35 protein-coding genes, 1 pseudogene and 1 riboswitch are annotated in these 44,711 nt (G+C 63.7%); of the genes and pseudogenes, 15 read left to right on the top strand and 21 right to left on the bottom strand.

What is annotated here, in order from left to right; all coding sequences use genetic code 11:
* Positions 1-260 precede the first annotated feature (260 nt).
* Complete coding sequence (locus OCV80_RS12640) at positions 261-1,121, top strand: metallophosphoesterase (RefSeq protein ID WP_025545452.1); 861 nt, start codon at positions 261-263, stop codon at positions 1,119-1,121.
* On the opposite strand, the gene OCV80_RS12645 is transcribed toward OCV80_RS12640, so the two are convergent.
* Complete coding sequence (locus OCV80_RS12645) at positions 1,118-1,303, bottom strand: hypothetical protein (protein ID WP_119311818.1); 186 nt, start codon at positions 1,301-1,303, stop codon at positions 1,118-1,120. The genes OCV80_RS12640 and OCV80_RS12645 overlap by 4 nt on opposite strands.
* A 105-nt stretch (positions 1,304-1,408) precedes the next feature.
* Here OCV80_RS12645 and OCV80_RS12650 point away from each other — a divergent pair, with 105 nt between their 5' ends.
* Complete coding sequence (locus OCV80_RS12650) at positions 1,409-1,621, top strand: helix-turn-helix domain-containing protein (protein ID WP_119311819.1); 213 nt, start codon at positions 1,409-1,411, stop codon at positions 1,619-1,621.
* Positions 1,622-1,636: 15 nt separating this feature from the next.
* Entirely contained in the window at positions 1,637-3,502 is a 1,866-nt protein-coding gene (mnmG, locus tag OCV80_RS12655) for a tRNA uridine-5-carboxymethylaminomethyl(34) synthesis enzyme MnmG (protein WP_119311820.1), read from the top strand.
* Here mnmG and OCV80_RS12660 read toward each other — a convergent pair.
* Positions 3,487-3,735, bottom strand: a complete 249-nt coding sequence (locus OCV80_RS12660; RefSeq protein ID WP_021750806.1) for a hypothetical protein — start codon at positions 3,733-3,735, stop codon at positions 3,487-3,489. The two genes, mnmG and OCV80_RS12660, sit on opposite strands and share 16 nt — an antisense overlap.
* Before the next feature lie 82 nt (positions 3,736-3,817).
* Here OCV80_RS12660 and OCV80_RS12665 point away from each other — a divergent pair, with 82 nt between their 5' ends.
* The 4 genes from OCV80_RS12665 (at position 3,818) to OCV80_RS12680 (ending at position 6,848) form a co-directional block, all read left to right on the top strand.
* On the top strand, positions 3,818-4,039 hold the full coding sequence (locus OCV80_RS12665) for a helix-turn-helix domain-containing protein (RefSeq protein ID WP_267288447.1): 222 nt from the start codon (positions 3,818-3,820) through the stop codon (positions 4,037-4,039).
* 67 nt (positions 4,040-4,106) lie between these two features.
* The gene (locus OCV80_RS12670) at positions 4,107-4,781 is read left to right on the top strand and encodes a cyclase family protein (protein ID WP_021750808.1); all 675 of its coding nucleotides are present in this window, start codon (positions 4,107-4,109) and stop codon (positions 4,779-4,781) included.
* Positions 4,778-6,106, top strand: a complete 1,329-nt coding sequence (locus tag OCV80_RS12675) for a Mur ligase family protein (protein ID WP_021750809.1) — start codon at positions 4,778-4,780, stop codon at positions 6,104-6,106. Before OCV80_RS12670 ends, OCV80_RS12675 begins: the two co-directional genes overlap by 4 nt.
* 4 nt (positions 6,107-6,110) lie before the next feature.
* The gene (locus OCV80_RS12680) at positions 6,111-6,848 is read left to right on the top strand and encodes a type 1 glutamine amidotransferase (protein WP_136891283.1); all 738 of its coding nucleotides are present in this window, start codon (positions 6,111-6,113) and stop codon (positions 6,846-6,848) included.
* 180 nt (positions 6,849-7,028) lie between these two features.
* On the opposite strand, the gene OCV80_RS12685 is transcribed toward OCV80_RS12680, so the two are convergent.
* A complete protein-coding gene (locus OCV80_RS12685; protein WP_158629763.1) occupies positions 7,029-9,032 on the bottom strand; it encodes a sulfatase-like hydrolase/transferase in 2,004 nt (667 codons plus the stop codon).
* Positions 9,033-9,262: 230 nt separating this feature from the next.
* On the opposite strand from OCV80_RS12685, the gene OCV80_RS12690 reads away from it, so the two are divergent.
* On the top strand, positions 9,263-10,981 hold the full coding sequence (locus OCV80_RS12690) for a hypothetical protein (RefSeq protein WP_136891285.1): 1,719 nt from the start codon (positions 9,263-9,265) through the stop codon (positions 10,979-10,981).
* Between the two features lie 175 nt (positions 10,982-11,156).
* On the opposite strand, the gene nifJ is transcribed toward OCV80_RS12690, so the two are convergent.
* Positions 11,157-14,783: a pyruvate:ferredoxin (flavodoxin) oxidoreductase gene (gene nifJ / locus OCV80_RS12695; protein WP_136891286.1), complete on the bottom strand. Its 3,627-nt coding sequence runs from the start codon at positions 14,781-14,783 to the stop codon at positions 11,157-11,159.
* A gap of 338 nt (positions 14,784-15,121) precedes the next feature.
* On the opposite strand from nifJ, the gene OCV80_RS12700 reads away from it, so the two are divergent.
* Complete coding sequence (locus OCV80_RS12700; RefSeq protein ID WP_036631099.1) at positions 15,122-16,639, top strand: YifB family Mg chelatase-like AAA ATPase; 1,518 nt, start codon at positions 15,122-15,124, stop codon at positions 16,637-16,639.
* 148 nt (positions 16,640-16,787) lie between these two features.
* On the opposite strand, the gene OCV80_RS12705 is transcribed toward OCV80_RS12700, so the two are convergent.
* From OCV80_RS12705 to OCV80_RS12715, 3 genes are all read right to left on the bottom strand, one after another.
* A complete protein-coding gene (locus tag OCV80_RS12705) occupies positions 16,788-17,030 on the bottom strand; it encodes a hypothetical protein (RefSeq protein WP_136891287.1) in 243 nt (80 codons plus the stop codon).
* A gap of 40 nt (positions 17,031-17,070) precedes the next feature.
* Positions 17,071-17,712, bottom strand: coding sequence for a flavodoxin family protein (locus OCV80_RS12710; protein WP_021750817.1), 642 nt, complete (start codon positions 17,710-17,712; stop codon positions 17,071-17,073).
* A gap of 120 nt (positions 17,713-17,832) precedes the next feature.
* Positions 17,833-18,648: a PepSY domain-containing protein gene (locus tag OCV80_RS12715; protein ID WP_021750818.1), complete on the bottom strand. Its 816-nt coding sequence runs from the start codon at positions 18,646-18,648 to the stop codon at positions 17,833-17,835.
* 216 nt (positions 18,649-18,864) lie between these two features.
* Between OCV80_RS12715 and thiI the strand changes: the two genes are divergently transcribed.
* The 3 genes from thiI (at position 18,865) to OCV80_RS12730 (ending at position 22,429) form a co-directional block, all read left to right on the top strand.
* Positions 18,865-20,076: a tRNA uracil 4-sulfurtransferase ThiI gene (thiI, locus tag OCV80_RS12720; protein WP_021750820.1), complete on the top strand. Its 1,212-nt coding sequence runs from the start codon at positions 18,865-18,867 to the stop codon at positions 20,074-20,076.
* A gap of 67 nt (positions 20,077-20,143) precedes the next feature.
* A complete protein-coding gene (locus tag OCV80_RS12725) occupies positions 20,144-21,400 on the top strand; it encodes a competence/damage-inducible protein A (protein ID WP_119311825.1) in 1,257 nt (418 codons plus the stop codon).
* A gap of 684 nt (positions 21,401-22,084) precedes the next feature.
* Complete coding sequence (locus OCV80_RS12730; protein WP_025545020.1) at positions 22,085-22,429, top strand: hypothetical protein; 345 nt, start codon at positions 22,085-22,087, stop codon at positions 22,427-22,429.
* Between the two features lie 71 nt (positions 22,430-22,500).
* Here OCV80_RS12730 and OCV80_RS12735 read toward each other — a convergent pair whose 3' ends face one another.
* Entirely contained in the window at positions 22,501-23,265 is a 765-nt protein-coding gene (locus OCV80_RS12735) for a ZIP family metal transporter (RefSeq protein WP_021747590.1), read from the bottom strand.
* Between the two features lie 110 nt (positions 23,266-23,375).
* Positions 23,376-23,474: riboswitch (purine riboswitch) on the top strand.
* A 69-nt stretch (positions 23,475-23,543) separates the two neighbouring features.
* Here OCV80_RS12735 and OCV80_RS12740 point away from each other — a divergent pair.
* Positions 23,544-24,818, top strand: a complete 1,275-nt coding sequence (locus tag OCV80_RS12740; protein WP_119311826.1) for an amidohydrolase family protein — start codon at positions 23,544-23,546, stop codon at positions 24,816-24,818.
* Between the two features lie 143 nt (positions 24,819-24,961).
* On the opposite strand, the gene OCV80_RS12745 is transcribed toward OCV80_RS12740, so the two are convergent.
* The 10 genes and pseudogenes from OCV80_RS12745 to OCV80_RS12790 all read right to left on the bottom strand — a co-directional run bounded on the left by OCV80_RS12745 (position 24,962) and on the right by OCV80_RS12790 (position 32,723).
* Positions 24,962-25,468, bottom strand: coding sequence for a hypothetical protein (locus OCV80_RS12745; RefSeq protein WP_119311827.1), 507 nt, complete (start codon positions 25,466-25,468; stop codon positions 24,962-24,964).
* Between the two features lie 163 nt (positions 25,469-25,631).
* Entirely contained in the window at positions 25,632-26,144 is a 513-nt protein-coding gene (locus OCV80_RS12750; protein WP_136891289.1) for a hypothetical protein, read from the bottom strand.
* 23 nt (positions 26,145-26,167) lie between these two features.
* On the bottom strand, positions 26,168-26,638 hold the full coding sequence (locus OCV80_RS12755; RefSeq protein WP_021747586.1) for a COG2426 family protein: 471 nt from the start codon (positions 26,636-26,638) through the stop codon (positions 26,168-26,170).
* A gap of 70 nt (positions 26,639-26,708) precedes the next feature.
* Positions 26,709-27,518: a hypothetical protein gene (locus tag OCV80_RS12760; RefSeq protein ID WP_119311829.1), complete on the bottom strand. Its 810-nt coding sequence runs from the start codon at positions 27,516-27,518 to the stop codon at positions 26,709-26,711.
* Positions 27,512-28,207: an ABC transporter ATP-binding protein gene (locus OCV80_RS12765; protein ID WP_021747584.1), complete on the bottom strand. Its 696-nt coding sequence runs from the start codon at positions 28,205-28,207 to the stop codon at positions 27,512-27,514. The genes OCV80_RS12760 and OCV80_RS12765 overlap by 7 nt, the downstream gene beginning before the upstream one ends.
* Entirely contained in the window at positions 28,188-28,580 is a 393-nt protein-coding gene (locus tag OCV80_RS12770; RefSeq protein WP_025545026.1) for a GntR family transcriptional regulator, read from the bottom strand. The genes OCV80_RS12765 and OCV80_RS12770 overlap by 20 nt, the downstream gene beginning before the upstream one ends.
* A 143-nt stretch (positions 28,581-28,723) precedes the next feature.
* Positions 28,724-29,503, bottom strand: coding sequence for a helix-turn-helix domain-containing protein (locus OCV80_RS12775; protein WP_119311830.1), 780 nt, complete (start codon positions 29,501-29,503; stop codon positions 28,724-28,726).
* Between the two features lie 117 nt (positions 29,504-29,620).
* On the bottom strand, positions 29,621-30,466 hold the full coding sequence (locus OCV80_RS12780; RefSeq protein WP_119311831.1) for an HAD-IIB family hydrolase: 846 nt from the start codon (positions 30,464-30,466) through the stop codon (positions 29,621-29,623).
* 575 nt (positions 30,467-31,041) lie between these two features.
* Positions 31,042-31,866 (bottom strand): annotated as a pseudogene (locus OCV80_RS16625) (PSP1 domain-containing protein); the annotation flags it as partial.
* A complete protein-coding gene (locus OCV80_RS12790; protein ID WP_021751207.1) occupies positions 31,863-32,723 on the bottom strand; it encodes a DNA polymerase III, delta' subunit family protein in 861 nt (286 codons plus the stop codon). The pseudogene OCV80_RS16625 and the gene OCV80_RS12790, both read right to left, overlap by 4 nt.
* A 358-nt stretch (positions 32,724-33,081) precedes the next feature.
* Between OCV80_RS12790 and ppdK the strand changes: the two genes are divergently transcribed.
* On the top strand, positions 33,082-35,712 hold the full coding sequence (gene ppdK, locus OCV80_RS12795) for a pyruvate, phosphate dikinase (protein WP_021751206.1): 2,631 nt from the start codon (positions 33,082-33,084) through the stop codon (positions 35,710-35,712).
* A gap of 68 nt (positions 35,713-35,780) precedes the next feature.
* Here the strand turns inward: ppdK and OCV80_RS12800 are convergent, their stop codons facing one another.
* From OCV80_RS12800 to OCV80_RS12810, 3 genes are all read right to left on the bottom strand, one after another.
* Positions 35,781-36,461 carry a TIGR00266 family protein gene (locus OCV80_RS12800; protein WP_025544920.1) on the bottom strand — a complete coding sequence of 227 codons (681 nt, stop codon included), beginning with the start codon at positions 36,459-36,461 and terminating at the stop codon, positions 35,781-35,783.
* A 151-nt stretch (positions 36,462-36,612) separates the two neighbouring features.
* Positions 36,613-40,644, bottom strand: coding sequence for a carbamoyl-phosphate synthase large subunit (gene carB, locus OCV80_RS12805; RefSeq protein WP_119311833.1), 4,032 nt, complete (start codon positions 40,642-40,644; stop codon positions 36,613-36,615).
* Positions 40,644-41,708, bottom strand: a complete 1,065-nt coding sequence (locus tag OCV80_RS12810) for a carbamoyl phosphate synthase small subunit (RefSeq protein ID WP_021751202.1) — start codon at positions 41,706-41,708, stop codon at positions 40,644-40,646. Before OCV80_RS12810 ends, carB begins: the two co-directional genes overlap by 1 nt.
* Before the next feature lie 374 nt (positions 41,709-42,082).
* Here OCV80_RS12810 and OCV80_RS12815 point away from each other — a divergent pair.
* A partial coding sequence (locus OCV80_RS12815; protein WP_267288448.1) for a PAS domain-containing protein occupies positions 42,083-44,711 on the top strand: 2,629 nt, incomplete at its 3' end.

Consider the following 44,711-nt stretch of genomic DNA (forward strand, 5'->3'; position numbering starts at 1 on the left):
TTTGTGCAGGATTCTTCTCCCAGTAGGCTGAAACCATACGGAAGCCACCCGCCATTTCCGTCTTCTTTGTGTATTTTTCCACTCGTCATGTCCATACTATTTATGGTATAATAGCCGCGAAGCGGCTATTATACTGGCCGGGCATCTGCTCCGCGCCTGCGGAGGCGCCTTTTTGCAGCGCCCGCGCTTCCTACATTTGGATTTGCTTTTTCCACGTCTCGGACGTGCTGCGTTCCGCGGCGGAGGAGGCCGCGTTCACCATGCCCAAGCATCCCAAGCGCCGCACCCGGCGGAACCTGGCCGTGCTGGCCCTGTCCGCCCTGTGCCTGGCCGGATTTCTCTACTGGGACAACACCGCTCTGCAGGTGACCCGGTTTGACCCTGTCTTTTCCGATCTGCCCGCCGGTTTTGATGGCTGCCGGATCGTGGTCCTCAGCGACCTCCACGGCGCCTCGTTCGGTGCGCACAACGCGGACCTGCTGGCGGCTGTGGCCGCGGAGCAGCCGGAGTACATCTTTTTTCTGGGGGATCTGGAGGACAAGTACCGGGGGCCGGAGGACGGCTACCCGGCGGAGACCGCCCGGGGACTTTCTGCCATTGCCCCCACCTACTACGTCACCGGCAACCACGAGTGGGCCGTGGGCGGAGTGCCGGCGCTGAAGGAAATCCTCACCGCCAACGGCGTCACGGTGTTGTCCAACCAATTCGTGCCCCTGGAGCGGAACGGGGACACCATTGTCCTGGCGGGCATCGACGATCCCAACGGCTACGCCGACCAGAAGACGCCGGAGGAGCTGGCCGCCGAGGTCTACGCCGCCTGCGGCGACCCCTTCTGGATCCTGTTGGCCCACCGGAACAACCGGTTTGCGCGCCAGTACAGCCTGCTGGGGGCGGATCTGGTGTGCTCCGGCCATGCCCACGGCGGCATCGTCCGCCTGCCCGGGACGGACGGGCTGTTCTCCCATGACCTGGACCTGTTTCCCTCCTATACCGCCGGGCTGTATGAAGAAAACGGCTCCGTGCTGTTCGTCACCCGGGGCCTGGGGAATTCCGGGCCCTCCTTCCGGGTGTTCAACCGCCCGGAAATCGCTGTGCTGACGCTGCGCCGGGCGGAGGGCTAGTTCCGGCGGCAGGCTTCCGAGAGCCGCAGGCCCAGGGCAAGGCCCTGGCAAAAGCAGAACAGCCCATAGCCCCGGACCGGGTCCTCCCGCAGATACTCCGGCCACTGGCCTGAGTCCGGAGCCGGGACCCAGGCGAGGAAGAGTTCTTCCATGATATCGGGGATATGATACGAGTTATCCATCAAAGCCGCCTCCCATGAAGAATGGGTAAATCTATATTTGCACATTCGAATGTATCTTTTATTACCGTATCACACATTCGAATGTATGTCAAGAGGAGGCCCAATATGTTTGCTGATAAAATTCGAGTCCTTCGTAAAGAGAAAAAGCTGACCCAGGCAGAAGTCGCCAAGGAGGTCGGCCTGTCCGCCCGGGGCTATCAGGACCTGGAGCTGGGCGCCAAGCCGGGCTTTGATAATCTGCTCCACATCGCGGACTTCTACGATGTGTCCGTGGACTGGCTGATGGGCCGCACGGACAATCCCCATGCACACCGATGAAAGGATTTCCACCTTATGACTGAATTCCTCGCCGGACAATTTGATATCGCCGTGATCGGCGCGGGCCACGCCGGGATCGAGGCGGCGCTGGCCGCCGCCCGGCTGGGGATGGAGACCATCGTCTTTACCATCAACCTGGATGCGGTGGGCAACATGCCCTGCAACCCCGCTATCGGCGGCACCGGCAAGGGCCATCTGGTCCGGGAGCTGGACGCCCTGGGGGGCGAGATGGCGAAGGCCGCCGACGCGTGCTGCATCCAGTACCGGCTGCTGAACAAGGGAAAGGGCCCCGCCGTCTGGTCCCTCCGGGCCCAGGCGGACCGGCGGCGTTATCAGGAGTACATGAAGCACACCCTGGAGCAGCAGGACCATCTGACGGTCCGCCAGGGCGAGGTGGTGGAGGTCCGCACGGAGAACGGCGCGGTTTCCGCCGTGGTGCTGGCCACCGGGGCGGTGTTCTCCGTGAAGGCCGTGATCCTGGCCACCGGCACATATCTGGCGGGCCGCACCATCGTGGGCGAGTGCGTGGAGGAATCCGGCCCCGACGGGATGCACGCCGCCGGACGGCTGACGGACTCCCTGCTGAAGCTGGGCCTGCCCCTGCGGCGGTTCAAGACTGGCACCCCGCCCCGGGTCAACGCCAGGAGCGTGGACTTTGACGAGATGGAGCTCCAGCCCGGCGACGCCCTGCCGGTCCCCTTTTCATACGGCACCCAATCCCCGCCGGAGAATCGGGCGGTCTGCTGGCTCACCTGGACCACGGAGGAGACGCTCCGGATCGTCCGGGAGAATCTGGACCGGGCGCCCATGTACTCCGGCGTCATCGAGGGGGTGGGCCCCCGCTACTGCCCCTCCTTTGAGACCAAGGTGGTCCGGTTCCCGGACAAGCTCCGCCACCAGCTGTTTGTGGAGCCCATGGGCCTCAACACTGAAGAATTGTACATCCAGGGCTTCTCCTCCTCCATGCCGGAGGAGGTGCAGATCCGGATGCTCCGCAGCGTGCCGGGCCTGCGCCATGCTGTGATGACCCGGCCTGCCTACGCCATCGAATACGACTGCATCGACCCCCTGGCCCTGCGGCCCACCCTGGAGTGCAAGGCTGTGCCGGGCCTGTACGGTGCCGGGCAGTTCAACGGTTCCTCCGGGTACGAGGAGGCGGCGGTCCAGGGCTTTGCGGCCGGGGTCAACGCCGTGCGGAAGCTGCGGGGCGAGTGCGATTTCATCCTCTCCCGGTCGGAGAGCTACATCGGCACCCTCATCGACGATCTCGTCACCAAGGGCACCAACGAGCCCTACCGGATGATGACCTCCCGCAGCGAGTACCGCCTGCTCCTCCGGCAGGACAACGCCGACCAGCGGCTGACCCGCCGGGGGTACGACATCGGCCTGGTGCCGGAGGCGCGTCTGCGGGCCGTGGAGGCAAAGTACGACGCCGTGGCCCGGGAGATCGCCCGGCTGACCCACACCGGCGTCTCCCCCTCCCCCGCCCTGGCTGCGTTTTTGGCGGAAAAGGGCACGGCGGACGCCCCGGACGGCTGTCCCCTGGTTGCCCTGCTGCGGCGGCCCCAGCTCACCTACGCGGACCTGGCCCCCTTCGACCCGGACCGGCCGGACCTGCCGGCAGACGTGGCGGAGCAGGTGGAGATCAGCGTGAAGTACGAGGGGTACATCCAGCGCCAGCAGAAACAGGTGGAGGACTTCCAAAAAATGGAGCGGCGGCGCCTGCCGCCGGATCTGGACTATTCCTCCATCCAGGGGCTGCGGCTGGAGGCCCGTGAAAAGCTGAACGCCGTCCGCCCGGCGGACCTGGGGCAGGCCTCCCGGATCTCCGGCGTCAGCCCTGCCGACGTGACGGCGCTGATGATCTATCTGGAGCGGTAGTGCGGCGCCTGCCCCTGCTCCACTCCCAGGGCCAGGCCCAGCTGGAGGCCTCTGGCAAAGGCCGCGGTACACCATTGGAGACGCAGGCCCGCCACCTGGTCGAACAGGCCGAGGCGGATGTCCTCCGGCGCGGCGGCCAGCACCTCCTCCAGCACATGGTCCTGGAAGAGCGGCTCCTGGCACAGCGCCGCCTCTGCGTACTCGTCGTAGAGCCATTCGTAAATTTCTTTCACAAGCGCCCTCCTTTCACGATATTATATATCGTGTTTATTGTAACACGAGATCTTGTATCAGTCAATAGAAAGGGACCCCTCTATGGATGTGATTCTGCCTATTTTTTCCCAGCGCCTGAAGCAGCTGCGCAGGGACCGCAAGATCACGCAGAAGGCGATGGCCGAGCTGCTTGGAAAAACCGAGCGCCATTATCAGGCAATCGAGGCCGGATGCATCAACGTCCCCGCCACACAGCTGATCTTTTTGGCCAGATATTTTCAAACAAGCGTGGACTACCTGCTGGGCCTCTCGGACCAGCGGTAACGCGCTCTCCCAGAACTTAGAAAAAGCACCATGCCCCGCCGCATGGAAGGAAAGGAAGCTCCCGCCCATGATTATCGACCTGACCCACACCATCACGCCGGAGATGCCCATGTATCCCGGCTCCGCCGCCCCCTCCATCAAGCCCACCGGCTCCCTGACCCGGGACGGGTTCCGGGAGACCCAGTTGACCATCGCCTCCCACACCGGTACCCACATGGACGCCCCGTCCCACATGCTTCCCCGGGGCTCCACGCTGGAGGTGCTGCCCGCCTCCCAGTTCTGCGGCCGGGCCGTGGTGCTGGACGTGTCGGACCTGCCGCCCCGGAGCGTCATCACCGCCGACTACCTCCGGGAGCAGAACGGGACCATCCGCTCGGCGGATTTCGTGCTGTTCTACACCGGCTGGGAGCGGAAGTGGGGCACCGGCGCCTATTATGACGACGATTTCCCCGTGCCGGACCAGGAGGCGGCCAAATATCTGGTTTCCTGCGGCCTCAAGGGCGTGGGGACCGACGCCCTCAGCGTGGACACCCTGCGGGATCAGCAGTTCCTGGCCCACAAAACTCTGCTGGACGGCGGTCTGGTGATCCTGGAGAGCCTGTGCCTGAAAAAGGTCGTGGGGCGCACCGACCTGATGCTTTTCGCACTGCCCCTGAAATTTGAGAACGCCGACGGCGCGCCGGTGCGCGCCATCGCGGAATTCCGGGACTTCCCGGAGGAAAAGGAGATGGAGGCGCTTTGAGAAAGTTTCTGGCCATCCTGGTGTGCAAGCTGGGCCGCGCCGTGGGCAAGCTGGTGGGCAAGGGCAGCTCTATGCCCGGCAAATTCGCCCTGAAGATCTGCCCCGATATCCTCGCCCGGGTCCAGCTGCCCAGCCACATCATCGCCGTCACCGGCTCCAACGGCAAAACCTCCACCGTGGAGATGATCGCCGCCATCCTGCGGGCCGGGGGCAAAACCGTGGTCTACAATGAAGAGGGCTCCAACCAGATCGAGGGCGTCACCACGCTGGTGCTGACCCACGCGTCTCTCACGGGCCGGGTGCGGGCGGATGTGCTGCTGATCGAGTCCGACGAGCGGTACGCAGCCCAGAGCTTCCGCTACTTCCACCCCACGGAGTTCGTCATCACCAATCTCTACCGGGACCAGCTGACCCGGAACGGCCATCCGGAGTGGGTGTATGACGCCATTCTCCCGGCCCTCCATCCGGAGACGGAGCTGATCCTGAACGCCGACGATCCCCTGTCCAGCTGCTTTGCCCGGGGACGGGACAGGGTGAAGTGGTTCGGCCTGGACCGCTGCCCCTCCGACACCGCGTCCCCCACCGGCGTGTACCACGACGGGGCCTGCTGTCCGGTGTGCCATGCCCCCATGGAATATGACTACGTCCACTACAACCACATCGGCGCTTTCCGCTGCACGAAATGCGGCCATCACAAGCCCGCCACGGACTACACCGCCACGGCGCTGGACCTGGGCCGGGGCACCCTGACCATCGACAGCTCCATCACCATCCAGCTGGCCTTCCGCAGCATCTACAACGTCTACAACATCCTGGCGGCCTATGCCGCCTGCCGGGAGTGCGGCGTGGCGGCGGACACCGCCGCCGGGGTCATCAACAACTACATCCTGAAGAACGGACGGATGCAGAAATTCACCCTGGGGGAGCACCGGGGGATGCTGCTGACCAGCAAGCATGAGAACTCCATCGCCTACGACACGAACCTCCGCTACATCCGCGCCGCCCAGGAGCCCTGCACCGTCCTGGTGATCGTGGACGCGGTGAGCCGGAAGTACTTCACCAGCGAGACCAGCTGGCTGTGGGACATCGACTTCGACCAGCTGAACGCCCCCCAGGTGCAGCGGATCATCCTCTCCGGCCGGTATTGCAACGATCTGGCGGAGCGGTTCTCCTTCACGGACATTCCCCGGGAAAAGGTCACGGTCCAGGCGGACATCCCCGCCGCGGCGGCGGAGCTGAAGGCGGACGGCAGTGAAAACGTATACGTGGTCACCTGCTTCTCGGACCGGGACAAGATTCTCTCCCAGGTGGTAAAGGAGGCGTGAGGACATGGAACTGAAGATCATCCACTTTTATCCGGATCTCATGAGCCTTTACGGCAGCTATGCCAATGTGTCCGTCCTGCGGCGGTATCTGGAGGCCCTGGGCTGCGCCGTCACGGTGCAGGCCGTCATCCCGGGGGAGGGCGCGGACATCACCGGCGCCGACTTTCTCTTCATGGGGGCCGGCACGGAGCGGGCCCAGCGGTTTGCGGCGGAGGACTTCGCCCGGTACGGCGCGGCGGTGAAGGCCGCAGCGGAGGACGGCACCGCCATGCTGTTCGCCGGCACAGCTATGGAGCTCTTAGGCGCCTCTGTCACCGACAGGGACGGGGACACGTATCCCGGCATCGGTCTGGCCTCTTTCACCACGGTCCAGGGCAAGCGGCGGATCGTAGGGGATGTGTACGGCGTTACAGCCCTGTTTCCGGAGGCCGTGGTAGGCTTCATGAACAAGTGCGGCCAAATCCGCGGCGTGGAGGCGCCGCTGCTCACCGGTCTCTCTCTAGGCTTCGGCAATGAGGCGGAGAAGGGCCCGGAGGGCTTCCACTGGAAGAACGTGTTCGCCTCTGAGCTCACCGGGCCAGTTCTGGTAAAGAACCCCCGGCTGCTGGAGGCTGTGGCGGACGCCATCTGTACCCGGCGGGGCATTTCCCTGCCAGAGGAGCGGCCGTCCTTCCCCTATGCAGAGGCGGGCTACGCCATCACAGCAGAGCAGTTGAAGCTGCGGGCCGAGGCCCGGCAGTGATTGCAGGGAGAATCCGCCAGGACGGCCGCCTGTGGGCGGCCGTCCTGTTTTTTGCAGAGGCCCGCCGGGGCCGTGCGCATCCAACTCCAGCCACAGACTGACGCAGGGAAGCGCGACCATGGGGGACATTGCCCGGAAAACGGACCGGGGAGCGGTTGCAAGCCGCTCCCCGGTCTTATTTTATTCCGTATTGCTTAAAACCTCATTGTGCTTATCCACCACGCTGATCTCCAAATCCCGGTAATCCGCGGTGTTCGGCTCCTCCGTCACCCGCAGCAGCCAGGGGGCCTCATACTCCGTATCCAGCAGCTGCCCATTCTGTGTCACCACACAGTAAGGTGTAAAATTCTCTCCCAGGATGAACCAGTCCCCCGCCCGCTGCTCCATACCGGTGATCTCGATGGGCACCATGCCCATCTCCATCTCCGTGGGTCTGTAGCGGGCCTCGCCCTCATAGCAGTATCCTTTTCCATAGAGGGCGTCATATTGCAGCATCCGCAGGTCCGCCCGGTATGTAGGCTCCTCCCGGCAGGTCTGCTGGAAGGCGGTCATCAGCCCGGTGGTGATGCCCAGGCGGCCCAGCACAGCGGCGGAGAGCTGATAGGCCGCCAGGGGCTCGTCCTGCTGTTCCAGCCCAAAGTTGTCCCAGATGATGTACTCTGTGCGGTAGAGGCTGCTGCTCTCCATGTTCTCGGCCTCCAGCCCCAGCGCCGGCAGGTGGTCGCCGTAGAGCACCAGCACCGTCCGCTCGTCCCGGGCCTCCAGCTCCTGGATCAGATCCCCCACAAAGGCGTCCATCTCATGAATCTGGTTCACATAATACTCCAAAGCCCAGCGGTACGCCTCATCGGGGCACGCTTCCACCGTGACGGCCGGGTCCTCCAGCTCCGGCTCCATGGGGTATTTGCCGTGGCCCTGCACAGAGACCGTGAACACCAGATCCGCCTGGTCCTCCGTCACATCCAGCGCCTGGAGGATCTGGTCCTTCAGCACGCCGTCCTTAGCCCAGTTGGTGGGCGTCTTCTCCACCGCAGGCATATACTCCAGGGCGGTAAAATCATCAAAGCCCAGATTGGGATAGACCTCGTTCCGGCTGTAAAAGGCCGCCCGGTGATTGTGGATGGCATGGGTCGCGTAGCCGTTTTCCTTCAGGTCGTAGGCCACAGACTCCACGGTCTGATCCTTCAGGCAGGTCTGGAAGGGGTACTCCCCGGGTCCGAAGAACCGGCTGCTCATACCGGTAAGCACCTCGAACTCTGTATTGGCTGTGCCCGCGCCCACCACCGGCACCGTCAGATAGCCGGAGGAATACGCTTCCTTCAGCGCCGTCCAGTTGGGCACCGGATCCTCCGACAGCTCCAGGCCCTGGATCATGGATGGATCAATATAGGACTCCAGCTGGATGAAGATCACATTCACATCCGTCTGCGGATCGGCGGAGAGCGCCGCCGTCTTCTCCTCCACCGACCGGACAATATCCGCCACCGCCTTCTGGCTGTAATTGGCCGGGCGGCGGATCCCCCGGTTCAGCCAGGTCTGCAGGAAGCAGTAGGAAAAGCCGTAGTCCTCGTAGGCAAAGGCCAGGTTGGCAAACTGGTCTGACAGGTTGCCTGTGAAAAAGGCCAGGGCGCATCCGCCGCCCATCAGGGCGCCGGAGACCGCCATCGCTCCGATGCCGGTGAGAATCCGGGTCCGCAGCGGACAGCTGCTGCGGGGCCCCTTCCAGAACAGCAGCACCAGCCCTGCGGCCACCAGCACCAGCGCCGCGATCAGCAGAATGATGTAGCCGGTGGAGAGATAGTTGGGGACCGTGTCCAGCCCCGTTTCAAACACCGTCAGATCCGCCACGGTGAAGGGCGTCATACGGTTGAGGAGGATGAACCCGTTCACGCCGCCGCAGATCAGCCACAAGAAGGACACCAATGCGCACCAGAACGCCCGCCGCCGCAGAAAAAAGGCGGGGCAGAGCGTCAGCAGTACAATCAGGAAATTCACCAGAAATGCCAGCGGTTCCTCCGTCATAAAGCGCCAAAAGCTGGCGGGCCCATCTGTGAAGCTCTTGTGATTGAACAGCTCCACCACGACGGTGACCGCTAAAGCCAGCAGCGGAAGATACAGGAACGCTCTGCGTTCCTGTCGATGCCGTTCGGCATCCGCGGCCGCCGGCGGCAATGTCTGTTGCATCGGAATGACCTTCTTTCTTTTCATAGATTTTTTATTATAGCGCCTTTCCCTCTGCAATTCCATGAATTTTTTGCGAACTTTTTTCTTTTTCTTTTCTAAAATTTCATCTGATTTTGAAGAAAGTCTCCCTGCTCCATCGTATTGGAAACTGCGGCGGAAACCTCTTGACAGGCGGCCCCGTTTGTATTATTGTACTATCGTAATAGTACATTGAGAGGAGCGGATTTCATTTGCAGCAGCGATCCAAGTTCATTCAAAGAACCAGCGCTCTGGCGCTGGCGGCGGTCCTGGCACTCGGCATGGGTGTTCAGGCGGCCGGACCGGGCGCATCCACAGTGGATGACCGGCGGGAGGACCTGACCATATTTTATGAGACGCTGAAAGACAGCCATCCGGATCTTTTTGCCAACACGCCGGAGGAGACCTTCCTGGCCCGCAAAGCAGAGCTTACAGAGCATCTGGACAGCGCAAGCGACGTAGAATTTCTCTTCGGCTTGCAGAGTCTGGCCGCGCTTGTGGGCGACTCCCACACCAGCGTCCAGGTGGCGGACAGCGTGGTGGACCAGCTGAATGCCTATCCCATGGTGCTGTCCTGGCGGGACGGGCACTGGTACCTGACCACAGTTCCGGCTGAGGAACAGGATCTGCTGGGCGCGGAGGTCACCGCCATAGGCGGCCGCTCTATGGCAGAGGTGGTGAAGACCTTTGGCCGCGTGCTCAGTGCCGACAACCCGGTGAAGCTGCGGCGGCAGTACCGGCAGGTGTGCAATGTGGCGGATTACTACGCCTATCTGGGTCTGGCAAAGGCGGGTGAGCCTCTGGCCCTCACCCTGGCTGACGGCAAGACCGTCTCCATCGCTCCCATGCCCTACCTCTCCCTGGGAGAGGCGGAAATTGTCCAGCTAGGCGCTGAGGTGCCCCAGCCCGCCACTGCCCGCCAGAAGTGCAATTACTGCGCACTTCCGCTGAGCGGGCAGGTCTACTATATCCAGTACAACGTCTGCCAGGAGGACCCGGCGCTGCCCATGGAGGGCTTTGCCGCCCAGGTGCAGGCGGACCTGGAGGCCGGAAGTTACAGCCGCGTTCTCGTGGACCTGCGGAACAACGGCGGCGGGTCAGACGGCGTAATCTGGCCTCTGCTGTCCGTCCTGCGGCAGGAGATGGATGATGGGACCGAGGTGGTGGGACTCATCGGAGAGGCCACCTTCTCCTCTGCCATCATCAATGCCGTAGAGCTGCAGGAAATGGGCATCCCGCTGGTGGGAGAGCCTGCCAGCGGCAGCGTGGACCACTTTGGCTCCGCCAGTGGCTTTTCTCTGCCCAACTCCGGCATCCAGATTGGTGTCTCCTCCAAATACATCGACCTGGGCACCCTGCTGGACGCCGACGCCGGACGGGGCGTGGAGTCTCTGGAGCCGGATATCGCCGTTCCCCAAACCATGGCGGATACCCTGGCGGGCAGAGACACCGCTGTGGAGTGGCTGCTGGCCCATCCGGAGACGCTGGAACAGCGGGAATACCCGGATGCGCCGCTCACCCGGGGGCGGTTCGTGGGGCAGCTGTATGCTGCGGCCGGGTCCCCTGCCGCAGCGGCGGAGGCCGGTTTCCAGGATCTGCTGGGCATCGAGTGGTTCCTGCCGGCGGTGAACTGGGCCGCGGAGACCGGCGTCACCGGCGGTACGGCGGAGGGCGCCTTTGCGGCCGCCCGGCACCTCACCTGGCAGGAAGCCGCCGTCTTTCTCGTCCGCACTGCGGAGGCCCTGGGGCTGGAGCCGGAGGCTGTCCGCACCGCGCCTCTGCCCGATGCGCTGGCGGAGGGTGCCTGGGACCAAACCGCTCTGGAACTGGCCTGGGAATGGGGCCTGCTTCCGGAAGACGCGGGCAGCGCCGCCGAAATCGCTCGGGTCCAGGGCGGGGCCATGGCGGATACCTTTGCGGCCCTGCTGTAACCCCACGAATCGTCTGACCAGAAACAGCCCCCGGACGCTGCGGCGTCCGGGGGCTGTCTCAACCTCTCTGACGGCGGTGTGCCGCTGTTCTCTGACGGGCTGTCTTCCAGGCGCACGTCCCGGCAGAGAAAAGGACCGCGGGATAACTCCCGCGGTCCTCTGATATGGTATATGCTTACTCGCTGTACATGGCCTTCAGCTTCAGCAGGTGCTGATAGCGATCCATGGCAGCTTTCTCGTTGCGCTGGAACAGCTCGCCGGCGCGGTCGGGGAACTCGCGGGTCAGACGGCTGTACCGGGCCTCGTTCATCAGGAACTCCTGATAGCCGCCAGCCGGCTCCTTGGAGTCCAGCGTGAACTTGGCACCCTCAGCGGCGGGGTTGAAGCGGAACAGGTTCCAGTAGCCGCACTCCACAGCCTTCTTCATTTCCTTCTGGCAGTTCATCATGCCGCCCTTGATGGAGTGCATCTCGCAGGGGGCGTAGCCGATAATCAGGGACGGGCCGGGATAAGCCTCGGCCTCCTGAATGGCCTTCAGGGTCTGGGCGGGGTTGGCACCCATGGCCACCTGAGCCACGTAGATATAGCCGTAACTCATGGCGATCTCCGCCAGGGACTTTTTCTTGATCTCCTTGCCGGCCGCGGCGAACTGCGCCACCTGGCCGATGTTGGACGCCTTGGAGGCCTGGCCGCCGGTATTGGAGTACACCTCGGTATCAAAGACGAAGACATTCACATCGTTGCCGGAGGCCAGGACGTGGTCCAGACCGCCGAAGCCGATGTCGTAGGCCCAGCCGTCGCCGCCGAAGATCCACATGGACTTCTTGGACAGGAACTCCTTGTCCGCCAGAATCTCAGCAGCCAGCTTGCAGGCGTCACACTGGCACAGCGTCTCGCCCTTTGCCTTCAGCTCCTCGCCGAAGGCATGGATCTCCGCCTTGGGATTGGCCAGCAGCTCGTCCACAGTGCAGATGCTGCTCTCCAGGGCGGCGATGTATGCCTTGGTGGCCTCGCCGTTGGCGGCGCTGTCCTCCATGGTGTCCAGCCACTTCTGGCCGGCCTCCTTCAGAGCGGGCACTGCCCAATCCTTGGCAATCAGCTCCCGGGTCAGATCCGCCAGACGGCTGCGGGTGGCCTGCTGGCCCAGATACATGCCCAGGCCGTGCTCAGCGTTATCCTCGAACAGGGAGTTGGCCCAAGCGGGACCATGGCCTTCCTTGTTGGTGCAGTAGGGAGAGGTGGCAGCCGGACCGCCCCAGATGGAGGAGCAGCCGGTGGCGTTGGAGATGTACATCCGGTCACCGAACAGCTGGGTAATCAGGCGGGCATAGCTGGTCTCGGCGCAGCCGGCGCAGGAGCCGGAGAACTCCAGCATGGGCTGACGGAACTGGCTGCCCTTGACGGTGTTGTCCTGCATGTCCTTCTTCTCGGACACCTGGGAGACGCAGTAGTTGAAGACCTCCTGCTGGGCGGCCTCCTGCTCCTGGTCCACCATGGTCAGGGCGTCCACCGGGCACTGGCCCACGCACACGGCGCAGCCCATGCAGTCCAGCGGGCTGATGGCCATGGTGTACTTGTACACGCCCTTGCCCTTGCCGGCCTTCACGTCCACGATCTTGGCGGCGGCGGGGGCATTCTTGGCCTCCTCCTCCGTCAGAGCGAAGGGACGGATGGTGGCGTGGGGGCAGACATAGGCGCAGTTGTTGCACTGGATGCACTTGGTGGAATCCCAAGTGGGAACGGACACGGCCACGCCGCGCTTCTCATAGGCGGCGGCGCCCAGCTCGAACTGGCCGTCCACATGCTTGACGAAGGCGGACACGGGCAGGCTGTCGCCGTCCATGCGGCCCACGGGGTCCAGAATCGTGCTGACCTGCTCCACCAGAGCGGCGGGGCCCTCGTGCTTGACGGGCTCGGCCTCGTCCACAGCGTTGGCCCAGTCGGCGGGCACATCGAACTTCTTGTAGGCGGTGGCGCCGGCGTCGATGGCCTTGTGGTTCATGTCCACGATGTCCTGGCCCTTCTTCAGGTAGGAGTGGGTGGCGGCGTCCTTCATGTAGCCCACAGCCTCGCTCTCAGGCATGACCTTAGCCAGAGAGAAGAAGGCGGACTGCAGGATGGTGTTGGTGCGCTTGCCCATGCCGATTTCCTTGGCCAGGTCGATGGCGTTGATGGTGTAGACCTGAATGTTGTTCTTGGCGATGTAGCGCTTGGAGGCGGCATCCAGATGGTGGCTCAGCTCCTCGTCGCTCCACTGGCAGTTGATCAGGAACACACCGCCGGGCTTCACGTCCCGGACAATGGGGAAGTGCTTGGTGATGTAGGCGGGCACGTGGCAGGCCACGAAGTCGGCCTTGTTGATGTAGTAGGAAGACTTGATGGGGGAGTCGCCGAAGCGCAGGTGGCTGATGGTGACGCCGCCGGTCTTCTTGGAGTCGTACTGGAAGTACGCCTGGACATACTTGTCGGTATGGTCGCCGATGATCTTGATGGAGTTCTTGTTGGCGCCCACGGTGCCGTCGCCGCCCAGGCCCCAGAACTTGCACTCAATCGTACCGGCGGGAGCCACGCTGGGAGCGGGCTTCTCCTCCAGGCTCAGGTGGGTCACATCGTCCACGATGCCGATGGTGAACTCGCGCTTCATGGAATCCTTCTTCAGCTCGTCATACACGGCGAAGACGGAGGCGGGCGGGGTGTCCTTGCTGCCCAGGCCGTAACGGCCGCCGATCACCTGGATGTCGGTCCGGCCGGCGTTGGCCAGAGCAGTGACCACGTCCATGTACAGGGGCTCGCCCTGGGAGCCGGGCTCCTTGGTGCGGTCCAGCACGGCGATCTTCTTGCAGGTGGCGGGGATGGCGGCGAGCAGCTTGTCCGCACGCCAGGGCCGGTACAGCCGGACCTTGATGAGGCCCACCTTCTCGCCGCCCGCATTCAGATAGTCGATGACCTCCTCAGCCACGTCGCAGATGGAGCCCATGGCGATGATGACGCGGTCTGCGTCGGCAGCGCCGTAGTAGTTGAACAGCTGATAGTCGGTACCCAGCTTCTCGTTGATCTTGCCCATGTACTTCTCCACCACGTCGGGCAGAGCGGTGTAGTAGCTGTTGCAGGCCTCACGATGCTGGAAGAAGATGTCGCCGTTCTCGTGAGAGCCGCGCATGTTGGGCCGCTCGGGATTCAGGGCGTGCTTGCGGAACGCCGCCACGGCGTCCATGTCGCACATCTCCTTCAGGTCATCGTAATCCCACACGGCGACCTTCTGGATCTCGTGAGAGGTCCGGAAACCGTCGAAGAAGTTCACGAAGGGAACGCGGCCCTCAATGGCGGCCAGATGGGCCACGGGCGCCAGGTCCATGACCTCCTGCACGTTGCCCTCGCACAGCATGGCGAAGCCGGTCTGGCGGCAGGCCATGACGTCGGAGTGGTCGCCGAAAATGTTCAGGGCGTGGGTGGACACGGTACGGGCGGACACATGGAACACGCAGGGCAGCAGCTCGCCGGCGATCTTGTACATATTGGGGATCATCAGCAGCAGGCCCTGGGATGCGGTGTAGGTGGTGGTCAGCGCACCGGCGGCCAGGGAGCCGTGGACCGTGCCGGAGGCACCCGCCTCGGACTGCATCTCGACGACCTTGACAGTGGTGCCGAAAATGTTCTTCTGACCAGCGGCGGACCACTGGTCGACCAAGTCTGCCATGGGAGAGGACGGGGTGATGGGATAGATCCCCGCCACTTCGGTAAACGCATAGCTGACATACGCAGCTGCGTTGTTACCGTCCATGGACTTGAACTTTCTTGCCATAAACTTACCTCCTATAAATGTGCTGCCCACACGACAGCATTCTGAACCAACATGAACACGGTCGCATTCCCCCGAATGCTCATGCAGTGTTATTATATCACTTGAAATTTGCCGTGTAAATAACTGCCTTGTTATTTTTTGCGCAAATTTTCTGGTTTCTGCGGAAACGTCAAGACTTCCTGGAATTTTCAGGCCAGTTTTGGAATCCGGGGTTTCTTATTTCGTCGTTTTGTGGTAAACTGACTTCCGTGAAAACGGCGGTTTTCGACAATTCGCAATCGGCTCTTCCGGCAGCGGGCGGCAGCCTGGAGCGGGAGGGCTTCTGGAGGTGGTCGTTTATGGTGGTGACGGTGCGCTCCCTGGGACTGAACGGCATTGCCGGGTATGCGGTCAGCGCGGAGTGCTTCCTCTCCGGCGGGCTGCCCGCCTTTGACATCGTGGGTCTGCCGGACGCCGCCGTGCGGGAGGCCCGGGAGCGAGTCCGGGCGGCGGTGAAGAACTGCGGGGCCAAGTTCCCCGTCAGCCGAATCACGGTGAATCTGGCCCCGGCCGGGCAGAAAAAGGCGGGCACAGTCTACGACCTGCCCATCTTTGTGGGGCTGCTGGCCGCAGGACGGGAGCTGCCGCCGCCGGCCCAGCAAGCGGCGTTTATCGGGGAGCTGTCCCTCACCGGGGCGCTGCGGGGCGTCACCGGCGTGCTGCCCATGGCCCTGGCAGCCCGGGACGCCGGTGTGAAGGAGCTGTATGTCCCGGCGGAGAACGCCGCTGAGGCCACGCTGGCAGGCGGCCTCACCGTCTACGGCGTACCGGATGTAGGGGCGCTGGTGCGCCACTTGCGGGGCGAGGAGCGCCTCTCCCCCGCCTCGGCCTGGGTGCCGGAGGCAGAGGAGGCCGCCGGGCCGGATCTGCGGGATGTGATGGGCCAGGAAAATGCCAGGCGGGCCCTGGAGATCGCCGCGGCAGGCGGCCACAACCTGCTGCTGATCGGCTCCCCCGGCGCAGGCAAGTCCATGCTGGCCAAGCGGCTGCCCTCCATCCTGCCGGATATGAGCCGGGAGGAGGCGCTGGAGGTCTCCGGCATCTGGTCCGTGGCGGGGCTGGCGGACCCGCAGCACCCCCTGCTGACCCGGCGCCCCTTCCGCAGTCCCCACCACACCGCATCCGCCGCCGCCCTCACTGGAGGCGGGCCGCTGCTGCGGCCGGGGGAGATCTCCCTGGCCCACAACGGCGTGCTGTTTCTGGACGAGCTGCCGGAGTTCCACCGGGACGTGCTGGAGGCCATGCGCCAGCCCCTGGAGGACGGCACGGTGACAGTGGCCCGCTCCGGCGGGACGCTGCACCTGCCCGCCCGGTTCCAGCTGGTGTGCGCCATGAACCCCTGTCGGTGCGGCTGGCGAGGGCACCCCTCCGGGCGGTGTACCTGCTCGGACCGGGAGGTGGCCAAGTATGTGGAGAAGATCTCCGGCCCCCTGCTGGACCGGATCGACCTCCACGTCAGTGTTCCCGCGGTGGAATACGCATCCATGCGGCGGAAAGAGACGCCGGAGAGCTCCGCCGATGTGAAGTGCCGGGTGGACGCGGCCCGGGCTGTCCAGACCGCCCGCTTTGCCGGCACCGGCGTCACCTGCAACGCCCACATGACCGCCCCCATGATCGGGCAGTTCTGCCGCCTGGACCACGCCGGCGATGCGCTGATGAAGTCCGCCTTCGAGCGGATGGGCCTCACCGCCCGGTCCCATGATCGGATTCTGCGGGTAGCCCGGACCATCGCGGACCTGGACGGTGCGGCGGACATCAGGCCGGAGCATCTGGCAGAGGCCATCCAGTTCCGGAATACCGATATTTTGAAGGGATAACCGGGTCCCCGCCGCAGCCCAGCGCAGCGGACTTTACGGGGGCAAGGCGGAAGCCATTCCGTTCCGGAACCGGACATTCCCAAAGGATCAGAAAACCAGGCGGCCCCGGAATGGGGCCGCCTGGTTCACTGTGGCGGAAATAACGTGGTCAGTGCCGGTTCCAGAGAAGCAGGGCCGCCAGCAGCGGCACTCCCAGAAGCACCGCTGCCAATATTATGGCGAAGATCCGGGCCCTTTTGCGGAACCCCTCCGGCGAGTAATCCATATCTCCCTTTTTCAGGCGGTGCAGCCAGAACGTGTTCAGGCCCCAGATCACCAGGCCGATCACCGGTACGATCACAAAAACCGAAAACCATCCGTCTCCGTTGGAACCATAATACAGCGGGCTCATTCTCCAGATTCCTCCTTCCGCCAATCGCCGACTCTCCTCTTTACCGGATGAAGTTCATCATGGGACGGGGCGTGCTCTCCGGCACAGGGACCCTGCTCTCCGCCAGCACCTTCACCATCCAGGCCATATCCCGGCCCAGGCGGGCGGCCACCTCCATGCCCTCCTCGTCTTTCAGGGCCTCGCCGGGGTCCGCGCCGTGTACGGCGCCCCAGTAGTCGGAGGTGACGATGACCATCTCCATGGCATCCATGGTGCCCAGCAGCTGCTGATACGTCTCCATGCCGCCGCTGCGGCGCAGGGTGCACAGGGCGCCCCCCACCTTGTGGTGGAGCTGATTCACCCCGCAGCCCGCCGCCAGCATCAGCCGGTCCAGCACGCACTTCATATTGCCGGAAATACCGCCGTGATACACCGGAGCTGCCAGCAGGATGCCGTCCGCCTCGATGCAGGCGGCGATGATGTCGTTGACCATATCGTCGGTCTGGACACACCGGAGGCTGCCGGTGTTCAGGCAGTGGTAGCAGGCCATGCAGGGATGGACCTTCGCCCCGGGCTGGAACACCTGGAACTCCACCCCGGCGGCCTCCACCTCCCGCCGGACCACCTCCAGCACCTGGGCGGTGTTGCCGTTCTTTCTGGGACTGCCGTTGATGGCCACGATCTTCATAAACTTCCCCTCCATAATTTGGTTTCCCCCTGTTGTCCCTCCATTATAGCAGAGGGCTGGACGGCGGGCAAGAGCTCCTTTTCCCCCATAAAAAGAGACGCCCTGACGGGCGTCTCTTTGGGGCTCTGGGGAAGATCACCAGCGGTCGTTGTCGATGTCCCGGCTGAAGATGGTCCCGGTGACGGCGTCGATCTCAAATTCGTACTCGGTCCAGCCGTTGCGGATCTCGACTTCATACTGCGCCCGGCCGTCATCCCAGTCAAACTGGCACTTCACCACCGTGGAGCCGCTGGGCGTCTCCGCCAGGGCGATCTGCTGGGCCCGCTCTGCGGTGATATAGTCACCGCTGGAAGAGTTGCTGCCGTTCCCGGAGGGGCGGCTGGTGCCGTTGTTCCAGATCTGGAAATTCTCCAGCTCCCGATCGGAGCTGAGGATGGCGCCGGTGACGGCGTCGATGTCGTAGTCATATTCGGTGGTGCCGCTGTAAAACTCCACCTCATACTTCATCCGGCCGTCATCCCAGTCCAGGTTGGCCCGCAGGAACACGGCGTTGGCCTCTTTGACACCGGCGTCATTCAGGGCGATCTGCTTGGCCCGGTCGGCACTGATATAGTTGCCGGAGGCGGAAGAGGCGCCCTGCTGGCTGGCGGTCCGGTCCGCGGTGGTCAGCTGGACCGTGCGGGTGGCCGAGTTGAAGGACACGTCCATACCCATGGCCTCGCTGATGGCCCGGACGGGGACATAGGTGGTGCCGTTGTAGAGGAACACGGGGACCTGCTTTCCGGCGGCATCCCGCGGGGTGAATCTGGCGCCGTTGAGGGTGATGCCGATGCCGTCCTCCACCTGGATGCTGCGCTTGGAGGTGGCGGTGGCCGTGACGCACAGTGCTGCGATCAGGACCGTCAGGACCAAACCGGAGCCGAAGCCCTTCCAGAAACCGTTCTGCTTCATTGTTCATTCTCCTTTTCATGTTCTGCATTCGGCGGGTCTCTCCCGCCCCTTCTGCACCATTAACGGCGCCAGAAGAGGTTTTATTGCACCGTGCGGAAAATTTTTTTATTTTTTTCGCGCCGCTGGCCCTTCCCTACAAAACAGGCTTTCTATTCCCGGAAAAATGCGCTATAATAGGGGCCGATATTCCAAACTGTTCTGATATGGAGGTCCGTTATGATGAATGCTTCCCCTGCCCCGCAGGAGATCTTTTTGCTGAAACTGGGCGAGGTGGTCCTGAAGGGACAGAATCGCCAGTCCTTTGAGGACAAGCTGCTGGCCAACGTCCGCCGCCGGGTGAAAAACTGCGGCAGCTTCCAGTGCTCCCTCCGGCAGAGCACCATCTACGTGGAGCCCCAGGGAGAGGACTGCGATATGGAGGCCGCCTGGGACGCCTGCCGCCAGGTGTTCGGCATTGCCGCCGTGGCCCGGGCCGTGCCCTGTGAAAAGACAGTGGACGCCATTGTGGAGGCCGCCCGGACCTATCTGGCGGACGCCTTTGCCGTTGCGAAGAGCTTCAAGGTGGAGAGCAAGCGGGCAGACAAGATGTTTCCCATGAACTCCATCCAGCTGAGCCAAGCTGTGGGCGGCGATCTGGCGGAGCTGTTCCCCCATGTGGCGGTGGATGTCCACACTCCCGATCTGACAGTATTTGTGGAGATCCGGGAGAAGTACGCCTATGTTCATACTCCCTCTGTTCCCGGCGCGGGCGGCCTGCCCATCGGCATGGGCGGCCGGGCGGTGAGCCTGCTCTCCGGCGGCATCGACTCCCCGGTGTCCTCCTGGATGATGGCCCGCCGGGGCGTGGAGCTGGAGATGGTCCACTTTGTCTCCCCGCCCTACACCTCCCAGCAGGCCCAGGACAAAGTACTGGAGCTGGCCCGGCTGCTGACTGCCTGGACCGGGCGGCTGCTGGTCCACATCGTCCCCTTCACGGAGATCCAGGAGGAGATCCGGCGGAACTGCCCGGAGGAGTACTTCACCCTCATTATGCGCCGGTTCATGATGCGCATCGCCGAGGCCATCGCCAGGAAGGCCAACGCCGGCGCCCTGGTCACCGGCGAGTCCCTGGGCCAGGTGGCCAGCCAGACCATGCTGGCCCTGGGGGTCACCGAGGATGTGACCTCCCTGCCGGTGCTGCGGCCCCTGATCGGCATGGACAAGGTGGAGATCATCCGCATGTCCCGGGAGATCGGGGTGTTCGACACCTCCATCCTCCCCTATGAGGACTGCTGCACGGTGTTCACGCCCCGCCACCCCGCCACCCGGCCCCGGCTGGAAGATGTGCGGCAGGCGGAGGCCGCCCTGGACGTGGAGTCCCTGGTGCAGAAGGCCCTGGCGGACGAGACCTGGGTGCGGGTGAAGTCCACGGATCCGGCCCGGATCTGATCCAATCTGTTCCCGGCCCCGCCGCCTGTCGCCGGCGGGGCCGCTGTTTCAAAAAGGAGGTCTTTCCATGTCACACACCGCGGAGATCATCGCCGTCGGCACAGAGATCCTGCTGGGTAACATCGCCAACACCGACGCCCAGATGCTCTCTCAGAGCCTGTCCACCCTGGGCGTCAACGTCTTCTGGCACACGGTAGTGGGGGACAACCCTCAGCGCCTGCGGGAGGCTCTGGACATTGCCCGGCACCGGGCCGACATCATTCTCACCACAGGCGGCCTGGGTCCTACCTACGACGATCTGACCAAGCAGACCATCTGTGCGGCCTTCGGCCAGAAGCTGGTGCTGCACGAAGATATTCTGGAGGACATCCGGGCCTTTTATCAGTCCGCCCTCCATGTGCCCATGCCGGAAAACAACACCCAGCAGGCGGAGCTGCCGGAGGGCTGCACCGTGTTCGACAATCCGGTGGGCACCGCCCCCGGCTGCGCCTTTGAAGCGGACGGCGTCCATGTGCTGATGCTGCCGGGGCCGCCCCACGAGTGCGAGACTATGCTCCGCCGGTGCGTGGAGCCGTACCTCCGCGCCCTCTCCAAAGAGGTCATCGTCTCCCACGATATCATGACCTTCGGCATGGGCGAGAGCTCTGTGGACCAGCTGCTCCATGACCGGATGGTCCGCATGGTGAACCCCACCCTAGCCACTTATGCCAAGCCCTGCGAGGTGCGGCTGCGGGCCACCGCCAAGGCCGCCGGCGCAGAGGAGGCGGAGGCCATGCTCGCCCCGGTGGTGGCAGAGGTCCGCGCGGCTTTGGGAGACTATGTGTACGGCGTGGATGTGAAGGGCCTGGAAGCGGTGTGCTTCCAGCTGCTGAAGGAGCGGAATCTCACCCTGTCCACTGCGGAGAGCTGCACCGGCGGCCGGGTGGCGGAGCGGATCACTGCCCTGCCCGGCGTCTCCAGCGTGTACCGGGGCGGCGTGGTCAGCTACTGGACCTCTGTCAAGGCGGCGGTGCTGGGCGTGCCCCAGGAAACGCTGGACCAGTACGGCGCCGTGTCGGAGGAGACAGCCCGGGCCATGGCGGAGGGCGCCCGGCAGATCACCGGGGCAGACATCGCCGTGTCCGTCACCGGCGTGGCGGGCCCGGACCGGGATGAGCGGGACAACCCGGTGGGGCTGGTGTACATTGGCCTGGCCACGCCGGAGGGCACCTTCTGCCGCCGGACGGACTCCGGCCGCCGCCGGCGGGACCGCATCCAGGAGCTGGCCGCCAACCACGCTCTGGACGTGGTCCGGCGGTATCTCACCGGCCTGCCCATCGGATAAGCGCGCACCCAAGGGGGCCTGTGGGGCATATACTGGCCTAGCCCTTCAGAGAGGAGGCTTCTGTATATGCACTATTCTCAGGGGGATTTCTGTTATCCCCCGTGTTGTATCATTCCCACTGTTACGGTGGGCAGCACTGTCACGACACCCCCCGGCACCCGGGCCCGGGTAACCGCCTCGCCCACGCCCTGCGGTGTGGAGCTGGACTTTGCCATTCCAAGGGGTAATCCGGGCCCGGCTGGACCCCGGGGGCCAATCGGCTGCCAGGGACCGGAAGGGCCTCAGGGGCCGGAAGGACCCCAGGGACCGGAAGGACCTCAGGGGCCGGAAGGACCTCAGGGGCCGGAAGGACCCCAGGGGCCGGAAGGACCCCAGGGGCCGGAAGGACCTCAGGGGCCGGAAGGACCCCAGGGACCGGAAGGACCTCAGGGGCCGGAAGGACCCCAGGGGCCGGAGGGACCTCAGGGGCCGCAAGGGCCTCAGGGACCGGAAGGGCCTCAGGGGCCGGAAGGACCCCAGGGGCCGCAAGGGCCTCAGGGGCCGGAAGGACCTCAGGGCCCACAAGGATTCCAGGGCCCACAAGGACTCCAGGGTCCCCAAGGACCTCAGGGTCCGTCGGGTATTCCGGCCTATGCGTCTTTTGTCACCTACCAGCAGGAGTTTTTCAACGGCAGCTCAATCTCTTTGAGTGCGGCAGCAACGGATGTGACCGGCCACATTGTGCAGGAATCTACCACTCAGCTCCTCCTGCAACCGGGAGTATATCTCATCGCCTACCACTTTGCCGCCAACCTTCTGACCGCCGGATATCTTCAAATCACACCGGGCTACGGAGGACGCGGTCATCTGGAGTACGGCGTCTACAATCGGACCGGTATCGACAATACCAGTGTATCCGGCTCTGCCTCTTTCATCATCTCCGTGGAGGAGGCTACCCGTTTTTCCCTGAACAGCAACAGCAGCGTTACCGTTCGGGACGGCGAAGCCACTCTGGTGATTCTGGCTCTGCAGCCCAGCAGAGAGGCCTGAGCTGCGCAAGACCGGGAGACCGCCTGCAGGCGGCCTCCCGGCCCTTTTCTGCCGGAGTCCAGAGGGCGGTCTCAGCCGCCCAGTGCCACGTCCAGCACCATCATCACCAGGAACCCCATCACAAAACCGCAGGTCCCCGCCCGGCTGTGGGCCTGGGGAATCAACTCCTCCACCACCACGTACAGCATCGCTCCGGCAGCAAAACTCAGCAACCAGGGCATCAGCGGGTCCACGCCGGCCGCGGCCAGTGCCGCCAGCACGCCGAACACCGGCTCCACGGCGCCGGAGAGCATTCCCCCCACAAAGGCCCTGGGACGGGACCAGCCGCCCTGCCGCAGGGGCAGAGCCACGGCGGCTCCCTCCGGAAAATTCTGGATGCCGATGCCCATGGCCAGGGCCGCCGCCCCGGCAAAGCCCTCCCCTCCGGACACCAGGGCAAAGGCCAGCCCCACCGCCATCCCCTCCGGGACGTTATGTAGGGTGATGGCTGTCATCAGCAGAGTGGTCTGCCGCCAAGAGGCATCCTGCCAGGTCCGGTCCCGCCGCAGATGGGGCAGCAAGGCATCCAGAGCGGACAGGAAGACCACGCCCAACAGCATTCCGCCCGCGGCGGGCAGCCAGTCCGGCAGCGCCCCCTCTGCGGCCCGGTCGATGGCCGGCAGCAGCAGGCTCCACACGGAGGCCGCCGTCATGACTCCAGCAGCAAAGCCCAGCAGGGTCTTTTGAAAGTGGGGCCGGGGTTCCCCGGCGAAAAAAAACACCATGGCCGCGCCCAGAGCGGTCATCAAAAATGTGAAGCCCGTACCCAGGGCCGCCCAGCCAAGAGACTGCAGCATAGCACCAACGCCTTTTCTCTGATTCAGGCGGAACACCGCCCGTATGCCAGTATAAGCGGCAGGACTTCCCGGCGTGACAGGGCTTGCATCCGGGGACGATGTGTGATATGGTATAGGCAGCAGGAAAAGCTCATATAAGTTCGCTGTCATGGCGCGAACGTCTCTACGGAGCCGCCGAAGGCTCTTCTATGAGTGTCTGTTGGAAGGGGCCATCCCCTGCCGGCAGGCGCTTCTTTTCTGTCTGAAAAATCCGGAACGGAAACAAAAGGAGATTTGCCATGTCACTGACGATCATCAAGGGAACTATTCTGTCCGCTCCCACCCTGGGACAGCTGGATGCCCTGCCGGGCGGATATCTGGTGGCCGAGGACGGCCTCATCCGGGGTGTGTACGGGTCTTTGCCCGAGCAGTACGCCGGTGCCCCGGTGGAGGACTGGGGAGACGCGCTGATCCTCCAGTCCTTTGCGGATCTGCACCTCCATGCGCCCCAGTACCCCATGCTGGGGATGGGCATGGACCTGCCCCTGCTGGACTGGCTGAACGCATACGCCTTTCCCACAGAGGCCCGGTTCGCGGACACAGGCTACGCCCGGGAGATTTACAGCCGCCTGGCCCGGGAGCTTATTGCAAACGGCACCACGCGGGTGTGCATGTTCTCCTCTCTCCACACGGACGCCACGCTGATCCTGATGGAGGAACTGGAGAAGGCCGGCGTCACCGGCTACGTGGGCAAGGTGAACATGGACCGGAACGCTGCCCCCGGCCTGTTGGAGGAGACCACAGAGGAGTCCAGGCGTGAGACGCTCCGCTGGCTGGATGCCTGTCAGGACTTCCGCCTGGTGAAGCCCATGCTGACGCCCCGGTTCACCCCCTCCTGTACTAATGAGCTGATGGCGTTTCTGGGCAAACTGGCGGCGGAGCGGGATCTCCCCGTCCAGTCCCACCTGTCGGAGAACCAGGCAGAGATGGCCTGGGTGCGCCAGCTCCACCCGGGCTGCCAGCAGTACTGGGAGACCTATGCCAAATACGGCCTGTGGACCAGCCGCGCCGTCATGGCCCACTGCGTCTGGTCCGATGCGCGGGAGCGGCAGGCCATGCGGGACGCCGGCGTGACAGCGGTCCATTGCGCCGACTCCAACCAGAACATCTGCTCCGGCGTGGCGCCGGTGCGGGCCATGCTGAATGAGGGCGTGAAGGTGGCCCTGGGCAGCGACATTGCCGGTGGGGACCACCTGCACATGTTCGATGTGGTGGCCGCCTCCATCCGGGCCTCCAAGGCCCGGCGGGTGCTGGACAACTGGGAGACGGATTTCCTCACGGTGCCGGAGGGCTGGTACCTGGCCACCTCCGCCGGTGCGGCATACTTCGCCGAGCAGCCGGGCTTTGCCCCAGGCAATCATCTCCACGCCCTGGTCCTGGCGGACGATGATCTTCCCCAGCCCCATCCCATGACGCCCCAGGAGCGGCTGGAGCGGGCGGTGTATCTGCGTCAGGGCGGCGCCATCCGGGCGGTCTGGAGCGAGGGACGGAAGGTATTCTCCGCAGAGGGTTGATCAAAGAGCGGGATGCTGTGTGTCCCGCTCTTTTTTGTTCCCGTCAGGGAGGCCTCCCTGGGGAGTGGTATGGGCCGGCACACCCCTAAAAGCAAACGTGCGGCGCACCCTGAAACGGATGCGCCGCATCTATTTTGTATTGCTCACGCCCCGGCAAACTGCGCCGGGTCCCGCAGGGCGTCCGCCGTTTCCCGGGGCACTTCAGCGGTAAACGTCAGCAGACCGCCCAGTCCTTCCACGCCTACAAAGCTCCCAACGCCCTCCAGGGTATCGGACAGGACCTCCGTGGTGACGGCGTTGCTGCCCTGCCGCACCTGGGTCCGGAAGACCTCCAGGTATTCCCGCTCCGCATCCGGGTCCTCCCCAGCGTGGAGGGTAGTCTCCTGCCAGTAGACATAAGTGTAGAGAGGGTCTCCCTCCGCATTCCCGTGGTCGGCGTTCTCGCCGCCGGCCTTGTTGATGAGGGCGTCGATCTCTGCCACGGCCCCGCTGTCTGTGACGGTGTACAGCTCTTTACCGGCGGCGTCCAGAATCTGGTAGTAGTGGTCCTTCACTGCCTCCTCAGCGGTGTCGGCCGCAGCTTGTTCCCCGCCGCAGGCGGTCAGCAGCAGAGTCAGGGAAAGGATACAGGGGATTATATGTCTTTTCATGGCTGCCTCCTGTGTTTTTCAGTGGGTGGGGTTCGTTGAGGGCTCTCCCCGCTGCCGTTCCCCCGGCGGTCACGGGGCATCTGGGCTGCGGGTCGATGAGGGTATCGGCCCCTGCGGATGGGTTGGATCTCCTTCTGCCCTCGTTCGCCCACCGGGATGTCAGTCAGGTATCCATTTCGCAGAAATACAGCGTGTCGCTGTCCGCGTCATACACGGCCAAGGTGACATTCAGCGAAGCCCGCTCCAGAAGGTTTTGTCCATCCCCGGCGTCACTGTGGCGGTCAATCAGGCGGTAGAAGCCATTGGCGATCCCCGGCAGCAGGGGATCTCCGCTGTCATCGGTGAGATAAGGGCCCGCGCTGAAAACTTCGCCGCCGTCCTCTCGGGTGACGCCATAGGCCAGTGCCTGGGCCGTCTCGTCCAGGGGAAGCGGTGTCCAGGCGGCGTTCGCCGCAATGGCGTCGGCTACCTGGCTGTCAGGAAACTGCAGGGCAACGCAGGAAATGCCGTCGCCGTGGAAGCCGCCGTGGGTGTCAGAAGAGGAGATCTCCTCTCCGGCGGACACATCGATGTGCAGCGCTCGGGAGATCTCCTCTGCCGGGTCCTCACTGCCGCAGGCGGTCAGGGTAAACAGCATCAAGGAAATCATGCCACATGCAAAAAGGAATTTCCTCATAGATAACGAACCCCTTATAAGATTCAAAACAGCTGCACCACGCCGTAGGTCAGCGTGGTGACGATGGCCCCGGCAATCACCACGCCCAGGAAGATGGCGGGCAGCGCGTGGCGCATCCGGATGTCCAGCAGGGCCGCCACCAGAGCCCCCGTCCAGGCCCCAGTCCCCGGCAGGGGGATGGCTACCAGAATGATGAGTCCCGGCAGGCGGTACTTCCGCACCATCCGGCCCTTCAGGTGAGCCCGGCGCTCCAGCCAGTCGATCCTGGGGCCGAAAAGGCGGGTGCCCCGGAGCCAGTCGAAGATCCGGCGGATCAGCAGCAGGATAAAAGGCACCGGCACCATATTGCCCAGGATGGACACCAGGCAGGCCGCGGCCGGGGAGAGTCCCGCCGCCACTCCCACAGGAATGGCGCCCCGGAGCTCCAGCACCGGCACCATAGCGGTGCCGAAGGTCAGCAGGATCGCTTGCATCAGGTTTTCCTCTACGGGCATGGCGGCCTCCCTTAAGATTTCCGGGGCCGTGGGATCACTCCCACGGCCCGCCGGAAGCGTATGGTCCAGTTTACTCCAGATTCAAGCGCTTTTTCAAGGTAATTGTGGTTACAATATAGAAAATCGCACCGTAGAGCACTGTCAGCAGGAGCAAAGCCACCATCGTGAAGTGGACCGCCGCCACGCCGGTGAGCTGGAAATCCAGCGTCAGCAGGAACTGGTGCAACGGCCCCTCGTCCAGCAGGACCAGAACGATGGCCCCCGCCATCTGCACCACAAACTGGAACACAAAGAAGAACGCCACGGACAGGGCCATCTTATGGTTGGCAAAGCTGTGGCCCGCCGCCAGAGCGGCATAGAACTGCAGGGAGAAACTCATGCAGGCTGCCAGCATCAGCGCCAGAAGCTCCAGCGCGAAAACGGTGCCGTTGACGGCGTAGTAGGCGGTCATCTGCTGGAACAGCTTGGGGAAAACACTCGCCAAATCCGTCAAGAAGCTCACGTTGAAGGCCGCCACAAAAACAGACAGGAACACCACCACGCCGGTGGCGATGAACCACACGGCGGAGACGATCAGCTTGCTCCACACATGCTGGTGAACCGAGGCGGGCAGAGTGAACATGATGTAGCCCTCGTCCCCCAGCAGATTTTTGTAGAACCGCTGGAGCATCAGAATGAACGCCACAATGAACACGGCGGTAATGGCCACCACATAGGCCATGACCACCAAAGCGGCCAGCATATTCAGCACAAAGTTGCCTGAGTCCATCAGCCTGGCGGAGAAATTGAAGCCCAGGGCCACCGCCAGCAGAACCAGGTACAAAGGCCCCATGATGCGGGCCGTGGCACGGAATTCGTGCTTCAAGAGTTTCGTCAGCATTTGAACACCTCCCGGAACAGGGCGTCCACGCTCATGCCCTTCTCCTCCCGGATCTCATCCACAGAGGACTGGAGCACCACCTGGCCCTGATTGATGAAAATGACCTCGTCCAGAACCTTTTCCACATCGGCGATCAGGTGGGTGGAGATAATCACTGCCGCCTCGGGATTGTAATTGCCGATGATGGTGGAGAGGATGTAGTCCCGGGTGGCGGGGTCCACGCCGCCGATGGGCTCATCCAGCAGATACAGCTTTGCCGCCCGGCTCATCACCATGATGAGCTGCACCTTCTCCCGGGTTCCCTTAGACATCTGCTTGATCCGCTGGGTCAGGCGGATGTTCAGATGGGTGAGCATCTCCTCCGCCGCCTTCCGATTGAAGTCCCGGTAGAAGTCGCCATAGAAATCCAGCAGCTGCTTCACGGACATCCAAGTGGGGATGCAGGTCCGCTCCGGCAGGTAGCTGACGCTGGCGTGGCTCTCCTTTCCAGGGGCCATATCGCATACCAGCACCTCTCCCTCGCTGGGGGTCAGCAGGCCGTTGGCCAGCTTGATGAGGGTGGTCTTGCCGCTGCCGTTGGGGCCCAGCAATCCCACGATCCGGCCCGGTTCCACCGCCAGGCTCACATGGTTCAGCGCCGGCGCGTTGCCGTAGTGCTTGCTCAGATCTTTACATTCCAGAACTGCCATTGTCTTCTCCTCCCTTGGTCTCCTCCTGCCGCAGCAGCGTCAGGATCTCCTCCCGGCCATAGCCCAGGTGGGTCATGGCCTCCAGGAACGCCTGAATGTGGCGCTCCGCCAAACTTCTCTTTGCAGATGCAATCATGGCCTGATCCTCCGTCACAAATCTACCCGTGGTTCGCTGGCTGTATACCAGTCCGTCCCGCTCCAGCTCCGTCAGGGCCCGCTGCATGGTGTTGGGATTCACCCCGGCCTCCGTAGCCAGGTCCCGCACGGAAGGCAGCCGCTCCCCCGGCGGGAACGCGCCGGAGACAATGCCCACCTTGATCTGCGCGATCAGCTGGGAATAGATCGGCGCGTCATTGGAAAACTGCCACTTCACAGAAGCACCTCCCATTTGTGTTGTTGTACTAAGCAAGTAATACAATAGCACATTCTCCAGATTTGTCAAGTGGATTCGAAAAAAATTTTGGAGAGGCAAAAGCGCCGCAGCGGCTTATCGCTGCGGCGCAAGGGATTCATCGGTTATTCGATTTTGCGGAGGGAGGTTCTCTGATCATACCGGCAGCCCAGGATGAGGATGGCGAAGCCCAAAATGGTCACCAGAAGACAGGGCAGGTCGTCCCAAAAAGTCACCTCCACAAATTCCCACATATTCTCCGGCCCATACTCCGCCAGATACACCAGCAACGCAGTGGAAATACTCCAGACCGGCCCCGTCTGCAAAAACCGCAGAGGCGCGGGAAGGGGGAGCCGCATGTTCAGCAGACCCATCAGCACCAGGAGCCAGCCCAGATGATACCAACGAAGCCGCCCTGCCAATTGGCGGCCCCGGAATACCAGAATCACAGACACGAGAATCAGCAGCACATGGGGAATCATTGTGGGAATATACACCATCTGCACGTATTTCACCCAGGCAAAATTCTCGAGGTCCTGCGCCTGCTGGTATGTATTGGCCGCAAGAACAGCCAGGTCAACCAGGTTCCAGACACCCCAGGCCGCCAGAACCCAGGCCAGCAGATAGCCCCTGTTCCGGTACCATTGCTTGACCCGGACCCACAGGCCCGCCGCAGGAGCCGTGGTATTGGCCGTCTCCGGCTCCTCTAGTTCTTCCAGCAATAAGTAATCCGTGGACACGCCGAACTGGCGGCTGATGCGGACGAGCTTCTCCACCTCCGGCATAGCCTCGTTCCGCTCCCACTTGCTCACCGCCTGGCGGCTCACATCCAGCAGCTTGGCAAGCTGGTCCTGGCTCAATCCCGCCCGGGTCCGGAGCTTTTGCAGCTTCTCTCCAAAGGTCATGGCGCTTCCCTCCCCTGCCGTTTTCACACGTTCAGGATACCAGACGATACCGGGACATGCCAGCAACCAAACCTGGAATTTCCGCTACCACAGGTAGCGGAGCGGTGTTTCCGGCGCTCAGGCGTACATTTTGTCCAGGCGGGACACGATGTCCGCCAGAGTGTCGTGGTCCGCATCTGCCACGATGGTGGCCCCGCAGGCCCGGACAGCGGGTACGCAGTTGGCGGGGGCAAATCCCTCCGCCGCCCAGGTCAGCATGGACAGGTCGTTGGCCTCGTCCCCGGCGCAGTAGACGTGCTGGCGGGAGATGCCCAGCCGCTCCGCCAGCCGGGCCACCATGCCACCCTTGGTGGCGCCTCTGGCGGTGACCTCCAGCAGTGTCCGGTCAGAGAAGAAGATCTCATACTCCCCCGCCCAGGGCTGGGACTGCAGAAACGCCTTGACCTCCTCCAAAACGGCGTGGTCCTCCTCAAACATGATCTTTCCCAGCGGCAGGGGCACATCCAGCAGGGAGGGCTTTTCCACCACGCTCACATGAGTGACGTGCTCATGCTGGCGGGTATAGAGATTGGGCCGGACGGCGTGGATCACGTTGTCGATGTGGTATGCCTCCACCGCCAGCGTGGGGAATCGGTCCAGAGTCTCCTGTCCCCGCCGGCGGGTGCTCTCGTCCAGCAGAATGGTCTCCAGATACTCCCCCTTCTGAAAATCATACAGGGCCGCGCCGTTGCACACAATGCCCGGCGCGTTCATGGGCACCTGATCCGCGAATTTGATGAAGGCCGCCAGCGCCCGGCCGGTGGCGATGGCAAATCTCCCGCCGCCGGCCATGAAATACTCCAGCGCCTCCCAGTTCCGGCGGGACACCTCCGGCACCTCGGCGCCCGTGCGCCGGGCCGTCTCCGTATTCAGCAGGGTATTGTCAAAATCGCTGGCCAGCAGTACACCGTCAAATTTTCCCATAAAAACTCCTCCATCCTATCTCTCTGAAAAGGCAGATCCGCTCCATCTGCCTGCTCTCCCGGCATTTCAAAAGACCGCCGCCCGAAAAAGGGGCGGCGGTCCAGCCGGATTCACTCACTCTTGGGGGCGGAACCGCCGCCCTCGCCGCCGTTTTTGTTCCGGCGGCGCCCCCCCCGGTGGTGGGGCCTGCGGCGGCGCTTGGCCTCGCCTTCACCGTCCGGGGCCGCCGCCCTGTTCTCCCCAGGTCTGGCTTCTGTCGGCTTGGGCTGCGCAGGCCTGCTCTCCTGTTTGGGGGGACGGGGCCGCCCTTCCTTCTTCTCCGGCCCCCTGGCCTCGGCCTTGGGCTGCTCGACCCCCTCTCCGCTTTTGGCTCCCCCTCTCCGGCGGCCGCCCCGATGCCGGCGGCGTGGCTTGCCGTCGCCGCTGCCGGGTGCGCCGATCTTCTCCCGCATGGGCGCCTCTTCCAGCTGCGTGTCCATATAGAAGGGCGGCATCAGGGCCGGGGCCTCCTCCCGGAACTCCTCCGCCTCCTTCGGCTCCACATAGCGGGCGGGGCGCTCCGGAATGGCGATGCCCTCCCGGCTGCCCTTGCCGTTGCGCAGAACGCACACCTCACAGTTGTGATAGCACTTCAAAGGCTCCGGCGCACTGTCCAGGCTGACCTTCACGGTCTCCCGCAGCAGGTCCACGCTCTTCACATTGCCGGGGCCGTCCGGCGTCTGAACAAAGGATTCTGCCTTGGGCATCCGCTTGGCTGCGTCCTCATAGACGTTCTGCTCGTATTTCAGGCAGCACATCAGCCGCCCGCAGGTGCCGGAGATTTTGGTGGGATTCAGGCTAAGATTCTGGGTCTTGGCCATTTTGATGGACACGGGCAGGAACCCGTCCAGAAACTGGGAGCAGCAGAAGGGTCTGCCGCAGATCCCCAGACCGCCGATCATCTTGGCCTCGTCCCGGACGCCGATCTGCCGCAGCTCGATCCGGGCCCGGAACACCCCGGCCAGATCCCGCACCAACTCCCGGAAGTCCACCCGGCCGTCGGCGGTAAAGTAGAAGACGATCTTGTTGCCGTCAAAGCTGGCGGACACGTTCACCAGCTTCATCTCCAGCCCGTGGGCGGCGATCTTCTTCTCACAGATGTCAAAGGCCTCGCTCTCCCGCTTCTTGTTCTGCTCCACGGTGCGGCGGTCGCTGTCCGTGGCCATCCGCAGCATAGGGCTCAGGGGCTTGACAATGGCGGAGTCCTCCACCTCGTGGTTCCCCTCCGTGCAGGTGGCGAATTCCGGGCCCTGGGCGGTCTCCACGATCACCTGGTCTCCCATCTTCACCTGGTTGCCGTTTGGATTGAAATAGTAATTTTTACAGCCGCCTCGAAAGCGGACGCTGATAACTTCTGTCAAAGGATGCCCTCCAATTCCACCGCGATGGCGCCCAGCACATGGCCGGTTCCCACGTTGTACGTGCACTCCCCGCGATACTTCTGTAACAGCTCTATTGTGCGCATGATTTGGGATTTTGTCAAGTTTTTCGCGAGAATTGGGGCGATTTCCCGGCAGCTTTCCTCCGGTTCCTGTCCATATTGCAGCAGCAGCGCCGCCGCGCACAGGGCCCGGCTCCGCTCCAGCAGGGCGGACAGGTCCTCCCGGGTGATGCGCTTTTTCTCCAGCCGCACCGCCAGCTCCGTCACCTTTCCCCGCTTCCGGGCGGCCAGGCAGCGGCACAGGGCCTCTGCCGCCTGGACCTCTTCACCGCCGCCTTCCGCAGCCGGGTGCAGCTTCAGCTCCACGCACCGGGAGCGCAGGGTCTGGAGCACCACAGCGGCATTTTCCGCACAGAAGAGAAAGGCCGCATAGGGCGGCCCCTCCTCCACCACCTTCAGCAACACGTTCTGGTCCTGTTCCGTCAGCAGGGCGCAGTCCGGAAACACATAGACCTTCCGCCGCCCCTCGTTGGGGCGGATGTAGGCGTCTGCCCGGATGGCGCGCACCACGTCCACGGCGATGTTCTTATGGTCTGGGTCCCGGACGGTGATCACGTCCGGATGGATGCCCGCCAGCACCTTCCGGCAGGCGGGGCAGACGCCGCAGGGGCGGCTCTCCTCCCCCGTGCACTCCAGGGCGGCGGCGGCAAAGCAGGCGGCGGACATCCGGTCGCCGCTGCCGGTGAGCAGCAGGGCGTGGGACAGGGTGCCGCGAGTGGCGGCCTCCCGGATGCGGATGGCGGCTGGCTCCTCCGGCCGCAGGCCGAACAGGGACATGGCGTACTCTCCTTTTCCCGCTGTGAGCACGGGCTGATCTGCAGATTTTCCGGCGGCGCCGGGTGTTTGGGGCGCCCGGCGGCCTTCCGGCGGGCACACTGGAGCCATTGTACCACATGGCCCCGAAAAAGGAAAGAACGTAAATATTTTCTTTGTTGCGCAACTGTTAATTGTGTGGATTGCACAAACATTTGTGAAAATACTCCAGCTATCCCCAAATTTCTTAGCATTTTTATGTATTGTTTTCCGAAAAAATTCCCAATATAATGTTATCGTTATCAAAATGGGCTAATCGTTTAACCGCAGATTGGAGTCCACCCGACTTTCGACTGCGGCAGGAAAGAGAGGTTTGGACTACATGAGCAAAAAATATGTCTATTTGTTCAGCGAGGGCAACGCCAACATGCGGGAGCTGCTTGGCGGCAAGGGTGCCAATCTGGCCGAAATGACCAACATTGGCCTGCCGGTGCCCCAGGGCTTCACCATCACCACCGAGGCCTGCACCCAGTACTATGAGGACGGCCAGAAGATCAACGACGGGATCCAGGCGGAGATCATGGAGTATATCACCAAGCTGGAGGGCATCACCGGCAAGAAGTTCGGCGATCTGGAGAACCCCCTGCTGGTCTCCGTGCGTTCCGGCGCCCGGGCCTCCATGCCCGGCATGATGGACACCATCCTGAATCTGGGTCTGAACGAGGACGTGGTGGACGTGCTGGCCAAGAAGTCCGGCAACCCCCGCTGGGCCTGGGACTGCTACCGCCGCTTCATCCAGATGTACTCCGACGTGGTGATGGAAGTGGGCAAGAAGTACTTTGAGCAGCTCATCGACCAGATGAAGGAGGCCCGCGGCGTCACCCAGGACGTGGAGCTGACTGCCGACGACCTGAAGGAGCTGGCCGGCCAGTTCAAGGCCGAGTACAAGTCCAAGATCGGCGCAGACTTCCCCACCGACCCCAAGGAGCAGCTGATGGGCGCCATCAAGGCCGTGTTCCGCTCCTGGGACAACCCCCGCGCCAACGTGTACCGCCGGGACAACGACATCCCCTACTCCTGGGGCACCGCCGTCAACGTCCAGTCCATGGCCTTCGGCAACATGGGCGACGACTGCGGCACCGGCGTGGCCTTCACCCGCAACCCCGCCACCGGCGAGAAGAAGCTGTTCGGTGAGTTCCTGACCAATGCCCAGGGCGAGGACGTGGTGGCCGGCATCCGGACTCCCATGCCCATCAGCGAAATGAGCGAAAAGTTCCCCGAGGCCTTCGCCCAGTTTGAGAAGGTCTGCAAGATTCTAGAGGATCACTATCACGATATGCAGGATATGGAGTTCACCGTGGAGAACGGCAAGCTCTACATGCTGCAGACCCGCAACGGCAAGCGCACCCCTGCCGCTGCGCTCAAGATCGCCTGCGACCTGGTGGACGAGGGGATGATCGACGAAAAGCAGGCCGTGGCCATGATCGATCCCCGCACCCTGGACACCCTGCTGCATCCCCAGTTTGACGGCGAGGTGCTGAAGAAGACCCCCGTGATCGGCAGCGCCCTGGCCGCCTCTCCCGGCGCCGCCTGCGGCAAGGTCGTCTTCTCCGCTGAGGACGCCAAGGCCTGGGCCGAGCGCGGCGAGAAGGTGGTCCTGGTCCGGCTGGAGACCTCTCCTGAGGATATCGAGGGCATGAAAGCTGCTCAGGGCATCCTGACTGTGCGGGGCGGCATGACCTCCCACGCGGCCGTGGTGGCCCGCGGCATGGGCAAGTGCTGCGTCTCCGGCTGCGGCGCCATCAAGATGGACGAGGAGAATAAGCAGTTTGAGCTCTCCGGCAAGACCTTCCACGAAGGCGACTGGCTGTCCATCGACGGTTCCACCGGCAAGATCTACGACGGCGCCATCCCCACGGTGGACGCCTCTATCGGCGGCGAGTTCGGCCGGGTCATGGGCTGGGCCGACCAGTACCGCCGCCTGAAGGTCCGCACCAATGCGGACACCCCCCACGACGCCGCCCAGGCCCGGAAGTTCGGCGCTGAGGGCATCGGCCTGTGCCGGACCGAGCACATGTTCTTTGACGCAGACCGCATTCCCGCCATCCGCCGAATGATCTGCTCCGACACCGTGGAGCAGCGTGAGGCCGCTCTGGCTGTTCTGGAGCCTATGCAGCAGTCCGACTTCGAGGGCATCTATGAGGCTATGGAGGGCCTGCCTGTCACCATCCGTTTCCTGGATCCCCCGCTGCACGAGTTCGTGCCCACTGAGGAGGCCGACATCGAGCTGCTGGCCAAGGACATGGGCAAGAGCGTTGCGGAGATCAAGGCCATCATCGCCGGCCTGCACGAGTTCAACCCCATGATGGGTCACCGGGGCTGCCGTCTGGCGGTCACCTATCCGGAGATCGCCGCCATGCAGACCCGCGCCGTCATCAAGGCTGCGCTGAACGTCCAGGCCAAGCATCCCGAGTGGACCATGGTGCCTGAGATCATGATCCCCCTGGTGGGCGAGGTCAAGGAGCTGGCATACGTGAAGAAGGTCGTGGTGGAGACCGCCGATGCCATCATCAAGGAGGCCGGCTCCAACATGAAGTACCTGGTGGGCACCATGATCGAGATCCCCCGGGCCGCGCTGACCGCCGATGAGATCGCCAAGCAGGCGGACTTCTTCTCCTTCGGCACCAACGACCTGACTCAGATGACCTTCGGCTTCAGCCGTGATGACGCGGGCAAGTTCCTGGACGCCTATTACGACAAGAAGATCTACGAGAACGATCCCTTCGCCAAGCTGGACCAGACCGGCGTGGGCAAGCTGGTGGATATGGCCTGCAAGATGGGCCGCGCCACCAACCCCGAGCTGCATCTGGGCGTGTGCGGCGAGCACGGCGGCGACCCCTCCAGTGTGGAGTTCTTCCACCGGACGGGCCTGGATTATGTGTCCTGCTCTCCCTTCCGGGTGCCCATCGCCCGGCTGGCTGCGGCACAGGCTGCCATCAAGGACGAGAAGTAATCTTCTCTCTCATAAAAAACCGGACCGCCCAAAGAGGGCGGTCCGGTTTCTTTGTATCGATGCATAAGTCACTTCGCTGTGGGCATGAAGGGCCGCAGAACCCCTGCCACCTGAGAGATCGGCATGGTCTGGAGATAGACATGGCCCGGTCCGGTGATAATGGTGTTGAAGATTCCCTCACCGCCGAACACCATGTTCTTGAGCCCCGGGACCGCCTGGATATCCATGGAGCAGGTGGCATCCATAGCCGCCAGATATCCGGTATCCACCACCAGGGACTCACCGGGGTCCAGATCGTACTCCACGATATGCCCGTCGAACTCGGTGAAGGCAATCCCCCGGCCGGAGAGCTTCTGCATGATGAAGCCCTCGCCGCCGAAGAAGCCGGAACCCAGCTTCTTCTGGAAAAAGACGGACAGCTGGACGCCCGCCTCGCTGGCCAGGAAGCCGCTCTTCTGCACCACCAGCTCCCGGCCCGGACCGATGTCAAAGGCCCGGATGCTGCCCGGGAAGCTGGAGGCAAAGGCGATCAGTCCTTGGCCGCCCTGGGCGGTGTAGCGGTTCTGGAAAATGGAGTCGCCGGAGAGCATCCGCCCAAACGCCTTCCCCAGACCGCCGTTGGTGCTGGTCTCCATCTTCATGTTGGGGGTCATCCAGCTCATGCTCCCCCGCTCGGTGAGCATGGTCTCGCCGGCCTCCAGCTGGCAGATCACCACCGGCAGCGGTGCTCCCTCGATCTGATATTCCATGGTGTGCTCCTTTCTCTTCTCGGCCCGGGGCCGGTTTTCTCCATTCTACCGGGGCCGCTGCATCGTGTCAATCCAAACCGGGCGGCTTTCCTGGTCCTTACAGAAATTTTACAGCCCCGGCATCTAAACGGATGCCGGGGCTGTGCTGCGCTCAGTACTCCACTACGCCGGTGTAGACCAGCTTGGCATCGCCGGTGAGGGTGACGGCTTCGTCGGTGTAATGCACCACCAGGTCGCCGCCCTGGACCCGGACCGTGATGTCCCGTCCCTTTTCACAGAGGCCGTTGGCCACCGCCGCCACCACCGCGGCACAGGCGCCGGTGCCGCAGGCCAGCGTCTCACCGCTGCCCCGCTCCCAGACCCGCATCTTGATGGTGCTGGGATTTACCACCCGGATAAACTCCGTGTTGATCCGGTCCGGAAAATAAGGCGCATGTTCAAACTGCGGCCCGATCCGGGCCACATCCACGCCGTCCACCCGGGAACAGAACACCACGCAGTGGGGATTGCCCATGTCCACGCAGGTGATCTCCCAGGGCTGCCCGGCAATCTCCACCGGATAGTTCACCACCTGCCGCTTCGGGATATTCAGCCGGAGGGCCGTGGTGTCCAGGGTCGCGTAGCCCATGTCCACGCAAGCGGAGGTCACCCTGCCGTCGGTGGTGTAGACCCGGACGGTCTTGGTGCCCTTGTCCGTCTCCAGGGTCATTTCCTCCTTGCGGACGATACCGTTGTCATAGAGGTACTTCGCCATACACCGCAGGGCGTTGCCGGCCATGGAGCCCTCAGACCCGTCGGCGTTGAACATCCGCATCTTGGCATCCGCCTTCCGGGATCCCTCCATGAGGATGATGCCGTCGGCACCGATGCCGTAGTGCCGGTCGCAGAGGGTGACGCACAGGGACTCCGGGCAGGTGATCTCCCCGCTGAAATTCTCCAGGAAGATGTAGTCGTTGCCGCAGGTCTGCATTTTGGCGAAGGGCAGCTTCTGCCGCTCCGTCCGCAGATGGCAGATATCGACGAGCTCCGTGTTCTCCTGGTTGTAGCGGCTGGCCAGGATGTCCGTCAGGGCACCGGCCGTATCCAGCGAGGTCAGGCAGGGAATGCCCAGCTGGACGCACCGGTGGTTCAGGTGGATGAAGTCCCGGATATACTCCGGCTCCGTAGAGCCGGTGAGGATCACGTAGTCGATCCTGCCGGACTCCAGCAGCTGGAAGACCCGGTTGTCCCGGCCCAGCTTGCCCACCACCTCCACGTCCGTGCCCAGGCGGGAGATCTCCCGTGCGGTGCCGTCGGTGGCGTAGAGGCGGAAGCCCATTTCATCCAGCTTCCGGGCGATGTTGACAATCTCCGGCTGGTCCCGGCGGTTCACGGAGATCAATACCCCCGCGTGTCCGCTCTTCTCCACCTTGTACCCGGCGGAGACCAGGCCTTTGAACAGCGCCTCCTGCATATTGGCGCCCAGGCCCAGCACCTCGCCGGTAGATTTCATCTCCGGGGACAGGGCGGCGTTGGCGTCGGTAATCTTCTCGAAGGAGAACACCGGCACCTTCACCGCCACGTAGGGCGGACGTTTGTACAGGCCCGTGCCATAGCCCAAGGCCTTCAGGGGTTGGCCCACCATGACCCGGGTGGCCAGGTCCACCATGGGTACGCCGGTGACCTTGGAGATATAGGGTACCGTCCGGCTGGCCCGGGGGTTCACCTCAATGACGTACAGCTCTCCCTGATAGATCAGGTACTGGATGTTGATAAGTCCCCGGGTCTTGAGGGACAGGGCCAGCTTTTCGGAGCAGTCCACGATGGTCTGGAGCATCTTGTCCCCGATGGAAAAGGGCGGGTACACGGCGATGGAGTCGCCGGAGTGGACGCCGGTACGTTCGATGTGCTGCATGACGCCGGGGATCAGCACATCGGTGCCGTCAGAGATGACGTCCACCTCCAGCTCCTTGCCCATCAGGTACTGGTCCACCAGCACCGGGTTCTCAATCTTGCCGGAGAGGATGATCTCCATGTAGCGGCGGACTTCCTCATCGTTGTGGGCGATGACCATGTTTTGGCCGCCGATGACGTAGCTGGGCCGCAGCAAAACAGGATACCCCAATTCATTCGCTGCCTCCAGCGCCTCATTCATACCCAGCACGCCCCGGCCGGCGGCCCGCTTGATGGAAAACCGCTCCAGCAGCGCGTCGAACCGCTCCCGATCCTCCGCCATGTCGATGGACTCGGCGCTGGTGCCCAGGATGGGGATGCCGCGGCTGTCCAGGAATTTCGTCAGCTTGATGGCCGTCTGACCGCCGAAGGCCACCACCACACCCACCGGCTTCTCCACGGCGATGATGTGCATGACATCCTCCGGGTACAGCGGCTCAAAATACAGGCGGTCGGCAGTGTCGTAGTCCGTGGAGACAGTCTCCGGGTTGTTATTGACAATCACCACGTCGTAGCCCAGCTCCTTCAGCGTCCAGACACAGTGGACAGAGGAGTAATCAAACTCGATGCCCTGGCCGATGCGGATGGGGCCGGAGCCCAGCACCATGATGACCGGCTTGCCGCTGCGGGGGAAGGCCCGGGACTCGCAGAACCGGTCATAGGTGGAGTAGAAATAGGGCGTCTCCGCGTCAAACTCCGCGCCGCAGGTGTCCACCATCTTGTACACCGCATCCCGGTGCTCCGGCAGTTCTCCGCCGCCGGAAAGCCTGCGGAGAGCCTCATCGGGATAGCCCAGCCGCTTGCCCTCCCGGTACTGCGCCTCCGACAGGCCGTCTGCAATGGAAGCCTCGAACGCCGCCAGCTTCCGCAGCTTGCAGAGGAACCAGGGGTCGATTCTGGTGATGTCGTGGATCTCCTCTACGGTGACGCCGGATTTCAGCGCCTCGAACACCGTGAAGAGCCTGTGATCGTCCACTCGGCGGAGCCGCTCCCGGATGGGGGCGTCGTCCCCGTGGTCCGGTTTCCGGTTCAGGGTGTCCATGCCGATCTCCGCGCCCCGGACAGCCTTGAGCAAGGCCATCTCGAAGCTGGGGGCGATGGCCATCACCTCGCCTGTGGCCTTCATCTGCGTGCCCAGGGCCCGGCTGGCATCGGCGAACTTGTCGAAGGGCCACTTGGGCATCTTCACCACGATATAGTCCAGGGTGGGCTCGAAGCAGGCACAGGTCTTGCCCGTGATGTCGTTTTTAATCTCGTCCAGGGTGTAGCCCAGAGCGATCTTGGTGGTGATCTTGGCGATGGGGTAGCCGGTGGCCTTGGAGGCCAGGGCCGAGGACCGGCTGACCCGGGGATTCACTTCGATGACCGCGTACTCAAAGCTCTCCGGGTTCAATGCCAGCTGCACGTTGCAGCCACCCACGATCCCCAGGTGGGTGATGATGTCCAGAGACGCCTTGCGGAGCATCTGGAACTCCTTGTCCGCCAGGGTCTGGGTGGGGGCCACCACGATGGAGTCGCCGGTATGGACACCCACCGGGTCCAGGTTCTCCATGGAGCAGACGGCGATCACGTTGCCCACGCTGTCCCGCATGGTCTCGAACTCGATCTCCTTCCAGCCGAAGATGGCCTTCTCCACCAAAATCTGCGTGATGGGCGAGGCGTCCAGGCCGGTGCCCGCGATGATCTTCAGCTCGTCGGGATCCTTGGCCGCGCCGCCGCCCGCGCCGCCCAGGGTAAAGGCGGGCCGCACGATGACGGGGTAGCCGATCTTCTCCGCCACCGCCAGGGCCTGGTCCACGGTCTCCGCGATGTCGGAGGCAATCACCGGCTGGCCGATCTCCGCCATGGCCTCCTTGAAGAGCTCCCGGTCCTCCGCCCGGGAGATGGCCGCTGCGTCGGTCCCCAGAAGGCGGACGCCCTGGGCCTGGAGAAAGCCCTCCTTGTCCAGCTGCATGGCCAGGGTCAGGCCGGTCTGGCCGCCCAGGCCCGCCAGGATGGAATCGGGGCGTTCCTTCTTGATGATGCGCTTGACGGTCTCCACGGTCAGGGGCTCCAGGTAGATCTCATCCGCCATGGCCTGATCCGTCATAATGGTGGCGGGGTTGGAGTTGCAGAGGACCACGTTGATGCCGGCATCCTTCAGCACCCGGCAGGCCTGGGCGCCGGCGTAGTCGAACTCCGCCGCCTGGCCGATGACGATGGGGCCGGAGCCGATGACCAGCACTTTCTGAATGCTCTTATCCAGCGGCATTACCGGTCACCCCCTTTCATCAGAGCTACAAATTGGTCGAACAGGAACGATGTGTCCTTGGGCCCGGTGCAGGCCTCTGGATGGAACTGGACCGTGAATGCCCGCAGGTCCGGATAGTCGATGCCCTCGCAGGTGCCGTCGTTGGCGTTGATGAAGCGGACCTTCCCCACCGGCAGGCTGGTACCGTCCACGGCGTAGCCATGATTCTGGCTGGTGATGTAGGTGCGGACGCCGTCCAGGTCCCGGACGGGCTGATTGACCCCCCGGTGGCCGTATTTCAGCTTGTAGGTGCCGCCCCCCACCGCCAGGGCCGTCAGCTGGTGGCCCAGGCAGATACCGAACAGGGGCACCTTGCCCAGGAGCTTTTTGATCTGCTCAATCTGATAGACGTTCTCTGCCGGATCCCCGGGGCCGTTGGAGAGCATGACGCCGTCAGGCTTGGCCGCCAGCACCTCCTCTGCACTGGTCTGCGCAGGCAGGACAGTGACGGTGCAGCCGCGCTTTTGCAGCTCCCGGACGATGTTGCGCTTGGCGCCGTAGTCCAGCAGGCTGACCCGGAACCGCTCCTCTCCCTCCGCCGGGTGGGCGGATGCTGCTCTACAGGTCACCGCCTCCACCACGCCGGTGACGGCATAGGTCTTCACCGCCGTCAGATCCGCCGGAACCTCATCACAGATCGCGGCGTTCATGACGCCGTGCTCCCGGATGATCCGGGTCAGCTCCCGGGTGTCCACACCCCAGAGCCCCGGCACGCCCCGGTCCCGCAAAAAAGCGTCCAGGTCTCCCTGGCAGCGGAAATTGGACGGCTCCTCGCACCACTCCCGCACCACGTAGCCCCGGACGCAACACGCGCCTTCAAAATCCTCCGGAATGATCCCATAATTGCCGATCAGAGGATAGGTCTGCATCACGATCTGTCCAGCATAGCTGGGATCCGTCAGTGTCTCCAGATAGCCGCACATGCCGGTGGTGAACACCAGCTCGCCCACGGCGTCCGCCGGCCCCCCGAACCGGAAGCCCTCAAACACCTGGCCATCCTGTAATACCAGATATCCCTTCTTCATGTCGTCCTCCCTCTCCGGCGCATCGACCGGAAAATCCCTATTAGATGTTATTATGCGTTTTTTTTCTGAAGCAGTCAATCCCCCCGTGCAGTGCGGCACGGTAGACTTTTCCAGGGATGAAGGTATTACTTTTTGTGCATTTTCGCAAAGGTCGATCTATTTCCCGCCGCACTGCCTCTCTTGCAAAGCAGTAACCAATGGGCTATGATGCAGGAAAAGCGGCTCATCTGCACAGGCGGAAGAACTGCTCCGGCAAAGGAGTGCGCCTATGATCTGTTTGCATGCATTCCGGATGCCCGCCCGGGAGGACGAAGAGGCATTCTTCTCCGATCCCCGGAACCAGCGGATCTGCTATACCGCCAAAGAGCCCTTTCATGTATTCCGCTGCTGCCATCTGCCGCAGCACCCACCTCCCCATTCCCCAAGAGGGCCGGATCATCACCAGCGACGATGTCTTCGGCCACCTGCCGGACATCCGCTGCATCAACGGCGGCATCGACGCCGCCCCGGCCCCGCCTCTGGACGGCGCTGGACAATGTGCGGGTCTGCCGGGCGTTCTTTCGGAAGCGGGAGGCAGACTTCCGCTCCACCCGAAAACGCGCCGCAGTCGGGCCGCAAGGTATTTTGGACTGCCGGACAAAGAAATTTCTTCTGGCGCCGTTGTCATGCGGTGGCCCGCCATTTATAATAAAGGCAGCAAAATCAGGGAGGAGGCGCATCCTGTGGCAAAGCATCTGGACAAGTTTACCCAGCCCTTCCGGGACAGCCCCATCCCCTTCGCCCTGGCGGAGATACTGACCAACGGCAGCGGGGAGATGGTGGATCTGGTGTGCCGCTTTTTGAATCCTGCCGCGGCGGCGCTTCTGGGGCTCTCCCCGGAGGAGGTGCAGGGCCGCCGCCTGTCCCAGCTCGGGCCAGAGCGGGCGCTGGAGCAGCTGGCGCCCATGCAGGCCGTAGCTTTTTCCGGCTCCTCCGCCTCCTTCCCCTATGTGACCGCCGGGGGCCAAACCCTCACCGTTACCTGCTATCAGGTGATGTACGGCACGGTGGCCTGCCTGCTGGATCCCCGGTCGGGGGCCGGAGCCCAGAGCGGCGCGTTGCCGGAGCTCCTGCCCGGCGCGGATCTGGAGCTGAACCGGGAGGGACTGCGGTGCCTTGCCTGCAGCCGGCAGCTGTGCCAGCTGACCCAGTGGTCCCGGCGGGCGCTGCTGGACCGGGGCGGCAGGGCCTTTTCCGCTCTGGTGGCTCCGGCGGACTGGCCGGCGCTGCTCCAGAAACTGCTGGACGCGGCGCGGGAGAAACGGGGCGTGGATCACGACTTCCGCCTGCTGCGGCGGGACGGTGGGGCAGTCTGGGTGAATCTCCGGGCGGAAATCCTGTCGACCCGCCAGGGGGCCACGGTCTTCCGCGGCGTCTTTCTGGATATCGACCGCCTCCGGCGGGAGGGGCAGGACCTGCAGGCGGCCCTTTCCCGGCGGGAGACGGCTCTGCGGGATGCGGAGACGCTGCTGGACCGGATGCCGGTAGGTCTCTGCCTGCTGCGCCGCCGACCTGACGGTGGCGTGGAGCTGCTGCGGGCCAATCAGGTTCTCTCCCGGCTGCTGGGCCTCTCGCCCGCAGCTCTGGCCCGCCGTCTGGCGGAAGACCCGGGCAGCGGCCTGCCGACGGGCGAGCGGGAGGAACTGCTGGCCGCAGCTGTTCGGTCCCGGGAGTGCGGCCTGCCCCTGCGCCGGGCCTGTCGGGTCTGCCTGGGCGGCGGGCGGGAACTCTGCCTCTCTCTCCACATGTCCTGGGTGGAACAGCCGGACGGCTCCTGGCTGGCATACATCGCCTGTGCCGATATCTCCCAAGAGGCCGCGGCCCAGGCCGAGCATCAGATCCGCTCCCGGATGTACGACCTGCTGTTAGAGCACACCTCCCTCCTGACACTGGACTATGACCCCGCCCGGGACCTGGCCCAGATCCAGCGGCACAGCACCAGCGGCCGCAGGACCTCCCGCACCGTCTCCGGCTATCTGAAGAGCCTGCTCACCGCGTCCTACCTCCACCCGGAGGACCGGCGGCGGCTGGCAGGCGCGGTCCGTCGGGCCATCACGCATCCCGGGACGGTCTCCTGCACCTATCGGGCGGATTATGAGGACACCGGCTGGCGACGCTATCAGGTGTCGTGGATGAGCCTATTCGATGAAGCCGGAAATGTGTACCGTCTGCTGGGCAAAGCGGAAGATGTGACTGGCCGCCGGGCGGCTGCGGAACACTTCCGGCAGTTGGCCGCCCGGCACCGCCGGCAGGCCAGGGCCTGTCTGGCCTCCGCCCGGCTGGATCTGACCGCCGGACAGACATTGGACGCCAAGGCCGCGTCCCGGCACCTGCTGCGCACGCTGTTCGACCGTACCGCAGGCGCCTGCCTCCAGCAGATGGCCTCTGCCCTGCCGGAGGCAGAGGAGCGGGCGCGGTTCCAGGCTCTCTTCTCTCCGGATGCTCTGTCGGATGCCTTTGCAGAAGGCGTGTTCCAATTCTCCATGGACCACTGGATCTCTACCGGAAAGGGCGGCCCGTCCTGGGTCCGGATAGAAGCAGAGATGGCGGAAAACCCGGACACGCTGCATCTGGAAGTCTTTTTCCAGCTGTGGGACCGGAGCTTCCGCAGGCTGCAAAGCACTCTGTTGGATACCCTGACCAGGCAGGATTACGAGCTGGTCCTGACAGCGGACGCCCGCTCCGGTGCCTGCCGTGCCTATGGACCGTCCGCAGGCCGTCTGCCGGAGAACGCCACCTGCCGGTCCCTGGCCGCCTGGTATTTCCAGCAGCTGCCGCCCTCCCACCAGCGGACCGCCCTGCGGAAAGCCCTCTCCCTGGAGGCTGTCTTGTCCCAGCTGGAGGCAGTTCCCTCTGTGGAGCTGGTCCTCCCGGCCCCGGAAGGAGCGCCTTACCATCTGCGGTGTTCCCCGCTGGAGGGGATGCCCGGCGTGCTGCTGGTGACTTGCCGCCGCCTCCCGGCCG

The sequence above is a fragment of the Oscillibacter acetigenes genome, from assembly GCF_025567605.1.
Classification (GTDB): Bacteria; Bacillota; Clostridia; order Oscillospirales; family Oscillospiraceae; genus Oscillibacter; species Oscillibacter welbionis.

Coding starts and splice junctions, on each gene's coding strand:
- OCV80_RS12640 (WP_025545452.1), top strand. CDS start 261: ATGCCCAAGCATCCCAAGCGCCGCACCCGGCGGAACCTGGCCGTGCTG.
- OCV80_RS12645 (WP_119311818.1), bottom strand. CDS start 1,303: ATGGATAACTCGTATCATATCCCCGATATCATGGAAGAACTCTTCCTC.
- OCV80_RS12650 (WP_119311819.1), top strand. CDS start 1,409: ATGTTTGCTGATAAAATTCGAGTCCTTCGTAAAGAGAAAAAGCTGACC.
- mnmG (WP_119311820.1), top strand. CDS start 1,637: ATGACTGAATTCCTCGCCGGACAATTTGATATCGCCGTGATCGGCGCG.
- OCV80_RS12665 (WP_267288447.1), top strand. CDS start 3,818: ATGGATGTGATTCTGCCTATTTTTTCCCAGCGCCTGAAGCAGCTGCGC.
- OCV80_RS12670 (WP_021750808.1), top strand. CDS start 4,107: ATGATTATCGACCTGACCCACACCATCACGCCGGAGATGCCCATGTAT.
- OCV80_RS12680 (WP_136891283.1), top strand. CDS start 6,111: ATGGAACTGAAGATCATCCACTTTTATCCGGATCTCATGAGCCTTTAC.
- OCV80_RS12685 (WP_158629763.1), bottom strand. CDS start 9,032: ATGCAACAGACATTGCCGCCGGCGGCCGCGGATGCCGAACGGCATCGA.
- nifJ (WP_136891286.1), bottom strand. CDS start 14,783: ATGGCAAGAAAGTTCAAGTCCATGGACGGTAACAACGCAGCTGCGTAT.
- OCV80_RS12700 (WP_036631099.1), top strand. CDS start 15,122: ATGGTGGTGACGGTGCGCTCCCTGGGACTGAACGGCATTGCCGGGTAT.
- OCV80_RS12705 (WP_136891287.1), bottom strand. CDS start 17,030: ATGAGCCCGCTGTATTATGGTTCCAACGGAGACGGATGGTTTTCGGTT.
- OCV80_RS12710 (WP_021750817.1), bottom strand. CDS start 17,712: ATGGAGGGGAAGTTTATGAAGATCGTGGCCATCAACGGCAGTCCCAGA.
- OCV80_RS12715 (WP_021750818.1), bottom strand. CDS start 18,648: ATGAAGCAGAACGGTTTCTGGAAGGGCTTCGGCTCCGGTTTGGTCCTG.
- thiI (WP_021750820.1), top strand. CDS start 18,865: ATGATGAATGCTTCCCCTGCCCCGCAGGAGATCTTTTTGCTGAAACTG.
- OCV80_RS12725 (WP_119311825.1), top strand. CDS start 20,144: ATGTCACACACCGCGGAGATCATCGCCGTCGGCACAGAGATCCTGCTG.
- OCV80_RS12735 (WP_021747590.1), bottom strand. CDS start 23,265: ATGCTGCAGTCTCTTGGCTGGGCGGCCCTGGGTACGGGCTTCACATTT.
- OCV80_RS12740 (WP_119311826.1), top strand. CDS start 23,544: ATGTCACTGACGATCATCAAGGGAACTATTCTGTCCGCTCCCACCCTG.
- OCV80_RS12745 (WP_119311827.1), bottom strand. CDS start 25,468: ATGAAAAGACATATAATCCCCTGTATCCTTTCCCTGACTCTGCTGCTG.
- OCV80_RS12750 (WP_136891289.1), bottom strand. CDS start 26,144: ATGAGGAAATTCCTTTTTGCATGTGGCATGATTTCCTTGATGCTGTTT.
- OCV80_RS12755 (WP_021747586.1), bottom strand. CDS start 26,638: ATGCCCGTAGAGGAAAACCTGATGCAAGCGATCCTGCTGACCTTCGGC.
- OCV80_RS12760 (WP_119311829.1), bottom strand. CDS start 27,518: ATGCTGACGAAACTCTTGAAGCACGAATTCCGTGCCACGGCCCGCATC.
- OCV80_RS12765 (WP_021747584.1), bottom strand. CDS start 28,207: ATGGCAGTTCTGGAATGTAAAGATCTGAGCAAGCACTACGGCAACGCG.
- OCV80_RS12775 (WP_119311830.1), bottom strand. CDS start 29,503: ATGACCTTTGGAGAGAAGCTGCAAAAGCTCCGGACCCGGGCGGGATTG.
- OCV80_RS12780 (WP_119311831.1), bottom strand. CDS start 30,466: ATGGGAAAATTTGACGGTGTACTGCTGGCCAGCGATTTTGACAATACC.
- OCV80_RS12790 (WP_021751207.1), bottom strand. CDS start 32,723: ATGTCCCTGTTCGGCCTGCGGCCGGAGGAGCCAGCCGCCATCCGCATC.
- ppdK (WP_021751206.1), top strand. CDS start 33,082: ATGAGCAAAAAATATGTCTATTTGTTCAGCGAGGGCAACGCCAACATG.
- OCV80_RS12800 (WP_025544920.1), bottom strand. CDS start 36,461: ATGGAATATCAGATCGAGGGAGCACCGCTGCCGGTGGTGATCTGCCAG.
- carB (WP_119311833.1), bottom strand. CDS start 40,644: ATGCCGCTGGATAAGAGCATTCAGAAAGTGCTGGTCATCGGCTCCGGC.
- OCV80_RS12810 (WP_021751202.1), bottom strand. CDS start 41,708: ATGAAGAAGGGATATCTGGTATTACAGGATGGCCAGGTGTTTGAGGGC.